Here is a 57,671-nt window from a genome sequence, read left to right as displayed (position 1 = left end):
AATACCTGTTGAAAGTTTTGCAGCGCGTTTTTGTACTGAACCACCACCTAAAGATGAGCAACCAACAAACACGATACACGATGATAGAACTAAACTATATTTAAGGAAAGTAAAGGATGGGGGAGGTGATTGTAAACGTTTTAAAAAAAGCAAAATATTAACCGTTCAAATTCAATTTGCAAAAATCATAAGTAAGCTGGTGATTGGGGTCAAGCCCTAGATAAAATGGAGTGTTGTAGTTTTGCAATATACTGATGAGTAAAATAAATAGATCAGAAAAAATTTAAAATTGATTCAATATTTTCTTATAATAATGCCATTATTAAATGCCTGAAATCATCATGACGCCAGCTTGTAAATTTCTGAAAAACAAAAAGATAGATTATTCTGTTCATGAATATGAGCATGATCCTAATGCTGAAAGTTTTGGTTTAGAAGCAGCTCAAAAATTGGGTTTATCTGTACATGAAGTTTTTAAGACACTTCTAGTGACAGATGATGTCAATTATTTTGTGACAATTTTACCAGTGGACCATCAACTTAATTTAAAAAAGGCGGCGAATGCTTTCAGTTGTAAAAAACTTAAAATGGCTGATCCAAAAGTGGCTGAGCGTTTGACAGGTTATTTAGTAGGTGGGATTAGTCCAATTGCTCAAAAGAAACGACTTAAGACAGTCATTCACCAATCGGCCAGTTCTCTTAAAAGGGTTTACGTAAGTGGTGGAAAACGAGGGCTAGATATCGGATTAGATCCTCAATCATTGGCCCAAGTATTAGATGCTCAATTTAAGGACATTGTGGATCACACTTAATGTTTGATCACTACATTTGACGTAGATTGGTTAGATATTCTTGAGCGATAAAAATTTCTTGATCATCAGTTGGGCATACCTTGTTCCATTGATGTTCTTGATCTAATTCCCAAGCACGTTGATTATCGTTCAGATAATTCAATAGACCATCTTTAATAATCGTTTTCTTTAGTTTTTTATCTTCTATCGGAAAACAAGTTTCTACTCTTGAAAATAAATTACGTCCCATCCAGTCTGCACTTGAACAATATAATTTCTCATTGCCTTGATCTAGAAAATAGTAAACCCGTGTGTGTTCTAAAAAACGTCCTACAATAGATCTGACGCGGATATTTTCTGACAACTGTGGTACTTTAGGTCTTAATGAACAGATGGAACGAATGATCAGATCGATTTGAACGCCTGCATTTGACGCTTGATAAAGTGCCGCGATTAATTTTGGTTCAGTTAACGCGTTAACTTTGATAATAATATGCGCTTTATGACCAGACTTAACGTGGTGGATTTCATTGGCAATGAGTTTTAAAAGCTGATCATGCAAGGTAAAAGGTGCATGGAACAGCTTTTTAGGTTTTGCCATTTTTCCCATACCGGTCAATTCTTGAAAGATTTTATGGACATCTTCACAAATGTCATCATCAGTGGTCAGCAGACCGTAATCGGTATACATTTTTGCATTACCAGCATGATAATTGCCAGTTCCCAAATGAACATACCGTTTCAGATGATCTGCTTCTCTACGAACAACCAGAATCATTTTAGCGTGAGTTTTATAGCCCACAATGCCATAAACAACGACAGCTCCAGCTTCTTGTAAGAGGTTGGCGACCATGATATTGGATTCTTCATCAAATCTAGCACGTAATTCAATAATCGCAGTAACTTCTTTACCATTTCGTGCTGCTTCTGCTAAGACTTGAACGATCTCTGAATCTGGTCCGCTGCGATAAAGAGTCTGCTTAATTGCCAAGACATTAGGGTCTTTTGCAGCTTCTTTTAACAGGTTGATGACAGGTGAAAATGAGTCAAACGGATGATGTAAAAGGACATCACGTTGTTTCAATACATCAAATATACTTTTTGATTGTCTTAGTATCTTCGGTATCACGGGTTGATAGGGTTTAAACTTTAAATCTGGACAATCAAAATCTGAAAATAATCGAGCTAAATTTACAGGACCTTGAACACGATAGAGTTGTGAAGGCTCTAAATCAAATTGTTCAAGTAGATATCGGTTAATCGTTTCTGGACAATTGTGATCAATTTCAAGTCTAACTTCACGTCCAAATCTTCGCGAAGAAAGTTCATCTTTAAGAGCAACTGCAAGATCGTCTACATCGTCAGCTAAATTTAAGTCAGCATTGCGTGTAACACGGAATTGGTAGCATCCTGTCGCTTTCATTCCTGGAAATAAGTCATTGATATGTTGTTGCAGAATAGCCGACAACAGGATGTAATGTTGCTTACCTTCGCACAAGTCATCAGGAATTTTGATCGCTCTTGGTAAAGTTCTCGGTGCAGGTACGATCGCAAGCTCAATCTGACGACCAAAAGCATCTTTACCTTCAAGTGTGACAATAAAATTAAGGCTCTTATTGACTAAACGGGGAAAAGGATGGGCAGGGTCTAAACTGATGGGTGTGATTACTGGTTGAATAAATTTACTGAAGTAGTTTTGAATCCATTCCGTATATTTATCTAAAATTCCATGATATTGGATAAATTCGATACCATAAGATTTAAGTTGAGGGATGAGCTCGTTATTAAGTATCTGATATTGTTCTTGAACCGCATGATGCGTTGTTTTAGATATTTGTTCTAAAATAATTTCATTGGGAATAGCATCAGGCGCGGTTGTTATTTGATTTAATTCGATCTGCTTTAGAAGTCCAGCAACGCGTATTTCAAAAAACTCATCTAAATTCCGAGAAAAGATGATTAAAAAATTTAGTTGCTCTAATAAGGGGTGGTGAGGGTCTTTAGCTTGAGCTAAAACTCGTTTATGGAATTCTAATAATGAAAGTTCGCGATTTATGTAAGTGTCTGAATTGTGTTGAAAGTTTTCAAGAGAGTGCATAGTACCAATTATTGCTTTTTGAGCCGTCAGGAAAGACCTTGCAGCGATGGTACGTTTGATATGTGACAGTAATATTACATTGATTGGTATATATTCGATAAATATATATAATTGGATTTATTTTATTTTAATCAAAAAAGCACACAATAAGTGTGCTTTTTTTTAACTCAATGAGGGCTTAGAAATCGTAACGGAAACCTAAAGATAAACCTAAAGCATCCTCACCTTTGAAACCCTTCACATTATTTGTACGTGCTTGTTCCCACGGTGTAAGGCTTGAGTTTTTGTCATTAAGCACAGTTGCGACGTTACCGTAAACACGAACTGCTTTATCAAGACGATGTTCAAGTCCTAAAGCAATGAGTGTTGCGTTCGCATCTTTAGCATCTACATCACGGTGCATCACTTGACCACGGATATATGTTTTTGGTGCAAATTTATAATCAGCTGCAACACCAATGACTTGTGCATCAGGATTTTTTACGTCATTGTCATGAGTCATATATTGATATAAACCACCAATATTTAGCTCAGGTGTGATTTTATAAGCACCAGCTAAACGGAAGCCATCACGTTCGCCACGAGTCGCATCTTCTTCATAATGTTCATAGGCAGCTGCGAAATCAACAGGACCTTCTTTATAGGTCAATGCAAGATCGTAAGCTTTATTCTTTTTAGAGTCGCCTTTCTTTTGAATAACTTCACCAGTATCTTCATCTACAATTGTTTCAGTGAAGCCTGGAGAATTGCTTTCGTGCAATGAAAGTGCTGCTAATACATTGAACCCATTTCCGAATTTTGGTGATTTATATTCGATGGTATTTTCATTACGCTCATCAAAACGTAAATCACCAGCACGTGTTACATTACGTAAATCACCTACTTGATCACCGAAAAAGTTAACTGGACCACGTGCTATTTTAAAAGGGCTATCAAAACGACCGACACGAGTTTGACCGAAATTACCTTTTAAACCAACAAATGTATCACGTGTTGCAAAATCAACACCTGAATTTTGTCCACCGCTAGCAAAGTTGATTTCTTGTTCAATTTGACCAAAAACGGTCATATCGTTTTCTAGTTTTTGTTCAACTTTAAAGCCTAGACGAGATGAGTTAGATGATAGACCTACTTCATTATAATCTTTACCATCATCAAGGTAATCTAATGAAACATGTGCGCGACCATAAATTTTAACGTCAGCTGCCATTGCGATTGCTGGTGTAATAAGTGTTGCCCCAACTGCTAATGCGCAAAGTGTTTTTTTCATTTCTAGCTCCAGTAAAGACTGATTTTTTGTCCTAATAATCATGATCAGTAGTTTTTTTGTAACTACTGTTCTCTATTGGTGCTAAGTATTCATTACAAATAAGTCAGTAATATTAAGAATTTATTTCATTATCATTAAAATGGATAGAAACAATTTATAGTAATCAAAAGGCATAAAAACAAAAAAGGAGCCAAAGCTCCTTAATTTTATAAGGATCTGTTATAAAGCAGCTTTAATCTTCTCAGCCAAAGCCTTGATACGCTCTTGATCACCCATTTGTGCTGCGTGTTTACCCAGTTCATGAATTGAACTTGGAATAAGATGAAAGTGTACGTGAGGCACGGTTTGCCCAGCTGCAGCACCAGATAACTGCATCAAAACTATACCTTTTGCATCTAATGCTGTTTCAATCGCTTTTGCAATTTTTTGAACGATTTGAATCGTGTACGCTGCAGTGTTTGGATCTAAGTCGAGTAAAGTTACGGCAGGTGATTTAGGGATGACTAAAGTATGACCATCTGCCTGAGGCATAATGTCCATAAATGCAAGAACTTGCTCATCCTCATACACTTTAATTGCAGGAAGTTCACCACGTAGAATTCTTGCAAAAATATTTTGATCATCGTAAGCCATAACTATTCCCAGAATGTAATTAGATTGAATTATTTACAGTTCAATTCTTTCTGACGTTGCTTAATGGAGTCAAGCTTTTGTTGCTCTTTTTCTGAGAACTTAGGTTTAGTTGTATTGCAATTTTCATTGCCGAACTTTGCCTTAGTATCTGGATCTTTAAAACAGAAGCCTTTTGATGCATAGATGATGTTGTAATCATCTTTAAGTTTTTCACACTCTTTTGTAGTATCGGCAAAAGCATTAACCCCAGCTGAAACAGATACAGCAGTAATTAAACCTAATAAAAACTTATTCATGAGTATCCTCATTTAGAAATGGACATTTGATATTGTCACATTTCAATTATATGGGCTTTATATGTGAATTCAATGGCGAAAATTTATTCTAAGGTAATTTTGCTCCATGATTCGTACATTTTAACTGCTGTCGAAAAATCACTATTAGGTTCAGCTATTGCATTAGCAGCACCAATTAGACTTTGAGTAAGCGTAATGACAGGTGCGGATAATTTTGCTTGATGAATGAGTTCTACTGCGATACCAGTGTCTTTGCTCAGTAACGGTAAGGCAAAAGTATTTGGAAAACTTCGATTTAATACCCGTTGAGGCAATACATTTTCAGTCACACCACTTTTACCACTTGAAGCATTGATGCACTCTAATGCTTCATTTAAATCCACACCATGTGCTTTAAGTGCAGTAAAACCTTCAGCAGCGGCACATAAGTGGACAGCCAAGAGCATGTTGTTCACTGCTTTCACAGCAAAACCAGATCCTGAGTCTCCTACATGCTTAATCAGTTTACCCATGGCTTGCATTGCTGGTAATACAGTTTCAAAAGCAACTTTTTCACCACCTACCATGAAGGTTAAAGTCGCGTTTTCAGCACCAATAGTTTGTCCGCTAACAGGCGCATCTAGAAAAAATACACCTTTTGATTTTAAAAAAGCTTGTTGTGCTTTAGCTGCATCAGGCATGCCACTGGTGCAGTCTACCCAAATTGATCCAGATTTAATGTCGACTTGATGAATGATCTCATTGACTTGCTGACTCGTTGGTAAGCAACTAAAAATGATATCAGCTTGGGCAGCTTCTTGAAGTGATACAGCTTGTGTTTGATATTCAGTTGCATGTTGTTTGGCTTTCTCGAAATTTCGATTCCATACCAAAACTGATTCATAGTGTTTGGGTAAATGAGCTGCCATACGGTAACCCATTGCTCCTAATCCAATAAATGCAACTGTCGTCATTTTCTTTACTCTGTTTGTGTTGAACGCTCTGCTAACCAGTGAGCAAGTTCAGGCCAAAATTGATCGGCACTTTTTAGACTCGACATTAAACCTAAATGCCCACCAGGAATAAGAGTAAACGTGACATCACGACTATTTGTCAATTCAGTCAATGGTCTAACAGCATCAGCTGTGACCATTTGATCGCTTGAACCCGCGCCAATCATAAGAGAGCAGTCTATATTTTTTAATTCGATTTTCTTATCTTGAAGTTCGATATAACCATTTTTTAACGGATTTCTTAACCAGACATTGAATAACATGTCTTGGTTTACCCCAGCAGGATAATCAATCATATGATTGAGGAAATAACCTAAAGTGGCATGTTCATGCAAAAGTTTTTTATCATCAAGATTCAGTAATAATTGTTTATGGCCTTCATACCAACCTTTGGGATCTAAAATTTTAAATCCAATTGCATTTAAAATACCTGGGGAGTGAATGAGGCGCTTAGGAATACGACCGTTATAAACTTTATGTTTGAGTAGACGAGTTCTTTCAAGATAGCGATTCATCTTAGCATATAGCTTTCCGATACTGCCTGAAGCAAAGCTATCAATTGGACTACCTAAAACGATTAGATTTTTGACATAGTTCGGCTGTCTGAGCGCTGTGTACAACAGAACAAATATTCCCGCCATACTCCAGCCATGTAAAGAAATTTGATCAGATTTAGCGTGTGTACGAATTTGATCGATACAATTTGGAATTGCATCATCAATAAAACCTAAAAAGTTGAGATCGCGATCTTTATAGCTAAAGTGTCCCCAATCCAACAAATACACGTCAAAACCTTGCTCTGTATAATATTTGATAAGAGAACGGTATGGATAAAGATCATAAATATCCATCTTGATCGCTAAAGGCGCGACAAAGACCAATGGCTCAACATATTTTTTATTTTCAGATGCGTAATATCGAATTTTACTCGATTTATGAGTACCTATCACTTCATACGGCGTTACTTGAGATAAAACCAAAGATTTACCGTAAAAAATGCGAGTCCCTAAATTTTTTAACTTGCTTTGTTTAGAACGCCAGTTAGTTTTTAAATGTTCCATGAAGGTTGAAGATCTCATAAGCATGTGATTTGAACGAAGTCTAAGCGATATTTATATATTTTACCTTGACCTTAAATGCTTTGGGCGCTCAAAATGTTGGCAATTATTCACAAAGGCAGTTTTTAGGACTGATTTAGAGCAATGAGCCAGCAAGACGACATTGAATACCAACTTGATACATTAGCACTTCGTACAGGTCATACGCGCAGTTTTGAAGGTGAGCATGCTGAACCGATGTTTCTAACTTCTTCATTTGTATATGCAAATGCAGCAGAGGCAGCAGCTAAATTCTCTGGGAAAGAGCCCGGTAATATTTATTCTCGCTTTACAAACCCAACAGTCGCAATGTTTGAAAAAAGATTGGCTGCAATGGAAGGTGCTGAACGTGCAGTGGCAACAAGTACGGGTATGGCTGCGATCATGGCGGTGGCGATGTCATTCTTAAAGGCCGGTGATCATGTTGTATGTTCTCGCGCAGTATTTGGTTCAACCGTGGCCTTATTTGAAAAATACATTTCTAAGTTTGGTGTGACTGTCAATTTTGTTGATTTAACAGATTTAGATGCTTGGAAAGCTGCGATCAAACCAGAAACTAAACTACTATTTGTAGAATCTCCGTCAAATCCATTATCGGAAATTGCTGATATTCGCGCATTAGCAGATATCGCGCATGAAAATGATGCCTTACTCGCAATTGATAATAGTTTCTGTACGCCAGTGCTACAACAACCATTAAAATTGGGCGCGGATCTAGTTGTCTATTCAGCGACAAAATATCTAGATGGTCAAGGTCGTGCGTTGGGTGGTGCTGTCGTAGGTAGCCATCAATTACTTGAAGAAGTTTTTGGCTACGTTCGTACAACTGGGCCTTCTATGAGTCCGTTCAATGCTTGGATTTTCCTAAAAGGTTTGGAAACGCTTCGTCTACGTATGAAGGCTCATTCTGAAAGTGCACAAAAGATTGCTGAGTGGCTTCATCAGCACGATAAAATCGAGAAAGTATTCTTTGCTGGCTTAGCGGATCATGTAGGTCATGATTTAGCTAAACAGCAACAAAAAGGTTTTGGTGGTATCGTTTCATTCGTGGTAAAAGGTGGGCGAGAAGCTGCTTGGAAAGTGATTGATCACATTCAATTTATTTCTATTACTGGGAATCTTGGGGATGCAAAATCAACGATTACTCATCCTGCAACGACTACTCATGGTAAATTGTCTGATGAAGCGAAGGCTGCAGCTGGCATTGCAGAAGGTTTAATTCGTCTTTCAGTAGGTTTGGAAGACGTTGATGATATTATTGCAGACATTCAACGTGGTCTTGATTTAGTCTAATTTAAATTTGTTCGGAGTATACAAATGAACATTAATATGCTTATGCAACAAGCACAGCGCATGCAAAAGGAAGTAGAGTCAAACATCAAGAAAGCGAAAGAAGAGCTTGCACAGAAAGAAGTGCATGCTGAAGCTGGTGGTGGTTTGGTAAAAGTGACAATGACTTGCCGTAATGTGGTAAAACGCATTGAAATCAATCCAGAATTGCTTCAAGACGATCCAGATATGATTGAGGATTTGATTGCAGCTGCTATGAATGACGCTGCACGCCAAGCCGAAGCGATTTCAGAAGAAACAATGAAGTCTGCAAATAGTGGTATGGGATTACCTCCTGGCTTGTCAGGTTTATTTTAAGGATATTGCCGAGTGTTCAGCGAACGGTTTGACCAACTCGTCCAAGCACTGCGAATTTTACCAAGCGTTGGGCCTAAGTCGGCTCAGCGCATGGCGTTGCATTTGATCATGAAGAATAAGCAAGGTGCTTTGGCATTATCTGAAGCACTTAGCGATGCCGCTGATCATATCCATGAATGTTCTATTTGCCACTCATTGACCGAGAATGAGGTGTGTGACATTTGTCTGTCGCAAGACCGAGATGATACCTTGCTCTGTGTGGTTGAATCTCCTGCAGACGTGATGGCTATTGAGCAAAGTGGAAGTTTCAGAGGCAAATATCATGTATTGGGGGGGCATTTATCTCCTTTAGATGGTATAGGGCCTGAAGAGGTTGGCATACCTGCATTAGTTCAACGCTTAGCTGAAGGTCAGGTAGCAGAGGTTATTCTCGCTACCAATGCAACGGTTGAAGGACAGGCTACGGCACATTATCTGGTAGAAGCTACACGTCATTTGAATATCAAAATGACACGTATTGCTCAAGGTGTACCACAAGGGGGTGAGCTTGAGTATGTCGATAGTCACACCTTAAGCCAAGCAGTTCATAATCGTATGCAAATGAAATAAGCACAAATTGTGCTTATTTTTTTGATTAGAGAAATATCACTTCTCTGAATTGTTTTTTAGTCGAAAAAAATATTAAATTTTTCATGTTTTATAACTATTTACAGCGTATACATAGATTTGCTTGACGCTTTAATTGAAAATTTATATTTAAAATTGATAATTTAAGCTAAAATACATTTCGATACCAATCTAGCACATTGTTTTTTATGATGTTTCAATTTATCCAAGAGCAAAAAGAACTCGAGCATGTTTTGACACTAATGAGTCAACAAGATGTTTATGGTTTAGATACTGAATTTATCAAAGTTGATACACTATGGCCAAAATTGGGTGTCTTGCAAATCAATGTCGCAGATCAGGTGTTTTTATTAGACGGTACACGTCTAGATTTTTCGAGTTTCTGGCCTAAAGTTTTTGCTGCAAAGCAAAATATTTTCCATGCTTGTGGTGAAGATATTGATCTGATTTACCATTATTCAAAAGGCAATCATCTTAATAATGTATTTGATACTCAGGTGGCTTTGTCTTTTCTCGGACACGGATTACAGGTCAGTTATCAAAATGCTCTCAAAGAAATTTTAAATATAGAAATTGATAAAGATCAAACACGTTCAGATTGGCTTGCACGTCCTTTAACTGAAGAGCAAAAAGCATACGCAGCGAATGATGTCTTATATATTATGAATTTAGCCGATGCACTAAAAAATGAATTAGAGAAAAAAGGGCATTATCAGTATGTGCTAGAGGACTGTAAGAGCCTCACGCTTGAGATTGCGACAGAAACGCCGAAAGAGAAACTATACGAAGATGTCGGAAATTATAGACACTCTCGAAAGCAGTTAATGCAGCTACAATTGCTCAGTGTTTGGCGTGAAGAAATGGTGAAGGCTTTAAATCAGCCTCGAAGCTTTATTCTGAAAAATGCCACTATGATTGATTTGGTGGAAAAAAATCCAAAAAATACCTTCCAATTATCCCAAGTTAAAAATATTCGTCCGAATGTGGTTCGTGAGCACGGTAAAACGATTTTGGATATTATTGCGTTGCTGCCCCCAATGGAAGAATGGCCATTACGAATTGCTCGACCAATTAAACATTCATCCAAAGATATTACCCATGATGTTGATAACATGATTGGTAATCTTGCAGAGGAATTGGTGATTCCTAAAGAAGTGTTAATGCGAAAAAAATGGCTCGGGGCTTTATATCAGCATGTGGTTTTTCATGGCGATGAGCAAGATTTACCTCAATATTTACTCGGTTGGCGTTATGATTTACTGACGAAGCCATTAATTGAGTTGCTTCATAAAGATGCACAATATTTGAGTATGCAAATGAAAGTCAATGAATGACTTCTCTCAAAATTTGATTAAAGAATTACCAGTCATCCTAAACTAGACTGATGCGTTAACAAACGCTAATGTTTCGCCGTTTTTTTTGATGTATGCTTTGCTTTGAGTTTAAAAGGTGTTGTTTGAATCATGTGGTGTGAAATCTACAAATCTAGTAAGAAAGACGAAATGTATATTTACGTTGCGCGTCCTGAACAAGCGGAAAACCAAGAAGCTGTTGATCCGTTATCAGTATTATCTGATGCAATGAAAAATGCATTTGGCCGAGCGACATTTGTGATGTCACTGGAATTACATGCAGAGCGCAAATTAGCACGTGCAAATGTTTTACATGTGATGGATTCAATTCAGACGAAAGGATTCTTTTTACAATTGCCGCCTGAAGGATTGATCAATCCTAATGCGGTAGAGCCAGAGGGACTACGCGGTGCGTGATAATCAAGTTGGAGGATGGGATCAGTTTGTTTCAATGTTGGATTCAATTCCAGAATATAACATTGCAATTACCGTCTATATTCTCGGAACTTTGATTATTCTGTGGTGTTGGTATGGCATAGCGAAACGCCTACCTTCACCTTTAGGTGGAGTGACTTGGATTTTTGTGTTTGCTATTTTGGCAACACCAACGATTTCTGAAGGTCCTAATTCCGCCTTAGCACCTGCAACTTTTGGTTTGATCTTTGGGGTTTTAACAAAAGATTCACCGTTGATCTGGTCCAATTTCTCATTGATTGCCTTTGTTATTGCTTTAGGGTTATTGGCAGGTTATTTTTGGTCTAAGTACGCTTCTAAACAAAAGAATCTAAGACACACATCGTCAGTGAAGACACCACCACTTTAATTATCCAAATAAAAAAATAAGGTTTCATTATGTCTGTTGATGCACATCAATTTACGGGTACAGATCAATATATCGCTACAGATAGTCTCAAGCTTGCTGTGAAGGCCGCTCGAGCGTTGCAAAAGCCTCTTTTAGTGAAGGGTGAGCCAGGTACAGGTAAAACATTATTGGCTGAACAAGTTGCTGAAAGTCTGGGTTTAAAACTGATTACTTGGCATATCAAATCAACGACGAAGGCCCAACAAGGTCTTTATGAATACGATGCCGTTTCAAGATTGCGCGATAGTCAATTGGGCGATGAGCGTGTTTATGATATTAAAAACTATATTAAACCAGGTAAATTGTGGGAAGCATTTACCTCTGAAGAACGTTGCGTTTTATTAATTGATGAAATTGATAAAGCAGATATCGAATTCCCAAATGATTTGCTTCATGAACTAGACAAAATGTCATTCTTTGTTTATGAAACTGGTGAAACAATTACTGCAACACAGCGTCCAATTGTGATCATCACTTCAAATAATGAAAAAGAACTTCCTGATGCTTTTTTACGCCGTTGTTTCTTTCATTATATTGAATTTCCAGATGAACAGACCATGCGTGAAATTATTGCAGTACATTTTCCAAGAATTTCAACGACATTGGTCAGTGAGGCACTTCAGGTCTTCTTTAAGCTTCGCCAAATACCTGGTCTTAAGAAGCCACCTTCAACTTCTGAATTAATTGATTGGTTAAGCTTATTGATGGCTGATGATATGCCTGAAGATATTTTAAGAAACCATGATAAGTCAAAAGCAATTCCACCGCTGTATGGTGCGCTCATCAAAAATGAGCAAGATGTGCAGCTACTTGAGCGCCTCGCATTTATGACTCGTCGATAGGTGATACTATGTTCGTAAGACTGTTTTACACCTTGCGAAAATACGGAATTCCCGTAACGACGCGCGAGCTGATTGATCTGAATCAAGCAATTAGTCTAGGTTTGGTTTTTGCAGATCAAGATGATTTTTATCAGCTTGTGAAGACAGTCATGGTCAAGGATGAGCGTTACTTCGATAAGTATGATCGTGCTATGAAGGATTATTTTCAGGGCATTCAAACCTTTGATGTGGATGATTTGCTCAGTAAAGTTAATCAACTTCCTAAAGAATGGTTTGATTTAGAACTCCTTGAAAAACACTTAACACCAGAGCAACGTGAAGCACTACAAAGAGCAGGTTCTTTAGAAGAGCTTATGAAAATGCTGGAAGAGCGTTTGCGTGAGCAACATAAAAAACACCAAGGTGGTAATCGTATGATTGGCACTGGTGGCACTTCACCGTTTGGAGCTTTTGGTGATCACCCAGAGGGGGTGAGAATTGGAGGGCCGGGACGTAAAAAATCTGCGGTGAAAGTGTGGGAACAACGTAAATACCAAAATCTTGATGATGATCAAATTCTGGGAACACGTCATATGCAAATGGCGTTGCGTCGTCTTAGAAAATTTGCGCGTCAAGGTGCTGAAGAAGAGCTCGATATAGATCAAACGATTCGCGAAACGGCTAAGCAGGGAATTCTTGATGTACAGATGGTGCCAGAGCGTCGTAATCGAATTAAAGTTTTGATGTTGTTCGATGTAGGCGGTTCAATGGATGCCTATATTGCACAATGTGAAAAACTGTTTAGTGCAGCCAAAACAGAATTTAAGACTTTAGAATATTTCTATTTCCATAACTGTCTTTATGATTACGTGTGGAAAGACAATCATCGCCGTACTTCGACAAAAATGAATACCTTAGATTTATTTAATACCTATGGTAAAGATTATCGAGTGATTGTTGTTGGTGATGCAAGTATGGCGCCATACGAATTAAAATCTGCTGGTGGTTCTGTCGAATACATGAATGAAGAGTCGGGGGAAATTTGGTTGCGTCGTTTGCGCCAGCATTATGAAAAGACGGCTTGGTTGAATCCTGAAACTGAGAATTACTGGCATTACACTCAAACGATAGGAATGATCAAAGAAATATTTGAAGATCATATGTATCCAATGACTTTAAAAGGCATTGAAGATATGACTAAATTCCTCTCGCGCTAACTTTTTTAAATTATATTCATCTAAAGGATCTTGATATGAGCTATCAAATCAATGGTGTGGCATTGCCAAATGAAGAAGGTTTTTTTGGTGAATATGGTGGTCAATTCATTCCACCTCATTTAAAAGCAGCAATGGATCAAATCAATGTTGCTTATGAAGAAATTCGTAAAACACCTGAATTTCAAAATGAGCTTTCAGAGCTGTTTGCGCATTATGTAGGTCGTCCAAGTCCTTTATTTCATGCCAAACGACTTTCAGAACAATTGGGCGGTGCTCAAATTTATCTGAAGCGTGAAGATTTGAACCATACAGGTGCGCATAAAATTAACCATTGTTTGGGTGAAGCTTTACTTGCTAAATACATGGGCAAGAAAAAAGTCATTGCTGAAACTGGGGCAGGTCAACATGGTGTCGCATTAGCCACCGCTTGTGCCTTGGTTGGTATCCCGTGTGAAATTCATATGGGTCAAGTTGATATTGAAAAAGAACATCCAAATGTCGTGAAAATGAAAATTTTGGGTGCGAATCTAATTTCAGTCACTCGTGGAACAGCAACATTAAAAGATGCTGTTGATAGTGCTTTCGAAGAGTATTTGAAAGACCCTGATAGCTTTATTTATGCCATCGGATCAGTCGTTGGTCCACATCCATTTCCTAAAATGGTGCGTGATTTCCAAGCAATTATCGGTGATGAAATTAAAGTTCAATCACAAGACAGATTTAACAAATATCCTGATTATATTGTTGCTTGTGTTGGCGGTGGCTCAAATGCAATGGGAGCATTCAGTGCATTCCTTAATGATGATAGTGTGAAATTAATTGGTGTTGAACCAGCAGGACATGGTTTAGATACTGATCAACATTCGGCAACATTAACTTTAGGTAAACCAAGTCAACTTCATGGTATGGCGTGTTATGTGCTGGAAGATGAAAATGGCGAGCCATTACCTGTGCATTCAATTGCTTCTGGATTAGACTATCCTGGTGTGGGGCCTCAACACAGTTTCTTAAAAGATATTGGTCGTGTTGAGTACTCAACAGCAACTGATGAAGAGTGTCTGAATGCATTCATGACTCTATCTCGAGTTGAAGGGATTGTGCCTGCATTAGAAAGTTCACATGCTGTTGCTTGGGCGATACGCGAAGCTCCACAATTGTCCAAAGATACCATTGTGGTGGTGAATTTATCAGGTCGAGGTGATAAAGACTCGGACTATGTGGCAGAAAAATTAGGTTTAAATTAACACATAAAAAAACCAGCTTAGGCTGGTTTTTTTAATTACATTTCTGGTGGTTCTTCATTCAAAGGCGTAAGAATATTTTCAAAGGAGGAAATTGCAATAGGAATGAGCGGCGTTTCAATTGAAAGATCTTGAACAAGTGTTTCAGTCGCTTGTTGAGCTTGTTGAGCTTGTTGAGCTTGTTGAGCTTGTTGAGCTTGAACCATGGTTTTCATAATTTCATCAGCTGGTGCACTTAGTTCGTGTGCTTTTTTGCTGTCATATTTGGTGGCAAGTTCTTTTAAAATTGCGTAAGACAAATAACTCGTAAATGCTGGATTCTCAGATTTAGCCTTGGATGGAAGTAGAGAAACGCAAGCGGCATGAAATAAACCATGTTGTACGTATGTTGCATTGAATGCAGGATCTTTAGCTTTATCAGGATCACCTAAATAACCAATCTTGAAGCCAATTTCAGATGCAGCACAGGCATTGGTTACTTCAGAAGAGGGGTTGCGATAGTCAGCATTTTTTTTGAAATATAGCACTTCTGCGATCGACATCATTTCATCTTGAATTTCTTTGAGTCGGCCATCTAAGTTTGGGACTGCAAAATAATTTTTTAACTTAAATAGCGTTACAGTACCTTCGAGCCATTTTTGGGGTTGTTCTGAATAATTCAAATTTGTATAACAGGCAGAAGTTTGCAGGGCGGCTTCAACAAATTCTTTGTTTTTTCTTGGATTTTTCATATCTTGATCAGCCCCTAAATATCCCATTTTGTAGGCTTTTTCATAGGTATTACATGCAGGCGTGATGAGTGTCTTTTTTTGATATGTTTTTGCTTTTTTTAGCAGCTCTATTTGATTCTTTATCGTTGGTTCAAGTTCAGATGCATAAGTGGAAGCAGTTACAAATAAAGCGGTGTAACACAATAACTTTTTATACATCATCAGTCCTTAGGCAAAAAATTCCATAATGTAATGACTTTACTGATGCTGTTTAAATAGTTCAATGACTCAATAAAAGAAAATCATTGTAAAAGATGACCAATTTCAATCTATTGTTCAAAATTGAGATCATGATTGAATTATCAAAAAAGCCCCCGAGATGGGAGCTTAGCTTTATCCTGAAATATACTGTTGAAGTTGTTCAATCAACACTTTTTGGTCTTCCATCGCGGCTTTAACTAAGTCACCAATAGATACAATTCCGACGAGTCTATCGTCTTCTAATACTGGCAGATGGCGAATATGACGTTCTGTCATTAAATCTAAACACTCATCTACGGTGTTGCTTTTACTTACAGATAAAACCGTACCAGTCATAATTTCTGAGACTGTAGTTAAGTCAGATGTACGTTGCATAAGTGCAATTTTACGAGTGTAATCCCGTTCAGATAAAATTCCAACAAGTCTTTCATCCTGTACGACAACAACGGCACCAATACCTTTTGTTGCCATTAGTGTGATTGCTTCTAAAACCGTAGCATCAGGTGTGATGGTAGAGATTTCTGAATTGTTTTTATTTTGTAGGACTTGAGCTACTGTTGTCATAAAGTTTCCTCTTATTGGTTATTCATCCATGTATAAGTTAATAACTGAAATCTAAAATCTTTACAATCGTTTTAGTGGAATTTTCTGCTAAATAGAAGGGCTTAAATGATTCTGAAAAAATAGCATCTGCATGTATGGAATAGTGAGCTTAAAGTGGCGATCTCGATGATTGCACAGGGCAGGTGTGACTTTTAATCGCGTTAGGGTTGGGAGTAGCGAATTTTTAAAATCATCAGGCGTTATTTTTCGAGGCTGATAGTGCGGCCAGTGAATTTTTGCATAATGTAAAGCCTGCACTGAATTGAGCCAGAAGGGGAATATGTATTCTTGATTGATTGATCGAATGGCCCAACCTTGATGTTCTGGATTGTACAGTCCCCACAGTACTCCACAATACATCATGGTTTTAAGGATATTAACTTTGAGTAAAAAATGCTTTGAATTTGGTTGCAACTGTACAAAGGTGTTCATGATCGTTCAATGATTCATTACCAATGATGATAAGTTCAGTCTAATGTTTTTTTCTTAAAGTTTAGTTGCATTAATTTAAAGTTTGGTAAGCAAATATGTAATGAAAAAGCTAAAAAAAACGCCACGAATGTGACGTTTATTTATGCTTGCATTGTGGCCATGTTTTGCCAATACTGTGCTTTCAAAGAATCACGTTCTACACGGAAACCTTGAAGATAGAGTTCAGCTAGAAACATCGCTGCTTTACCGTGACCCGCACGTGCTGCATTCTCAAGTTCTGAAACTGCGTCTGTAAAATTCATTTCAAATTGAATGGTATTTACAGCATTCGAATACATATGTTCGAGGTCTTGTTGAGAGAATTGTTTAATCATATAAAACTCCTTATTCTAATTATGATTAGTACTACAGTTATAAAGACCTAAATTAGGTCAAAATGGAATATAACAAAGTAATATTAAACTAATATTACAATTTGTGTTAATTGTCAAATAAATTTTCAAGATAAATCTTTTAAAAAATACTTACATGATTAAACTTTAATCATTTTATATTGGGTTTATGATAAAACTGTAAATAACTATAAAGGAGAATGACTTATGACTAATACCATTGATGGTTTCACATTTGGCAATCCACCAGAGCCATCCGATATTATTGCGCTTGCACATCATCATAAAAAACAACTTGATGAAGCAATTTTTCATCAAGAAATCCATTTAGGTCACTACTGTTTAGAGCAGCGTAAACGTGTGCATGATTATACGCAGACGCTTGATCCTGCAGCAAAAGCTGAATTTTATCGCTACTATGACGGCGAATTAAAACGTATCGCCGTCATTGACGAAGAACACCCTGATGATGCTGAAGGTGGTTTAAGTGTTTTCACTATTTTTATCGTACTCGCGTTGATCGCTGCTATCTTATATTTTGGTGTTGTTCAGAATGTTGTATCTTAAAGGTGAATAAGCGCCATTTTTTGCATAATGGTTCTTGTTTAAATCAACGTTAACACTATATTTTTAAAGCATCTCGGATTACACTTAAGCTAATCCGAGGTTGTACATGCTCCATTTAAAAAAAATTTCGTCTGATCTTTTCTCACAATTAAATATTGAGCAGATTCAAAATGCTTTCATCATAGGCATTGTACTTTTTATTCTTATTGTCTCTAGTATTGCACTGAATCGTCCAATTAATTCATCCCACTTTGAACAAGTTCAAGCGCTCGCGGCTCAAAATCGTTTAGAGCGAACGCATGAAATGGCAAATTTATTACTTGCCAAACCTAAGATTAAAAATATTGAATTTTATCGTTTGCTGAATGCTTATCGTATCGAGAATGCTCATATAAAAATTTATCCAGGGATTGAAAAGTTGGATTAGTTTTCAATCTTATTCAGATTGAGCCCAAGATTTTGATTCAGTATTTCTTCGATCTCCTTGGCAGTGACACGGTCAGAGACAGCAATAACAGTCATTTGATCGGGGTGTAAATGTTTTTGTATTGCATTTTGAATATCTTGGCGAGTTAATTTTCGAATCTGCTCCTGATACTCATTTAGATAATTGGAATTAAGTCTGTAAAAACCAATCGATGCGATTTGGGCATTAATATTTGCATTGCTATTTAAGGTCATCGGAAAAGACCGAAGAATACTTTCTTTATTTTCTTTAAGTAAAGAGTCAGTAATAGGCTGTTTTTTGAAGTCAATGAATACTTGATGTGCGAGCTTTAAGCTTTCGAGCAATTGGTCTTGTTGTGTCGCATATCCAAAATTAAAAACGCCAGGTACCTGTGGTGTAGTCAGCGTACTCGATGCGCTATAGGTGAGTCCTCGTTTAATTCGTAACTCTTTTGATAAGATTGAATTAAAACTCCCACCACCAAACATTCTGTTGGCAACTTCCAAAGCGGCACGATCTGGATGTGTTCGCTCTAAAGATAAATGACCCAATAATGCATGTGCCTGTAGGCTTTCGCGTTTTAGTACTGAAATTTTAAAACCTGATTCACTGACGGGAGTTGGAAGGTCAGGCTGCCTTTGCCCTTGTGGTAAATTGATACTGATCAGTTCCGAGATCTGTTGAGCTTGATCTTGAGTGAGTTGTCCTGTAATTGCTATATTGGAATTTTGAGCGACAAGCAATCGATCTCTAAATTCTTTGAGTAATTCAGGCGTAATCTTTTTTAAACTACCGACTGTCCCAGCTGTTGGTTGAGCATATGGATGATCCGCATACAGCATACGGTACAGTTGTATTGACATTAGTCTGGATGGATTCTCTTGAAGTTGTTTTTGCCCAATTTGAGTATTACTGAGCGCGAGATTAATGCCTGATTGTTTAAAGGTGGCATGCTTGATTAAATGCAGTAGTAAGTTCAGTGCAGGGTCAAATTTTTCAGGATCATTTAACACTCTTAGTCGAACAACAAACATATCACGATAGGCGTTGAAAGAATATTTGGCGCCTAATCCCTCAAATGTGGTGGTAATCTGTTTTGCACTGAGCTGATCTGTTCCTTCAAGCATAAGGCGAGCTGCCATATTGGATATACCGTAAAGTCCTTGACCAATGACTTCATCTCGTGCAGAACCAGCATTGAATGTAATTTGAATGTCGACCATCGGAAGATCATTCGTTTCGACAAATAAGGTTCGTACATTCAAAGAGTTTTTAAGTTCTTGAACAAAAGGCGCTTTATAATTTTGGGAAGATTTTGTGATCTCTTTTAAGCTTAATAAGTTTTTAATCGAGCTTAGACCACTGGGATCTTCTTCGATGATTTGTTCAATCGGTTCAGCTTCTATAAGTTCCTCCGCATGCGACAGTGAACTTAATATGGCACTACACAAGACACTCGTTAAAAATAGAGAAGATAAATAATTCATAAAACGCCTAGTTATTGTTTTTCTGTTCAGGATAAAGATGTAAAACGCTTAAATTGTCACGATTAAAATAAATATTGGCAATGCGTTGTAAATCGTGCGGTGTGACTTTATCGAAGTACTCAGGGAGTTGATCAATCATGCGATAGTCTAGATCATTGATGCTGAGCAAACCAATGAGTCGAGCTTGCCCAATAATATCATCTTGGCTATACACTAAATTGGAAATGAAATTCGCCTTGACCCGATTGAGTTCTTTTTCATTGACTAATTCTGATTTGAATAAATCTAGTTCCTGCTGTATGCGTTTTTGCGCTTGCTCAAGACTGATACCCTCAGCAGGTATGGCAGAGATTAAAAATAGGCTATCCCCACGATTATATGGATCATAACTCACATTAATTGAGGTCAGAATTCGTTTATCTCGGATCAGTCTCTCTTGTAGACGTGCTGAAATTCCACCGTCCAATAGATTTTGAATAATGGTTAAAGCGTAGGCGTCTTGAGGGTTTTTTGCTGTTTTAATGGAATTGACATTCCAAGACATAAACAAGTTGGGTACATGTACAGCCTGATATTGCTCCATGAAGCGATATCCAATTCTTGAAAATTCAAGCACATCATTTCGTTCAGGAACGGATTTTTTTGGAATCTTATTAAAATATTTTTTGACTTCTCGAATGGTTTGTTCAGGATCTACATCCCCAATAATGACCAATGTTGCATTATTCGGCGCGTACCAAGTTTCGTACCATTGTTTTAAATCATTCAATTGAATGTTATTCAGATTTTTCATTAAGCCAATCACTGGTTGGCGATAATGACTGGTTGGGTATGCAATCCATTTAAATCTTTCAAAAGCAAGGTTGCGAGGATTGTCCTCTGTTCGTTGCCGTCGTTCAGCCATTACGACTTTAATTTCGGGTTCGAAATCTTCTTGGCGCAGAACTAAATTTTGCATTCGATCTGCTTCTAACTCTAATGCCAGTGGAAGATATTTTTTAGGATAGAATTGATAGTAATTGGTGTAATTTGTGGATGTGAATGCATTCACACTACCACCATAAATTCGACTAAGGCGTGTGAATTCATCATTCGGTACTTTTTTAGTGCCTTTGAACATCATATGTTCTAGAACGTGTGAAATGCCGAGTAAATTCCCTGACTCGTCACTACTGCCGACGGCATACCAAATTTGGCTAATTACTACAGGTGCGCGGTGATCTTCTCTAATAATGACTCTTAAACCATTACCCAGTGTTGTTTCGACGGTGTTTCGAGAGAGTTGAGCAGTTTGCTGATTTGCAAATGTCATCATCGGTGCTGATGTAATCGCAGCAATGATGATTGTCTGTTTGAAAATGAGTTGCAGAGAGAATTTGAGCCGGCTGAGAGACACAATTAATCCGAATAATGACTTTAAAATTATTCTTGATGATGTCGTATATTTATTCAAGATTGAACTGTTGCAATTTGGTTGATCGTTTTAAAAGTAATTGCAGATCGTGAATTTAAAGCAATCTATGCTAAACTCCATTCTTTTAATCGCAATGCTTTTCAAGGAATCGGCATGCAAGAACAGCAAAATAAATTCTTGATTGATGCGGATATTGGTGATGACGATGTCACCTTACCGAGCCTCCCGGCCGTTAATGTGCCTATTATCGAAAACAATGAAGTAGAAAAGCTGGAAACGGTGCCGGCCGTTGAAGAAACAAAACCGAAAGGTGGTTTCTTCAGTCGTATGAAAGAAGGCTTATCAAAATCTCGTAAAAATTTAGCTGATGGAATGATGAATATTCTAGTCGGTGGTAAAGAGATTGATGATGAGCTGCTCGAAGAAGTTGAAGAGCAATTATTAGTCGCAGATATCGGGGTAGAGGCGACGAAAACAATTATTGCCAATTTGACTGAAAGAACTGCGCGTGGCGATTTGATCTACTCTCATTCTCTCTATAAAGCTCTTCAAGAAGAATTAGTTGCTTTATTAGCACCACGTGTCAAACCGTTACATATCGATCCGAATAAAAATCCCTATGTGATTTTGGTTGTAGGTGTAAATGGTGTAGGTAAGACAACCACGATTGGTAAACTCGCAAAACGATTGCAAGGTGAAGGTAAAAAAGTCATGCTCGCGGCAGGCGATACTTTCCGTGCTGCGGCGACTGAACAGCTACAAATTTGGGGTGAACGTAACGATATTCATGTCGTTGCACAAGGTCATGGTGCAGACAGTGCTTCTGTAATTTTTGATGCTTTTGAAAGTGCACGAGCGAAAGGGATCGATGTATTGATTGCAGATACCGCAGGACGTTTGCATAACAAAGGTCACTTGATGGAAGAGCTCAAAAAAGTAAAACGTGTTATGCAGAAAATTGATGCGACTGCACCGCACGAAGTGATGCTTGTTGTGGATGCTGGCACAGGACAGAACGCGATTAACCAAGTTGAAATGTTTGATGAAGCTGTAGGTTTAACGGGTCTTACTATTACCAAATTGGATGGTACTGCAAAGGGTGGTGTGCTATTTAACATTGCGAGCCGTACACATGTGCCAATCCGATTTATTGGTGTAGGTGAAAAGATTGATGATTTGAGACCGTTCTCAGCAAAATCATTTGTCGCTGCATTATTCGATAACGAAAAATAATTATTCTTGGGTTAATTTAAAAAGCTCCTTATACGGAGCTTTTTTTATAAATACCTAAAATTCATAAAGTTAATCAAATATGAGAAAGCCGAATCTTTTGACTCAATACATTAAATACGCAATTTGTTCCAAAAATAGAACACTTTGTTATAAAGATAAGGCTGAAAAGGTTTCGTAATATGAATAAGATAGCATCATCGTTAGCACACAATGAATGTTAAAAATAAGGAATAAGTTATGTCTTTTCTAAATCAAATTAAAAATCGCCGTACCATCTATTCAATTGGTAAGAATGTTTCTTTAGACAATACTCAGATTGAAGAAACCATTAAAGAAGCGGTACGTCAAAGTCCATCGTCATTTAACTCACAGACATCACGTGTTGTAACACTTTTTGGTGAGTCACATGACAAATTTTGGAATATCGTTTTAGAAACTTTACGTAAAATTGTTCCTGCAGAAGCATTTGAGGGAACTCAAAATAAGATCAATAGCTTTAAAGCGGGTCATGCAACTGTATTGTTTTATGAAGATCAAGATACGGTGAAAGGTTTACAAGAGCAATTCCCACTTTATGCTGAGAATTTCCCAATCTGGTCTGAACATTCAACAGCTATTGCTCAATTTGCGGTTTGGACTGCATTGTCAGAAAAAAATATTGGAGCATCATTACAACATTACAATCCAATTGTGGATGAAGAAGTGGCTTCAACATTTGAAATTCCAGCTTCTTGGAAACTTCGTGCTCAGCTTGTGCTCGGTTCAATCGAAGCGCCTGCAGGAGATAAAACGTTTATTGATGACGAAATTCGTTTTAAAACTTTTAATTAATCCAAATCATATAAAGGCACTTCGGTGCCTTTTTTTATGACGAGTTCTGTCATTAAATTGTCATCGCTTGGTAGCATAGTAGTCATATCTAACAATCTAATATTGAGTTATTTATGAAATTAAAAATTGCTTCTGCATTGATATTTACGGGGTTGAGCAGTCAAATTTTTGCAGCGGCGACCTTGGTGGTTCCAGAGGAACTGGTCGTAATTTCAGTGAATAATCAAGAGGTTAAATCAGGACTATTTAAATCAAAAAAACAATACCAAATTGATGCGAATCAACCTTTGGTGAATGTTCGATATAATCAATACTTTGAACTACCTTTAAATAATCATGAGATCGTAAAGTCGGATATTCTTACTTTGAAATTGCCAACCCTAGAGGATAATAAGTCATACAAATTGGATTTAAGTCATCCACCACGAGATTTGGACCAAGCAAAAACATTCGCCAAAAATCCTCAATTGGCAATTTATAATCAAAATAATCAACTCATTTCGAATAATCTGATTGTTCAAATGACCTCGCAAAGTTTGCTAGGCGGTACGATCAATCAGATATTGCATAATGAGCCACAAGCTAGCCCAATGACCAAGTCAAGTTCATCATCAATAAATACTCAAACAGTGGAACAAGCAGACATTAAAAATACAAATTCAAATACTCATGATGGTCAGACGTTGATTGAAGTATGGAAAAATTCTTCAAAGCAGGAACGTCAAAAATTTATGACTTGGCTTGCAACGCAATAAAATCATTTAATATTTCATAAACAGATAAAAAAAAGCCCTCATAGAGGGCTTTTTTATGAATTAAGTGAACAGCCAAGTATAGTAACCATAAATCATCAATGGCCATGCTACAAATGGACTAAATAAATACTTCCATATCCAATAACGTGGTATAAACCCTACGCCATGGATAAATCCACCAGATATTCCTACCATAATCAGCATCATGGCACGATGACTGTAATTACCACTTGCATCCAACATCAGACTTGGGTGGATGAGTAATATGGTAGCGAGAGGCAATGCCATCAGAAATGAAATGATCATTGCGAATGAGTATTTACGTTTTTCATAATTCGACATTGCAAGCTCACTCATTTCATTCACCGTCTAAGTCTTGATGTTGTTCCATGTAAATGGCTGCAAGTACACTCGCGAAACATGCCATTAACACACCTAGAATCCATGCAAAGTACCACATAATTTTCTCCTAACAGTGATTCAGTTTTAATACAGACTATGTGTGTGGTCTTGAATATGTTTCTTGGTGATCACACCCCACATTTTGTAGTAACACCAAGTGGTGTATGCCAAGATCAGTGGAACAAAAATACACGCAGCAACAGTCATTACTGAAAGCGTCATTTGGCTAGATACTGCATCCCACATCGTCAAGCTAATGTTTGGATGAATACTAGATGGCATCAGGAATGGGAATAGGGCAAAACCAGCAGTGAGAATTGTGCCAATCACAGCGAACGATGTACCCAGAAAACTAAGTCCCGCTTTATTTTTAGACGATGCTAAAACCACAATTATTCCTCCGATAATCGCCATTACCGGTGCTAATATTGTGATTGGATAAATAGAATAATTGTTCATCCAGCCATGATTGGCATCAGTAAGTACTTCTTTAGCAAGTGGATTAGCTACACCACTCGTATCATAAGGGGTTACAAGCGTATAGCCTTCGATATTGCCGAAATACAACCAAGCACCAGCACCAAGAAAACAGATGAGAAAAAGAATACCCATATATCGTGTAGCTTGAGCAGAGCGTGTTCTTAATGCACCTTCAGTGCGTAGCATTAACCATGCACCACCATGCGCAGCAAGCATCGTCAAACTGACCAATCCACAGACCAAGGCAAATGGATTTAAAAGAGCAAAGAAGCTTCCTGTGTAAGTTGAACGAACAGTTTCATCAAGTGTAAAGGGTACACCAAGGAACATATTGCCAAAAGCAACACCAAAAACGAGTGCTGGTACTGCACCGCCAATACATAAGCCCCAATCCCAAGCATTACGCCATTTAGTATTTTCGAGCTTAGAGCGATAGTCAAAACCAACAGGTCTAAGGAATAAAGCAAATAATACGAGTAACAGCGCCCAGTACATACCCGAGAAAGCTGTTGCATATACCATTGGCCAAGCTGCGAAAAGTGCACCACCCGCCGTGATAAACCAAACTTGGTTTCCATCCCAATGTGGTGCAATCGTGTTGATTGCAGCGCGACGCTCTTCGTCGTCCTTTCCAACGAAAGGCATCAGTGCCATAGAGCCCATATCAAATCCATCAGTCAATGCGAATCCAATAAGGAGGACGCCGACCAATACCCACCAAATGATTTTGAGAAGTTCATATTCAATCATGTTAAATCTCCTCAGTTGACTTATTGGCTGCTGCTAGTTTTTCGAAATGATACTTACCAGTATGTAAAGAGCTTGGTCCTAGTCTTGAGAACTTGATCATTAAATACATTTCTATGATGAGCAGCACTGTATAGAAAGCAGCGAGTGCTAAAATTGAACCCCATACATCCGCTGAACTAATACTTGATGCAGATAGGTGTGTTGGTAAAACTTCACCAATAGTCCATGGTTGACGACCAACTTCAGCAACGTACCAACCTGTTTGAGCTGCAATCCATGGAAGTGGAAGGGCGATCAGTGCAAACTTGAGCAACCAAGTTTTATTTTCAGCATTACGTTTCATGACGGCATACGTTGCAAGAATGAACAACAAGAGCATTAAGAAACCTGACGCCACCATCGCTCTAAATGCCCAAAATAAACTTGGAACATGAGGGATAGTATCTAAAGCTGCAGACTTAATTTGTTGTTCAGTAGCATCAACTACAGTTGGTGTGTATTTCTTCAACAATAGACCATAACCTAAATCTTTTTGAGTCTCGTCAAATGCGGCTTTGAGTTCTGGTGATTGATCTCCAGCGCGAAGTTGTTCAAGCTGTGCATAAGCGACCATACCATTACGGATACGTTGCTCATGTTGTGCGATTAAATCTTTGATCCCTGTGACTTGTTCAGTTGTAGAGCGAGTCGCGATTAAACCCATGACATATGGAATTTTCACAGCATAGTCTGTTGTTTGCGTCTCAGGATTGGGGATACCAAATAATGTGAATGCAGCTGGTGCTGGATGTGTATCCCATTCTGCTTCAATTGCAGCGAGTTTAGTTTTTTGCACATCACCTAATTCATATCCTGATTCATCACCCAGTAAAATTACGGACAATGTCGAAGCAAGACCGAAAATAGCAGCAATGGCAAATGAACGACGGGCAAAGGCCAAATCACGTTTTTTAAGTAGGTAATAACTTGAAATTGCCAATACAAAAATTGCACCAGTCACATAACCCGCAGAAACAGTATGGACAAATTTAACTTGTGCCACTGGGTTAAAGATTAGTGCGGCAAAATCTACCAGCTCCATTCGCATGGTTTCATAGTTAAATGCGGCCCCGACAGGGTTTTGCATCCAACCATTTGCAACCAAGATCCAAAGTGCTGACATATTAGAGCCTAAAGCCACTAACCATGTCACACATAAATGTTGGACTTTAGAAAGACGTTCCCAGCCGAAAAAGAATAAACCAATAAAAGTAGATTCTAAAAAGAAGGCCATTAATCCTTCGATTGCTAATGGCGCTCCGAAAATGTCACCTACATAATGTGAGTAGTAAGCCCAGTTTGTACCAAACTGGAATTCCATCGTTAGTCCAGTGGTTACCCCTAAAGCAAAGTTGATCCCGAATAACTTACCCCAAAACTTGGTCATGTCTCGGTAAATCTCTTTGCCTGTAATGACATAGGTGGTTTCCATGATGGCAAGGATAAATGCCAAACCTAGAGTGAGGGGTACAAATATAAAGTGATACATTGCGGTCATTGCAAATTGAAACCGCGATAGATCGACCACGCTTTCAGAAATCATCAACGTGTCTCCTTCATTTTAAGTTCGCTGCCCGTAATTCGTTCAGCGACTTGATGGTCAAAGTTTTTGGGAATGGTAGGTGCATCAAACCAGATATTTTTAATCAAGATAAGAATGATTACTTTGATAATGAGAATTAAAGTAATCTCTTTGATTAAATTTTTATTTAAACTTGAAGGTTTAATCATCATATTTAAATTCATTATTTGAATCTATTGTAATTATTATTATCTTTTTTTTATTTAAAATAAATACTTTATAGTCATAAATATTTTTAATATAAAAAATACAACTAAAACAGTTATTTATAATTTATATTTTTAACAAAATTAAATCCAACTAAAATAGTTATATTAAAAAATAAAATAGACTAAAATACTTGGTATTAATATTTTAATTCCAACTGAAATAATAGGATTATTGTTTTAAAGTTTATTGAATTAGTTGGTTTTAAATCTGATTAAAATGGTTGGTTATAAAGATTTTATTAATTTTTATATAATCGTTGAGTTGGTTGGATTTAAATTTAATAGGCGTCACAAAATACCTTGAATGAAATATTTTCAAATCAAATGCATATAATTGAAGTGGGTGTGTTAATAGCTCATTAATGCTGATCAACATTGAAAAGTTGATTTGTTTTGGCTATTTTTTTAGCAATAAAATGAGATCTTTTTGCACGGATCAGGAGGATTTGAGATTGAAATTCAAGTTCCCCAAACTCTGGTTCAACTTGTACATAATGTAATTGACCGAATTCATCGCGAACGCGTGCTTGAGCAGAGAAACCAGGTCGTGCATTACCACTGGAAACAGTTGCTAGTCGACCAAGCAAATTTGAGTGCTCTGATTTGTACTTGGGTTTGATCACTTGATCCAAACAATGAATCATAAATACCGTAAAGAAGATTGCGATAATTAAAGCGGGTAATAAAACATAGTACCAAGCTAGAAAGGATTTCTGGCTTGCAAATACAATGAGCTGAAGAAAATATCCAGCAAAACTAAAATTGATCAGAAAAAAAACAAGAATGAGAACTTTGGAAAATTTAACTTGAAGCAAAGGAAGGCGAATAAGCCAATAAGGTGTTAATTTTTTTATAAATTGACTGGGTCTTAATCCCACAAAATAGCCTAAGGTTTCAACCATGCTGAGCATTAGCAATGCAAACACGCACATATGAAATGGCATTAAATCAATTTCCATTAAAAATGCCAGCATGTCCTTCACCTCATGACTTAAGATTCTAGGTAAATTCCACCATCAGAATGAACTTTAATCTCGACTTTTTCTAAAGATTCACCTTGGCATGGGCCTGAAATGCACACACCAGTTTCTACATCAAATAATGCACCATGAGTAGAGCATTCGATGAACTCTTGATCACGATCTAAGAATTGATTTTCAAGAAACTCGAGTTCAACTTGCAAATGTGGGCATACATTTTGATACGCATAGAAGCAACCATCTCGTTGCGTAATGAAAATGTTGTCACCATTTTCAGTTTCAAAAGATCGAGATTCTCTTTCAGGAATGTCTTCAGTCATGCAAATTTTATTCATTTTATGCGACTTCTATTTGAAATTCTTTAAGAAGTTTAGCGTAATCAGCTACGTCTAAACGTGGACCAAATTGAGCAACCACTTGGCTTGAGATTAAAATAGCCAATTCGGTCGCTGTTTGTAAATCTTTACCAGCATTTAATGCATATAAAAATGCACCAGAGAAAGCATCACCAGCACCGTTCGTGTCTAAAGCAACAACTTTACGTCCTTTCACTTGAAGTTCAGTTGATTCCGTTGCTACAAGAGCGCCGTGTGCTCCAAGCGTAATAATGACGGTAGAGCTTAATTTTTTAAGTGCAGCAAGAGCATGCTGTAAGTCATCAGTTTGTGTATACATCAATGCTTCTTGTTCATTACAGAATAGAACATCTACACCATCATCTAATAATTCGTCCAAGCCTGTACGCGCATACTGCACCATAGCAGGATCAGAGAGTGTTAACGCAATTTTGACATTATTTGCTTTCGCAATTGCACGCGCTTGCTTTACGGCAGCTCGTGCTGTATCACTCGTAGAAAGGTAACCCTCTATATATAACCATTTAGCGGTTTTTAGCGCTTCAAAATCAATTTGTTCATTACTGAGTTCAGCTGTAATACCTAAGAACGTATGCATGGTACGTTCTGAATCAGGACTGACCAAAACCATGCAAGTCCCAGTTACGCCTTCACTGATCGAACGTTCAGAGGTTTGTATTCCTGAATCATTTAGACCTTTTAAGTACAACGCTCCAAGATCATCATTGCCGACACGGCATCCGTAAAACGCTTGACCACCTAAGGCACTAAAAGCCACTGTTGAGTTAGCTGCAGATCCCCCAGAAGCTTGACCTTTATATTCTTGAGAATTTTTTAAGTTTTGAAATAGACGGGCTTGAGTTTCCCCATCTGTAAGCTGCATAGTACCTTTTTGCAAATTTTGCTCTAAAAGAAATTCATCAGATACTTTGAATTCTTGGTCAATGAGGGCATTGCCAATCGCAAAAAGGTCAACTTTAGCCATGTCTAAATTCACATCACGAAAAAAGAAAAAGATTTTACACCAATGCGATTGAATTCAGTAGCGTATAGCTTGATTTTCAAGCTTTAACCCACATTTAATCGAAATGAATCATTTAATTCAGATATAGTTTTATTGATTTAGTTTTAATCTGACTATTTTACTCGGAAAATAGTTGGAGTTTGTTGTATAAATGATGAATTGTATTGAACTATCAGTATAATGATCTTTGTTAAAATTTATGTAAATTAAGGAGCACACATGACCGTAGATGTTACTGAAACCATTCAAAACACCGTTCATCCCGCGTTTCAGTTGGTACGTCAACATCATGTAGCCGCACTCGATATATTAGTTTCAGAATACCGTCATAAAGAAACTGACGCTGTGCATTTTCATCTAGCAACTGAACATGATGAAAATGTTTTTTTAGTTGCTTTCCGTACGCAACCGATGGATTCAAAAGGCGAAGCACACATTCTTGAGCATACTGCATTATGTGGTTCTGAAAAATTTCCTGTACGTGATCCATTCTTTTTGATGATCCGCCGCTCTCTAAATACGTTTATGAACGCATTTACAGCTGCCGATTGGACAGCTTATCCATTTGCGACACAGAATAAAAAAGATTTCCAAAACTTACTTTCCGTATATTTGGATGCAGCATTTGCAGCCAATTTAAACCCTTTGGATTTCGCTCAAGAAGGTATCCGAATTGAGTTGGAGAATGGTGAGCCTGTTTACAAAGGTGTGGTTTTTAATGAAATGAAAGGTGCAATGAGTTCACCTTCAGATCAGTTATATCACCAACTTGCTCATCATTTATTCCCTAAAACGACTTATCACTATAATTCAGGTGGTGATCCTAAGGATATTCCTGATTTAACTTACGAAGAGTTAGTCAGTTTCTATAAGTCACACTATCATCCAAGTAACGCTATTTTCATGACTTTTGGTAATCAATCTGCCTATGAGTTACAAGAGCAGTTTGAAACTTTAGCGTTATCTAAGTTTAAGAAAGGTCAAACCTTATATTCGACACCAGAACAGCGTCTAGAAGCACCTATTGAGGTGACAGAGACTTACGCGGTAGATGCTGAAGATTTGAAAGATAAAACCTACCATGTACTGGCATGGTTACTTCCTGAATCTAGTGATATTCAACTTCGTTTAGGCTTACGTTTGGCTGAAGGGATCTTATTGGAAGATTCTGCTTCACCATTACGTCACTATTTAGAAACGTGTGGTTATGCTCAATCTACAGGACCAATTTTAGGTCTTGATGATTCTAACTATGAAATGACTTTCTACTGCGGTATTCAAGGTTCAAATCCTGAACATGCAGAAACATTCAAAAACGGTGTGTTGAATGTGCTGAATGAGGTTGCCTCGAAGCCAGTAGATCAGTCATTGGTTGATGCGATTTTACATCAAATTGAATTACACCAACGAGAAATTGGTGGAGATGGCACGCCTTATGGACTAAGCCTCATCCTCAATGGTTTAAGCAGTGCAATTCATCATAATGATCCAATACATGTTTGGGACGTAGATTCGACCATTGAGCAAGTGAAAGAGCAGTTGAAAGACCCGATGTGGTTGCCTAATCTGATCAAGACCCACTTGATTGATAATCCACATCGTGTACAGATGACACTTGTACCAGATGAGAATAAGTCGAAATTAGAGGCTGAAGCAGAAAAACAGCGTTTAACCGATATAGGCGCACGCTTAACAGATGCCGAAAAAGCTGAAATTGTACGCCAAACTGAGGCATTAAATGAAAGACAGGCGACTCCTGATAACTTAGATTTATTGCCGAAAGTTGGTTTAGAAGATATTCCTGCTGAGCTTCCAGTCGTTCAAGGTCAATTGCGAGAAATCATTTCTAATAACTTAGATACACCCTTGAACTTATACCATGCGGGTACTAACGGAATTTATTATCAACAAGTGATTATTCAAATTCCTGACCAAGTCGTGAAATCACCTTACTTTAACTTACTCTCAGTGCTCATGGGCGAGGTCGGTGCAGGTCAATATAATTATTTGGAATTGCAGCAATTACAAACAGCAGTAAGTGGTGGCCTTGGTATGGGGGCATCTCTACGTAGTAAAGTTGATGATAAAGGTAAAATTAGCGCATTTTTAACGCTGACAACAAAATCGCTTGCCCACAAACTAGATACGATTCAATTGTTAAAATTGGCATTTGAGAAACTGCGTTTTGATGAAAAGGACCGTATTATTGAACTCTTACAACAACGTAAGACGCGTTGGGCATCCCGTTTGTCTGGTTCTGGACATAGCTATGCCATGCAGATCGCTTCTCGTAATATGAGTGCATTGGCATTACGTGATTATAATAATACTGGCTTAGGTGCGCTTAATTGGTTGAGCGAGCTTGTTCAAAGCATTGAAACAGATGAACAAGCATATGCGCACCTCATTCAAGAGTTGCAAAATATTCACCGTTTGTTGTTACTCGCGCCTAAACAGTTCCTACTGGTCTGTGAAGAGCAGCAGTCTGAACGTTTAATTGAAGAAATTCAAAATGTTTGGGATAAACTTGAAGTGAATCGTGAACCAGTGCGTCTTACTGAAGTTAATTTTGAACAAACACAAAATGATGAAGCATGGCTGATTCAATCCAATGTCCAATTCTGTGCTTCTGCTTATCCAGCAGTTGAAGTTTCTCATCCGGATGCAGCACCGTTAATGGTGCTTGCGGGTTATCTACGTAATGGTTTCCTACATAGTGCAATCCGTGAAAAAGGAGGCGCTTATGGTGGTGGTGCAAGCTATGATGGCAATGCTTGTGCATTTAGATTCTATAGTTATCGTGATCCACGTTTAGCAGAAACTTTCCAAGATTTTGAAGCAAGTATTGATTGGTTATTGAATACTGAACAAAAACCACACCAACTTGAAGAGGCGATTCTTGGTCTTGTATCGAGCATGGATAAGCCTGGTTCTCCAGCAGGTGAAGCAATTACTGCATGTTATGCATTATTGCACGGACGTACGCCTCAATTCAGAAAAACTTTACGAGAGCGTTTGCTCAATGTAACGTTAGATGATCTAAAACGTGTAGCAGAAACGTATTTAGTGAATCAAAAACCAACGAAGGCTGTTGTAGCACCAATGGCTAAAAAAGAGCAACTTGCAGAACTTGGATTTGAAATAAAACAAGTGAATTAAAATTAAAAATGGGGCTTAGCCAATGCGAAATAGAATAAAACGTACACCAATATGGTTGGGTGTGTCGTCGTTCATGTGTTTGCCTATACAGACTGTTTGGGCAACAGATGTGGTACCAGCGAATCCAGCGTCACCACAAGCGTGCGTTGCACTTGATTCAAATGCAGAGCGTTTAGCCTGCTATGATGCATTGTTCAAAGCCCCTGAACTTGAGCAACCTGCGTATGTTTCTGAGCGTCAGGCTGCGCGTGAAATACCAGCACCGCAGGTTGAACCACAGGATTTAAAGTCTAAAATCGAACAAAAATTTGAAAACTTGTTTTCAGTGGAAGGTCCTGTAATTACACCAAATTCATCGTTGCTTGATAAACGATGGGAATTGGCTGAAGACAGTAAATTAGGTACATGGAATATACGTGCACATCAACCTGTCTATTTACTTCCTGCATTTTGGACGTCTGATAAGAACGAATTTCCATCGAGTCCAAATCCTCAAAACACCGTAGAAGATGATCAAAATTTAAAGTCTTTAGAGTCCAAGTTTCAAATTTCACTCAAAACCAAAGCTGTTGAAAACTTAATCGGGAATAATGGCGATATTTGGTTAGGTTATACCCAGTCATCTCGTTGGCAGGTCTACAACTCTGAAGAATCACGACCATTTCGTGAAACGAATTATGAACCTGAAGCAAGTATTGTGTTTAGAACCAACTATGAATTTTTAGGTTTAAATGGTCGCTTACTCGGTTTAACGCTGAATCATCAATCAAATGGACGTTCGGATCCTTTATCACGTAGTTGGAACCGTGTGATGCTGAACTTAGGATTTGAGCGTGATAATTTCGCTATGATGATTCGACCTTGGTATCGAATCGAAGAAGATTTCAATGATGATAACAATCCTGACATTAAAAACTATATTGGTCGTGGTGATTTAACAACTTTTTACCGTTGGAATGATCATGATTTTAGTTTGATGTTAAGACATTCACTTAAGGATGGGGATGATTCTCGAGGAGCTGTTCAATTTGATTGGGCATTCCCAATCAGTGGCAAACTTAGAGGTCATTTTCAATTATTCGATGGGTATGGTGAGAGTTTGATTGATTATAATCATCGTGCTACCTATGCGGGTATTGGCGTCTCTTTAATGAATGCTTTCTAAATAAAAAAACCACGCTTAGGCGTGGTTTTTTTTAGCGATCTTATTTCGATTGAATTAGGGGAACACCAGTCACTTTCTGTATCTCATCAAAGGTGACGTCATAAGCCAGTTCTATCAGTTTTACCCCTTGAGGCGTGATATCCAAGACTCCTAGATCTGTGATCATGCGATGAACGACTGCTTTACCTGTAAGAGGCAGTGAGCATTCCGGAACAATTTTTGGGGTGCCATCTTTGGCACAATGTTCCATCAGCACGACGACTTTTTGTACGCCAGCCACCAAATCCATTGCTCCACCCATACCTTTGACTTTTTTCCCTGGAATCATCCAATTCGCAAGATCACCTTGCTCAGAGACTTCCATAGCGCCAAGAATAGCTATATTCACATGCCCACCACGGATCATGGCAAATGAATCAGCACTGGAAAAGAATGCAGCGCCTGCTCGCGCCGTAACGGTTTGCTTACCCGCATTAATCAGGTCAGCATCTACGGTTTCTTTTGTTGGAAATTCACCAATTCCCAGCAAACCATTTTCAGATTGGAGCCAAACATTGATGTTTTCAGGAATGTAGTTCGCAACCAATGTAGGCAATCCAATCCCTAAATTGACATAAAATCCATCTTCGAGTTCCAAGGCAGCTCGTTGTGCCATTTCATTACGCGTCCATGCCATAACTTATGCCTCCGCCTTTAAGGTCATTTGTTCGATTCTTTTTTCTGGTGTGGTGTTAAGAACGATACGATTTACATAAATGCCGGGCAAATGTATCGCATCGGGATCGAGCTCACCGATCTCTACAATTTCCTCAACTTCAGCGACTGTAATTTTCCCAGCCATCGCACAAACGGGATTAAAATTTTGAGCTGTTTTCCTAAAGATTAGGTTACCTGCCTTATCTGCTTTATACGCTTTGACCAAAGCGACATCTGCAGTTAAAGAGGGTTCTAAAATATATTCTTTACCATTGAACTCACGTACTTCTTTACCTTCTGCAATCAACGTACCTACGCCTGTTTGGGTGAAAAATGCAGGAATCCCAGCTCCACCAGCACGGAGTTTTTCAGCCAAAGTGCCTTGAGGGGTTAGCTCGACTTCAAGTTCACCATTTAAGTATTGTCGCTCAAATTCTTTATTTTCTCCGACATAGGACGAGATCATTTTTTTGATTTGTTTTGTTTCGAGTAGTAATCCCAAACCAAAACCATCTACACCCGCATTGTTTGAAATACAAATTAGCTCTTTAGCTCCCGTTTGTTTCAGGGCAGCAATCAAAGCCTCAGGAATACCACATAAGCCAAAACCGCCAACAGCTAAGGTTTGACCATCTTGAATGATATCGTTCAGTGCACTTTCAGCACTTTCATACACTTTGTTCGTCATTGAACACCTCATTGTATTTTTATTTTATTCATCCTGAATCAGCTTCTGATCTTCATCATTTCATAATGCTGATACGAACTAAGCACATTTTTTTTGCCAATACGCATTGGCATAGTTAGATGGATTATTTCGTTGCAAAACTTGACTAATGTTACGACTCGCAAGCATCAGGGCATCTAGGTCAATGCCAGTCTCATAGCCCATATTGGACAAGAGATAAAATAAGTCTTCAGTGGATACATTACCCGAAGCACCTTTGGCATAAGGACAACCGCCGAGACCTGCAATCGATGAGTCAAATATGCGGATGCCTTGTGTCAGTGATTGATAGATATTCGCAATTGCCATGCCGTAGGTATTGTGAAAATGACCTGCTAAAAGTTGTGGTTCAATTCGTTCCAAACATGCATTCCAAACTTTGGCAACTCGATCAGGTGTAGCTGTGCCGATGGTTTCACCCAAGGATACTTCGTAGCAACCTAGATCGATTAATTTTGCACTGACTTCAGCGACCTTAGATGGATCAATTGGGCCTTCATAAGGGCAGTCGACGATACATGAAACATATCCACGTACTTTAATATCATGTTGTTGAGCAAGCTGTAATACATCAGCAAACTTCTCAAAGCTTTCCTCAATTGAACAATTTATATTCTTTTGAGTGAAGCTTTCAGAAGCAGCGGTGAAAACTGCAACTTCTTTACAGCCTACAGCTAAAGCTGATTCGAATCCCTTAAGGTTTGGTGTCAGTAAGCTGAATTGGATATCTGCATCATGTGATAAGCTGGCATAGAGTTGATCACTTTCTGCCATCTGAGGTACCCACTTTGCAGATACACAAGAACCGACTTCGATATTCTTCAAACCAGTTTTCATCAAATCAAGAATAAGATTGCGTCTGTCTTCGAATGTTAAGGGTGTTTTTTCATTCTGAAGACCGTCACGAGGTCCAACTTCTACGATTTTCACAAAATTATCGTGATTTGATGTGGTTTGATTGGTTGTTTTCATCATGCCGCATTCTCCTCAGCAGCTTGAAACTCAACCAGCTCATCTCCAGCTTTCACTTGATCGCCTTGTTGGAAATAAGCTGCGACTACGACACCATCAAATGGTGCACGTATAGCGTATTCCATTTTCATTGCTTCTAACGTTAATAACACGTCATCTTTTTTTACACGTTGATTTGCTGAAACAAATACTTGTGTCACTGCACCCGGCATTGGCGCTTTTAGATTTGAGTCAGATGAGGATTGATCATCTGTATTAAAATTAGCTTTGATGAGTTCAAATTTAAAAGTCTGCCCATTTTTAAAGAGGGTGACCGCATCATTGGTTTTTTTGAAACTGATTTTCTCTTGACCAAAAGAGGTATAGATCGCAATGAGATTTTCATTGAGCAACTGACCTGAGATAGCGTAGCTTTCGCCATCAAGCTGTGCTTCGAACCCTTGTGAAGTTGAGATAAATTCAACTTGATACGTTTGTCCGAGATGTTCTAGTTTTATCGGTGTACGCGCATCAACATTACTTCTCCAAAGGGGTTTTGCTTTCCAAACTGGATGGCTTGTACGTTTGGATTCATTTAACTGAGAATGCAGTTCAATAAATGCTGCTGTGACAATTGTTTCAGCCGAAGAAGGAGTAGTGGTTTTAAATAGGAACTCATCTTCACGCTGAATTAAATTGGTATCTAGATTGGCATTTTTGAAAGAGTCACATGCCACTAAGCGATCTAAAAATGCAATATTGTTGCCTAAGCCTTCGACATGAAAGTGGCTCAAAGCATGATGCATCTGGACTAGAGCTGCTTCACGATTTTCTCCCCATACGATGAGTTTAGCAATCATTGGATCATAGAACGTTGTGATCTCATCACCTTGCACAATGCCACTATCAACACGGACACATTCATTTTGAGTCGGATAATGCAGATAATTAATTTTTCCAATTGCTGGAAGAAATCCTTTCTCTGGCTCTTCTGCATAAACACGAGCTTCAAGTGCATGGCCATGAATTTTTAATTCAGACTGTTGTTTTGGCAAAGGTTCACCATAAGCAACACGTAATTGCCATTCAACCAAATCTTGTCCTGTGATCATTTCCGTCACAGGGTGTTCAACTTGGAGGCGAGTGTTCATTTCCATGAAGTAAGCTGTACCATCTTGCTCAACAATGAACTCAACCGTTCCAGCACCGACATAGTCTACTGCTCGGGCAGCATTAATCGCAGCTTCACGCATCGCTTCGAGTTTAACTTCGGCCATTTTAGGGGCTGGGGCTTCCTCTAGGACTTTTTGGTGACGGCGCTGCACAGAGCAATCACGTTCAAAGAGGTGAACATAATTGCCATGTTTGTCACCAAAAACTTGCACTTCAATATGACGAGGATTGACAACATAACGTTCAATTAGAACGTCATCATTGCCAAAGCTTGATTTCGCTTCACTTTTGCATGAGTTCAGTGCAGGAAGAAAGTCTTCAGCACGCTCAACTAAGCGCATGCCTTTACCACCACCACCTGCACTGGCTTTAATCAGCACAGGATAACCAATCTGATCAGCTTGTTGTTTAAGAAAATCTGCATCTTGATTGCTGCCATGATACCCAGGTGTGAGTGGTACACCTGCTTTTTCCATCAATGCTTTAGATGTTGCCTTTAAACCCATGGCTAAGATGGCAGCCACTGGAGGCCCTATAAAGGTGATGTTGTTTTTTTCACAAGCTTCCGCAAATTGATCATTTTCAGATAGAAAACCATAACCTGGATGGATGGCTTCAGCTCCTGTTTTAAGTGCAGCTTGAATAATACGATCTGCTTGTAAATAACTTTGTGCAGCAGGGGATTCACCAATATAAATGGCTTCATCTGCTAATTTGACATGCTGCGCTTGGGCATCTGCATCTGAGTAGACTGCAACCGTTGCGATACCTAATTTTTGTGCACTACGAATCACACGACATGCAATTTCGCCACGGTTTGCAATGAGAATTTTTTTAAACATATTGAATTCCTTTTTATTGTTCTGCCGTTGCTTGAATCCATGCTGGGCTTTGTTTATTTAAAAAAGCAGTTAAGCCATTTTTGGCTTCATCACCTTGACGTACGTGCGCAATGTGTTGGGCGGTTTGAATCAGTAAATCTTCTGTGACTTCTTGATGATCAACTAAACGAATCAAAGACTTTGATGCAGCTTGAGCTTCAGGGCCACCAAGCAAAATTGCATCAATGATTTCCGATACGGTGGCATCCAACTGTTCTGGCTGACAAACTTCATGGACGAGACCAATATGCTTTGCTTGCTCTGCAGAAATACGTTCAGCCGTGAGAAAGTATCGAGATGCTTGACGAGCACCGATCGCACGGATCACGTACGGACTAATCGTTGAAGGTGCTAAACCTAATCTCACTTCTGAAGTGGCAAACTTAGCATCAGTGGTAGCCACACAAATATCGCATGCTGAAGCAAGCCCCATGCCGCCGCCAAATGCAATACCGTGGACGCGTGCGATAGTCGGTTGTTTCAGCGTGGCTAAACTTTGTAACATTTTGGCAAGTTTCAAAGCATCTTCTTCATTTTCCACTTTTGATGCTTGACCTGCTTGCTTCATCCAATTAAGGTCCGCACCTGCAGAAAAGCTTTTACCACGACCTGCCAAAACGACAACACGAACGTCATCATTAGCATTTAAAGTTGTGAAACAGTGATTCAGCTCTTCTATCACTTGTGTATTGAATGCATTGTGTAATTCAGCACGATTAATCCATACGGTCGCAACTTGGCGTTCAATTTCAAGCTGTAAAAATTCATAACTCATGTCATTTTCTCCTTACATGCGGAACACGCCGAACTGAGTTGGTTCAATTGGCGCATTCAATGCAGCAGCCAAACTCAGACCTAAGACATGACGTGATTCTGCTGGATCAATCACGCCGTCATCCCATAAACGTGCAGATGCATAATAAGGATGTCCTTGCTTTTCAAATTGATCACGATAAGGTTGTTTGAATTGATCTTCTTCTTCAGCTGACCAAGTTTCACCACGTTGCTCAATCTGATCACGCTTAATCGTGGAGAGAACACTAGCAGCTTGTTCACCGCCCATCACGGAAATACGTGAATTCGGCCAAGTCCATAAGAAGCGAGGAGAATATGCTCGACCGCACATTCCATAGTTGCCTGCACCAAAAGAACCACCGACCACCAAGGTGATTTTAGGGACATTTGCGGTCGCTACTGCCATGACCAATTTGGCTCCATTTTTGGCAATACCTTCATTTTCATATTGGCGACCGACCATGAAACCGGTGATGTTTTGGATAAAGAGCAGTGGGATATTGCGTTGCGTACAAAGTTCAATGAAATGCGCACCTTTCTGAGCAGACTCTGAAAATAAAATTCCGTTATTGGCAATAATTCCGACCTTCATGCCGTAGATAGATGCAAAACCTGTAATTAAGGTTGTACCAAAACGAGCTTTAAATTCATCAAGTCTTGAACCATCCACGATACGTGCAATCACTTCACGTATGTCAAAGGGTTTGCGTGAGTCACTCGGAATGACACCATAGAGTTCTTCAGCACTATAAAGCGGTTCTTCAATTTCTGTCTTAAATGCTTTCGGTTCGATATTTAGGTTTTGCACAATATTGCGTGCAATTTGAATCGCATGTTCATCACTTTCTGCAAGATGATCTGCGACACCAGATAAACGGGTATGAACATCGCCGCCACCAAGGTCTTCAGCAGTCACCACTTCACCTGTTGCAGCTTTTACCAAAGGTGGACCACCGAGAAAAATCGTACCTTGATTGCGGACAATAATCGTTTCATCGGACATGGCAGGGACATATGCGCCACCCGCAGTACAACTGCCCATAACCACGGCTATTTGTGCAATACCTTTACTCGACATGCGTGCTTGGTTGTAAAAAATTCGTCCAAAATGATCGCGATCAGGGAATACTTCATCCTGCATTGGCAGAAATGCACCGCCTGAGTCGACCATATAAATACAAGGAAGATGATTTTGTTCAGCAATTTCTTGCGCACGTAAATGTTTTTTTACAGTTAAGGGATAATATGTACCTCCTTTAACCGTTGCATCATTGGCAACGATCATGCAAGTCACACCATGCACTTGACCAATACCTGCAACCACACCTGCGGCTGGTACATCGTCAGCATAAACTTGATAAGCAGCGAGTTGACCAATTTCAAGAAAGGCAGTTCCTGCATCAATGAGTTGATCAATGCGCTCACGCGGTAGTAGTTTTCCACGTGCTAAATGCTTCTGACGTGCTTTTTCTCCACCACCTAAGGCAATGGTTTGAGCTTGTTTTTTTAAGTCTGCGACCAATTCAAGCATTGCAGCTTGATTGATTTTAAACTCTTCACTACGTGGATTGATTTTGCTTTTAATTTCGTTCATCAATAACTTCCTTGTATTAACTTGAATTATTTGGTTTCGTTGAATAACTCACGACCAATTAACATGCGTCGAATTTCAGAAGTTCCTGCACCGATTTCATAGAGTTTGGCATCACGCCACAATCTACCGGTGCTGTAATCATTGATATAACCATTACCACCCAATGTTTGAATTGCTTCACCAGCCATCCATGTTGCTTTTTCAGCTGAGTAGAGAATGGCACTTGCTGCATCTTTACGTAAACCACGATCATGATCAGCTTTGTCACACGCTGCACCCACGGCATAAACCAAAGCCTTGCTTGCCAACCATGTAGAATACATATCCGCAATTTTGCCTTGCATGAGTTGGAATTCACCTAAACATTGACCGAATTGCTTACGTTCATGAATGTATGGGATGACCACATCTAAACACGCATCCATAATGCCCAGTGGACCTCCACTCAGCACAGCGCGTTCGTAATCCAATCCACTCATCAGGACTTTGGTGCCGTTACCTACACCACCCATGACGTTTTCTTTAGGCACTTTGACATTGTCAAAGAACAGGGGATAAGTATTTGAACCACGCATTCCGAGTTTGTCTAAGTGACTCCCATGACTAAAGCCTTCCATGCCTTTTTCAATAATGAAAGCAGTCATGCCTTTGGCACCAGCATTGATGTCAGTTTTGGCGTAAACCACCAGCACGTCAGCATCTCCACCATTGGTAATCCACATTTTTGAGCCATTAAGTACAAAGTGATCACCATGCTCTTCAGCACGTAATTTCATACTGACGACATCTGAACCCGCATTTGGTTCAGACATTGCCAAAGCACCGACATATTCGCCAGAAATTAATTTAGGAAGATATTTTTGTTTTTGTTCTTCGCTACCATTACGGTTAATTTGATTCACACAAAGATTTGAATGAGCTCCATATGAAAGTCCAATGGATGCAGATGCTCGTGAAATTTCCTGCATGACAATGATATGAGCCAAATAACCCAGATTGACACCACCGTATTCTTCACTCACGGTAAGTCCAAGTAACCCCATATCACCAAATTTTTTCCATAAATGAGCTGGAAATAAGTTGTCTTGATCAACTTGTTGAGCAATAGGTGCGATTTCCTTTGCACAGAATGCAGCTACAGAATCACGTAAAGCGATTAGTGTTTCGTCTAGTCCAAAGTCGATACTCTGTAAATTCATTTTCATTCATCCTAAAATTTAATTTTTATTTCCAGTGAAGCATTTTGTCCTTGCTTGAGAAATACAATACAGTTATTTTTTAAAAAAGTGAATATAAATTCAGAAAATGATTTATAATTCATTTTAGTTGATTGGGTGAACAATTATGAGTTATAAAAGATCCACTTTGATGCAAGAGCGTATGGAGCAAAATCGTCAATCGATATTGCAATCCGCGCGCGAACTTATTGCGGGTGGTGGTTTTAAAGATGCGCAAGTGCAAGCGATTGCAGATAAATCTGGTGTCTCGAGTGGTTTGGTCTATCGCTATTTTGAGAGCAAAAATCAGATTTTGATTGAAGTGCTTTCACAGGCCATCAAAGGAGAGGTCGATATTCTGAATCAGATTGCAAAAACTGATTGGACTTCGACTGAGAAGTTGACAAAGGCCGTCACTGCTTTCGTAAAACGTGCTCTGAATAGCCCTCAACTTGCATATTCACTCATGTTTGAGCCCGTAGACCCAACAATTGAGCATGAACGTTTTAGAAGTAAGCAACTGATAAAACAATCCATAAAGGAGATTCTTGCCGAAGGAAAGGTCAATGGTGAGTTCGAATTTGAAGATTTAAATACAGCTGCATTATGCGTGGTTGGTGCGATGACATTCGTTGTGATTGAACCCCTAAATCCATCGCGTAATGTGATGTTTGACGACGGTTATAAAGGTTATTTCGTTAAGCAAATTGCAGACTTTTGTGTCAATGCAGTTAAGGCAAAGGAGGAAAATTAAATTAATTCACACAAAAGGATGTCGTGTCTAAACGAGTAATCGCGTAATTAATAACGAAATATTGGATTGATATAAGAAAATAGAATCAAGGAGTATGATTCAATGACGCAATTACGACTCAGCTATGCCTATGGCACCAGTGAGCAACCCTTATTGGGTATGACCATAGGCCATAAATTTGATCAAGCATGTCTACAATATGCCGATCAGGATGCTGTGGTCAGTGTGCATCAAAATGTACGTTTGACCTATCAGCAGTTACAAGAGAATGTAAATGCTTTTGCATGTAGTTTATTAAAAATCGGTTTAGAAAAGGGAGATCGTCTAGCGATTTGGTCCCCTAATTGTGTGGAATGGACGATCGCACAATTTGCAGCCTTTAAGGCTGGAATTATTTTGGTCAACTTAAACCCTGCGTATAAAAGTTACGAGCTAGAATACGTACTCAATCGAGTGTCATGCAAAGGTTTGATCATTGCATCGACCTTTAAGACGACCAATTATCAAGAAATTTTGACGCAAATCGCACCGGAGATTTTGCATACGACCAATGGCGTTTTAAATGCTGAAAAATTGCCTCATTTAAAGTATTTGATCAAAATAGATGATCAACAACATACTGGGTTTTATCGCTTTAGTGATTTATTGGTTGAACCGACTTCAGAGCAGTTAGATCAACTTAATGAGATAGCATCTGGTCTTCAATTCGATGAAACCATCAATATCCAGTTTACCTCCGGAACGACAGGTAGCCCCAAAGGGACCATGCTGACACACAATAATATTCTGAATAACGGGTATTTTGTGGGAGAGGCAATCAAACTGACTTCTCAAGATCGAGTTTGTATTTCTGTACCGTTATTTCATTGCTTTGGTATGGTGATGGGTAATCTCGCCTGTATTACACATGGATCAACCATGATCTATCCATCAGCTGTATTTAATCCTCTTGATAGTCTTAAAGCGATTGAACAAGAGAAATGTACCGCGGCTTATGGTGTGCCTACCATGTTTATTGCCATGCTTGATCATGAGCAATTTGACGAATTTGATTTGACTACATTACGTACAGGCATCATGGCTGGCAGTCCATGTCCAAAAGAAATCATGAAACGCGTCATTGAGCGTATGCATATGCGAGATATCACGATTTGTTATGGCATGACTGAAACAGCGCCAGTAAGCGCACAAAGTTCGATCACAGATTCGCTAGAACAACGAGTGAGCACTGTTGGTCGAGTTCATCCACATATCGAAATTAAAATAGTCGATGAACACGGTAAAGTAGTGCCTCGTGGCAAACTCGGAGAGTTATGTGTACGTGGATACTCAGTCATGCTGGGTTATTGGGATGAAGAAGAAAAAACCCGAGAAGTCGTAGATGTCGCAAAATGGATGCATACGGGTGATATCGCTGAAATGGATGATGAAGGCTTTATCAAAATCAAAGGTCGCATTAAAGATGTTGTGATTCGGGGGGGTGAGAATTTATTCCCTAAAGAGATTGAAGACTTCTTATATAAACATCCGGCTGTTAGCGATGTTCAAGTGATTGGACTTCCTGACCCCAAATATGGCGAAGAATTATGTGCTTGTATTATTTTGCATGAAGGACATGAATGTTCTGAACAAGTGATCAAAGATTACTGCAAAGCTAATATCTCACATAATAAAGTGCCACGATATGTACATTTCCTTAAAGAGTTCCCAATGACTGCTTCTGGTAAGGCTCAGAAGTTTAAACTCCAAGAATATATGCGTGAGCAACTCAATATTTTTGATGAGAGTGCTTAATCGTCATTGAGTGATATTTTTAACTTTAAGCAGAAAATAACAAAGCCGAACTTAGTTCACTCAGTTCGGCTTAATTTTAAAAATAGTCGAAGAGTGATATGGCAAAGAATTTTGATCACCCAAAAATCGTAGAAAATTACGATGAGCATATCAGACAGCTGATACCAGGATATGAACTCATGCATCTACATATATTAGCGCTGCTTGAAACTCATCTCAAAGAAGAGGCTAAAATTGCCATTGTCGGGTGTGGAACTGGATATGAACTGAATTATTTATTAGATCATTTTCCAAAGGCGGAGTTTGTTGTGTTTGATCCATCGGCAGCGATGCTTGAAAAAACAAAACAGATCGTTCAGTTTAAGCAGCAAATGCACCGAGTCACAATTCTGCAAGGTGACACGACGGTGCTCCAGAAATATCCTGAAAATTTTGATGCAGTATTGAGTATTTTGGTTTTTCATTTTATTTCGCATGCGTGCAAAAAGAGTTTTTTAGGTGATATTTACCATGCTTTGAAACACGATGGCATGGTTCTGAGTTTCGATCTGATGCAATTCGAAGAACCAAATGATCAGTTGGTATTAAAAAATTTGGTGACAAAAATAGGATTAAGTGAAAAACAAAGTCAGGTCATGTTGGAGAGAATACATGATGACTTTAATTTAATGACGGTGAAAGAGATGAAGAATCTATACCTTCAGGCTGGGTATCAAAATTTAAGAACTTTTTGTCAAATGTCTAATTTTTATGGATTAAAAGCAGTAAAGTGATAATTTCATATTTAGAATAACCTATTCATTTTATCTTATATGAAAATCTTACAAATGGTTATATATCTAAAATGAAAAAGGATTATGATAAAAGTATTGTTTTATGAATATAAGGGTTGTTCATGACCACAGAGACTCAATTTCCACAAACTTCTAATCGTGGAATCGCGGTATACAGTAATAACGCTGAAGCGATTGGTAATACACCGCTTATTCGCATTAATCGTGTGATACAGGGTGGGGCTACAGTTCTTGCTAAAGTGGAAGCACGTAACCCAGCATTTTCAGTAAAATGCCGTGTTGGTGCAGCTTTGATTGCAGATGCAGAACAACGTGGTGTGCTTAAAGCAGGCATGCATATTGTTGAACCGACGAGTGGTAATACCGGAATTGCGCTCGCTTTTGTTGCTGCTGCTAAAGGTTATGACATCACATTGACCATGCCTGCGAGTATGAGTATCGAGCGCCGTAAAGTACTCAAAGCATTAGGTGCTCATTTAGTATTAACCGATCCTGCTAAAGGGATGAATGGTGCTGTTCAAGAAGCTGAACGTTTAGTTGCTGAGAACCCAGAGCTTTATTATTTACCTCAGCAATTTGAAAACCCAGCAAATCCTGCCATTCATGAAACTACAACTGGACCTGAAATTTTTGAAGCAACGGGTGGTAAGGTTGATATTTTAGTGGCTGGTGTAGGTACGGGAGGTACGATCTCTGGTATTTCGCGTTATTTTGAGAAAGTTAAAAATCAAGCCCTTTACTCAGTTGCAGTTGAACCAGCAGACTCACCAATTATTGGACAAGCGAAGCGTGGCGAAACACTGACTCCGGGACCACATAAAATCCAAGGCATTGGTGCAAACTTTATTCCTAAGAACCTAGATTTAGATTTGGTGGATGAAGTTATCGCGATTGAAAATCAAACTGCAATTGATTTTGCTCGTCAATCTGCAATCAAAGAAGGGATTTTTGTGGGGATTTCAAGTGGTGCAGCATTAGCGGCCGCTCATGAACTTGCTCAACGTCCTGAAAATGACGGTAAAACCATAGTGGTGATTTTACCTGATGCTGGAGAGCGCTATTTATCTTCAGTTTTATTTGAAGATATCTCAGCAGATTAAGAAGAAAATCAAAGCATTCTAAAAAAACGGTCTTCATGGCCGTTTTTTTTGTGATTTATTCGATTAAAACAATTTTTAACTCTTCTTAAGTTACCAATCATTTTAAATTTATTACATCACACAACTATTTTCACAGTTTTGAACGCGATATCTTTAAGCGAATTTTTTCTAATAAAAAAATGAATGAACGACTTTAATCATCCTATTTATATTATCGGCGCTGGTGTTGCAGGATTAAGTTGTGCTCAGCATTTAAAATCAGCAGGATTTAATGTTGTTGTTTTAGAAGCACGTGATCGTATAGGTGGGAGAATACATACACAAAACATTGATGGTCATTGTTTTGACCTTGGTGCATCATGGATACATGGTATTGATAATAATCCGATATGGAAAATTGCAGAGTCCAATCGGATAAGTACTCAAGTTTTTAATTATGATCAAGTGGATTATTTTCATGCCAATGGTCAGCCATTTACCGAACAAGAGAGCTTAGAATTTGAAAAATGCCTTCGTGATGTTCAGAAGGTTTTTCAAAATAAATCAAAAGAGCAGGATATCTCCGCTTTTGAGCAACTTGAGAATGTTTTAGGGAAGATACGTTTTCAACTTCATTATTTTGATCGAGACGTCATCATACAAAAAATTAAGCAGTATTACTCAAGGCTTGCCAATGATCCTTTTGCGACTGATTTAGAGCAATTAGCCCATAATTTTATGGATTTTGAAGGCTACTTCTCAGGCGATGAAGTGATATTTCCAAAAGGTTATGAACAGATTGTTAAAGTTGTGGCTGCTGATTTAGAGATTCATACGAATGCAAATATTGTTGAAATCGTTCATGACTCTCATCAAGTGCAGATAAAAACAGCATGTGGACAGCTTTACGTAGGTTCTCAAGTTGTGGTGACAGTTCCACTCGGTATTTTAAAGCAAGATAAAATTAAGTTTGAGCCGCCTTTGCCTAGTGGATTAGTCCAATCGATTCAAAAGCTGGGTTTTGGATCTTTCAATAAAATATTTATACAATTTTCAAAAGCTCTAGAATTTAATGGGAATGCACTTAAACACAATACGGCATTTTTTTGGGATGAGCGTGAGCTGTATAGTATTTTAGATTTTAGTCATTTATATAATAAACCGACTTATCTACTTTTCGTTGGAGGTACAAAGTCAGAATGGGTTGATCAAGCAACGGATCAACAGGTGCATGAATATATCAAGAAAATATTGAAGATTTGCATGCACTCCAATGAAATTCAGAACATCATAATTACCCGCTGGGGGAGTGATCCGTTTAGTTTAGGTTCATTTAGTTTTCCAAAAGTTGAACATACTAAAGATGATGTAGAGATCTTTAAAAAAGAGCATCCAGCGCAAGTATATTTTGCAGGTGAACATTGTCATACCGATTATGCAGGCACTGTGCATGGTGCATATCTGTCAGGTCGTGATACTGCTAATTTAATTATTCGTAATGGCTCAAATATAAAGCTGTAACTGATGTACAGTTACAGCTTTATTTGGTTAGTATGAGTGAGTTGAGAAATTAACCTGAACTCACATTAATACATGTCCATATTCTTCGCGAAGTTTTCTTTTTAGCATTTTTCCAGTGCCGCTAAGCGGTATGGCATCGACAAATATCACTTTATCTGGGGTTTGCCATTTAGCAATTTTATCAGCATAGTAATCAATGAGTTGTTGTTCAGTGATTTGGCTATTAGGATGTTTAACGGCGATTAAGACAGGTCTTTCATCCCATTTCGGATGTTGTGCTGCGATTACTGCAGCCATCGCAATTTCTGGGTGACCCATTGCGATATTTTCAAGCTCTACAGAAGAGATCCATTCTCCACCAGATTTAATCAAGTCTTTGGCACGATCACTAATATGCAGATAGCCATCAGCATCTATAGACGCAATATCTCCAGTATCAAACCATCCATCACTGGTCAATGGTGAGTCGGACTGACCAAAGTATTTGTCAACAATCCAATGTCCTTTGATTTGTAAATTACCAATAGTCTCACCATCATGTGGAACAAGATCGGTTCCTCTTTCTTCAGACACTAAACGAATCCTGACTCCAAACGGCGGGCGACCTTGGGAAAGACGTAGTTTTGCTTGTTGATCCTGAGAAAGTTGTTTATGTTTAGCTTTGAATTGATTGGCAGTGCCAAGTGGACTGGCTTCAGTCATCCCCCATGCATGAATGGTTTCACAATCATATACATCACGGAATGTGGCTAACATGCTTGGTGGGCAAGCCGAGCCACCAATCACATTACGTTTTAAAGAGGTCAGTGAACTGTTCATTGCTTTTGCAGCGACCAACAAGCTTTGCCAAATGGTAGGAACACCAAGTGCAACAGTCACTTCATATTGATCAATGAGTTTAACTAGACTCTCACCATCAAGACCCGGCCCTGGTAATATAATTGAAGCACCTACCATCGCTGCGGCATAAGGTGTTCCCCATGCATGAACGTGAAACATCGGAACTACTGGTAAAATAATGTCTTTGGCTGACAGATTGAGTGAGTCAGGTAAGCTGGCCGCTAAACTGTGAAGAACAGTTGAGCGATGAGAATAGAGAGCACCTTTAGGATTGCCTGTTGTTCCAGAGGTATAACATAGTGAACTAGCAGTGGTTTCATCAAATTCAGGCCATGTATATTCTGCAGTTTGACCCGCAATTAAGTCATCGTAGAACAAGACTTCGGGTAAGGCTTGACGAATCTTTTCATCAGGTGCATCTAAGCAGATGAAATGTTGCACCAGTGGAATATGTGCTTTTATTCCTGTAATCAAAGGTAGGAATGTTTTATCAAAAATAATCGCTTTATCTTGTGCATCATTAATAATGAAAATCAGTTGTTCTGGAAATAATCTTGGGTTAATGGTGTGACAGATTAAACCACTACCAGAAATAGCATACCAAGCCTCTAAATGACGATGATTGTTCCAAGCTAATGTTGCAATACAATCGCCGTGAATGAGTTTAAGTTCATTCAATGCCTTTGCACCACGTTTAGCATTATCCGATACATCGCCCCAATTGGTTTCGTAAAGTGTGCCATCGGTGTTTTTTGAAACGATCAGGGTGTCTTTATGAAATTCAGCAGCATGTTCTAGTAAACTGCTGATTAATAAAGGTTGAAACATCATACGTCCGTGCATGCAAAGCTCCTGCTATTGATCATTTAAGTTGTTATTTTGAGTTGATTATACTTATGTAAGGTGAGTGCTCACGATTAACGTAACACTCACTGATGACCTAGAAATACACTAAATTATGCAGTCAGTAAAGAACCAACTAATTTACGGATTGAAACCAAAGGTTTACGCTCTGGAATGATGACACCAGCAGTTTTAAGGTCTGACACGAGTTCTGCACGGAAGTCATTATAGTCAACTTCTGCTGCATGTCGTTGACCGCCTTCAAAGTTGTAATGTGGATGATCTAACTCATGCTGAATCGCTTTTTTCATATCAGCTGGACGTTTATATTTTCCTAAAATTTCCTGACATGCCAAATTGGCTTGATGATCTGAAATTGGCCAAATACAACCTAGTGGCTGGAATAAACCAATGAAATAAAGACTGTCATGTTCTGCATGCATCATTTTACGGTAAAGCGGTAATTTTTCAGCATGTTGGAAATCTATAAAATCTTTATCGAAGAAAGGGAAGACGGTCCAGAAACCAGTACAACAACAAATGATATCGAATTCTTGTTGAGTACCATCGACGAATTCTACAATTTTACCATTGAGACGCTTGATCGCTGGTTTTGGTTTGATTTTACCGTGACGCACATAGTCAATGAAGTCAGAGTTCGCCGTTGGATGTTGTGTCAGCATCGGTTTGTCATTTACAGGCAAGCCAAAATCTGCGTAATTTCCACTGAAGGCTTTTACCAATTTAGTTAGAATTTTTTGGCGCATTTTGGGCGGAAGTTTTTCCATTGACTTGACGAGTATGTCTGCGGGATGTCCAAACATAAATTTTGGAACAAACCATTGTGGGCTGCGCATTGATATATACACATCTTTTGAGACACGTGCTGATTCTACGGCAACATCACAACCTGAATTACCTGCACCAATGACTAAAATTTTCTTTCCTCGCCAGTCGTCATTAACACCTTTAAAATCATGTGAATGCATCCACTTATCAGTAAATTCACCTTCATACTCAGGGTATTTCGGTTTCCAATGGTGACCATTTGCAACCATTAAATAGTCATATATTTTCTGTTGTTCTTTACCTTGATCATTGGTGTAATCCACCACCCATTTTTTATTTTCATTTTTATGAATATGGTGAATGGTGTGATGAAATTTAATCTTGTCATATACACCAAAATGTTTGGCATAATTTTCAAAATACTGCTGCAAATGATCATGTCGTGGATAATCAGGATAACTGTCTGGCATTGGATAATCTTCATATTCAGACATTGTACGCGAGCTAATAATGTGTGTATTCTCATAGACTGAAGAATGACCAGTTTTAGAATTAAACACCCAATTCCCACCGACTTTGTCATTTTTCTCGAAGATATCGTATGCAATACCATTTTGTTGACAATTTTTAGCAGCCGTAATTCCTGACGGACCTGCACCAATGATACAGACTGTGTTCATATTCATATCCTTGAATGATGTTCTTTTTATTCATAACCAACTATAGTTGGTTTTATGACTATAATCGATTTATTTTTAAACAGCAAGACAGGGGATTTGTTTAAATGCTTTTTGATGAAATTAAGCTTCCTGTACAAAAAAGAAGTAAAGCAAGGTTAGAACTTGTATTAGAAACAACGAAGAAAATATTAGAAGAACAAGGCATCAATCACTGTACTATTCCCGAAATTGCAGCACAGTCCGATCTTCCTAAGATTACGATTTATCAATACTTTCCAACAGTTAATCATTTGTTCAGCATATTGGTGAAACGTTATTTGGATGAATTGCAGGCCTATGTTTTGTTTAAAAATGAGTGCTATCAAACTTGGTCAACACGTGATATTTGTTTTGATCTAATTTCTAAGGTGGCAGAGTTTTACAATTCAAATCCTGCTGCAAGTATTTTGATTTTGGGTGGGCCAGTACATGTTGATGGTTTTAATTTACAGGAAATCGTCATTGAGAAGATTGCTCATGATTTACAAGCGGTATTTGAGCAGAAAGTACATCCGCTGAAATTGAATAGAAAAGAGGAAGCGGTGTATTTGGTTGAAATGGTTTTTGCATTAATGAAACACAGCTACTATCAGCATCAACAAGTCACTGATGACATTCTAAAAGAATGCCATTTTATCAGTGAATTTTACTTAAGCAGTAAGGGATATAACTACCAACTTTGAAAGTTTATTTTAGTTTTTCCAAAAAATGTTGATGCACTGCGATGAGTTGATCAAAAACGGGCAAATGAAATAGATCGAAGTGACCGCAGACGAACTCACGATATTCACCTTGTTTTAATTTTTGTGCGAGTTTACGTGTTGCTTTGACAGGAATAAGTGAATCTAGTTCCGCACCTGACACAAAAACAGGGCATTGAATTTTATGAACGATCATTGTTGGTCGGTATAAACCAATGGTTGCAACGATTCGGGCTGGTACAGCATTTTTCCAATGCATCCCGTCTGGGATCAGTCGATAATATGCATCGTAGCAATCTTCACCCGCCAAAATGGCAAACCGATCTTTTGCAACTACAGGCATGGTTTTGACTCTACCTATTTTTGCTAGGGCTAAATCTTGTAATGCAATCATGGTTGCAGGCAATAAATATTTTTTCGGATACAGTGTCAAGCTCGCTAAACCATCAACGTGTGGAAAATTAGAGATCACTGCTTTAAAGGTGTGTTCACTTGCTAATGTTAGAACATGCGCACCACTGAACGAATACCCCCATAAAATGATATTTTTTTTCGGGATGGAGAATCGGGTTTGAATATAGTCGATAACGACTTTCCAATCCTGAAGTTGGCTATTTTTATCGACAAGATGCTGAACAGGACCACTGCTTAATCCAAAACCAGAATGATCAAATACGCATAGGTTATATCCCAATTCTGCATAAGCTTCAGCGAAAGAGTTTAAGCCACAGCTTTTTTCTCCACCTAAGCCATGAGCCATAATGATGATACTAGAATCTTTTGTGATCGGCTCGGGCATATATAAATCCGCTTGGATTTGATAGTTGCCATTCAGAATGAGTAATTCTTGAGTTTGCATCGTGGTTATCCTTAACACTTTTTTATTTTTAAAACCCAACTCAGGTTGGTTTAAGCATATCGTTATGCAGTATAAAAGTCTATTTGATGTCAAATCGTTCAGAAAATTTTAAGCCTGATTGATTTAAATACATTTTTATTCGATGAATTCGTATGAGTTTTTTCTATCGTAAGCAATGTATCGCCTTAATCTTGAGCTATTTCATTTTGGTCAATCTATTTCCAGTACATGGTGCAGTCGATATGAAATTGATTCAATTAGGCTTAAATTCAAAAGGAGTGTTCTATTTAAAAGATGCATTTTGGCCAAGTGTAGTCGGGCATGAATGGGTTAAATATGTGCTAATCGCGATGTACTGCAGTATGCTGATATATGCAGTCATGGTTGCTCATCCCAAATCGAGAAATCAACGTTTGGAAACCTCTAAAAATTACATCACAATTTTTGCAGTTGCTTTAATTTCAATTATTTTAATAGCGTTGTTCAAATCACAGTCGACCTTGATGTGTCCATGGGATGCAGTTCAACCTCAGGGAATGACAATTGTCTGGAGTCTCAGTAGTAAAGTTGGGCATTGTTTTCCTGGAGGTCATGCTTCTGCAGGTTTTGCATTATTGAGTGGGTATTTTGTGTTCAGGAGCAAAAAAAGCAAATTAGCTCAATTTTACTTATTGAGTGCAATTCTCTTGGGAATGCTTATGGGATGGACGCAAATGCTCAGAGGAGCGCATTTTTTTAGTCATAATCTTTGGACTGGTTGGCTGATTTGGATGTTCAATGTCGTAATATTTAGTCTAAAAGAAAAGTTTAAATTAGCCTAAGCAATTAATGTAGTTTAATTTCCATTCTCACCAATAAACCACCTAATTGAGGGCTGCGATCAAAGATAAGATTACCCCCCATACGTTCTACAGCTTTTTCAACAATTGATAAACCTAAACCACTACCAATTTCTTGATGTTGCTCAACTCGATAAAATCTTTTTTTAATACGTTCATAGAGATCTGCTGAAATTCCTGGGCCACTATCTTCGACTTGAATGATAGCTATATCATTCTCTTGAAATGTCGAAACATTAATGATGCCATTGGGAGGCGTGTATTTAATCGCATTCTCTATTAAGTTGGTTAATATTGAATCTATAGCAGATGAATAATTTATAATTTGAACGTGTTCATAACGTTCCATACCTAAATCGATTTCTTTGGCTAAGGCTAAATGAATCAATTGTTCAATAGATTGATAAGCACGTTCATCTAACCGAATACTCATTTTTTTCTCGTTATTGGCATTCAATGAATCTTGTTGAGCGAGATTTAAAAGCTGTCCGACCAAATGCTGAGTTCGGTGTAAACCATTATTCATTTTGATTAACGATTCGTGATGGGGGAGCTCTTTGAGTAAAATTTTAGTTTGAAGATTTAATGCTGTAATTGGTGTTCTTAATTCGTGAGCGGCGTCTGCAATAAATTGTTTTTGTTCTTGTTGGGCATCAGAGATCCTTTGAAATAATTGATTGATCGCTTGAATGCTGGGTACTAGCTCAATAGGGTACTGTTGAGGGTCAATTACGGTCAGCTCATTTGGTTTACGTGTACTTAATTCGGATTTAAATTGCTCAAATGGAGCAAAATTTCTTCTAATTATAAAACCTAAGCCATAAATCGCGAAGGGCATAATTATTAAATAAGGTAAAAACATGTTGATTGCGAGCTCTATGGCTAAAGCTTGTCGAACAGAGTCTTGTTGGCTCACTTGAACTTGAACAGTTTTCAATGGAATCACATAGGTATGCCATTTACCATAATGATTAGTGTGATGATAAAAACCTGACTTAGCGACTGGCTCAACCAACTGTTTAAACTTTTCATGTAAATGTGATTGTTGGTCATAGGCCCAAACATCTACAAATAAATCTTCTTCATGGTACTGTTTTAAATGTGAAAATTTACTCTTTACAGGATCTGGATTAAATTTTGCAACGCGCTCTGCCAGATTTTTCAGCTGAGCATCAAGTATTTCATTTGTTTCCTCTAAAGCTGTTCTATAGGCTGAAAAAACTAATATGCATCCCATTACCACACTAAAAATTGAGGTAAATACAACAAGTTGCTTTTGTAAAGAGTAGGGTTGTGTCATGTATCAATTCTTGTTTTATGGTGTAGGCTGACCTAGCCGATAACCTAATCCTCGCACATTACGAATAAAATTTTTACCTAATTTTGAGCGTATGCGATGAATATAGACTTCAATGGTATTACTGCTGATTTCATTTTCAATATCATATAGTTTTTCTTCAAGATTAGACTTCGAAAAAATCTTATTTGGATAAGTTAAGAGTGGAATTAATAAAGCCCACTCACGGTTTGAAAACTCAACCGTCTGATTTTCAAAACTCGCGATATGTTGTTCAAGATCTAACCTGAGTCCGCCAAATTCTAAAATTTGTTTTATCTGAGATGTATTTTGTTGAGATGCACGTCTGAGTATGGCGTGAATACGCGCTAATAACTCCTCAAACTCGTATGGTTTTACTAGATAATCATCAGCACCTTGATTTAATCCATCGATACGGTGCTGAAGTTGATCTCTTGCTGAAATAATGAGTACAGGAATTGAAGGAAATAGTGATCGAAGATGTTTGAGTACTTGCATGCCATCCATCATAGGTAATCCAAGATCGAGCAGCACTAAATCAAATGCTTGTTGATTTAATTGTTTTAAGCCATCGATGCCATTATTGACCCAGACTACTTCAAATGATTGATATTGGAGCAACTTTTGAGATGACTCTGCAATCATAAAGTCATCTTCAATCATCAGGATTTTATTCATATTAGGCTCTGTTCTGTAATTGAGGTTTGCATTGTTGGCTGAGGTCTAATGCGGGTTGTAATGTTGTAGTATGAATATTCAATAAACTTAGCATGGTGTGAAAGACATTGTCTTGGCTAAGTGCATTATTCTTCTGAGATTTAATGCATCGTACAGTTGACGCTTCATGTTTTCGCCATGCTGTTGAAAACCACATGATCATCGGCACATGAGTTTGTTGTGATGGTGCAATTTGATAAGGCGCGCCGTGTAAATACATTCCATGTTCACCCGTGGATTCACCATGATCTGATAAATACCATAAAGCGGATTGAAATTGAGTTTGTTTGTTTAATAAATTGATTGTCGAAGCGAGAATATGGTCTGTATATACAATTGAATTATCATACGTATTGATCAGAGCTTGTTGACTACATCCCTGAATTGCGCTGGTGTTACAGGTCGGCTGAAAGGGTGTGTATTGATGAGTGGACCGTTTATAGTAAGCTGGGCCGTGACTTCCCATTTGATGGAGTACGATAAGTCTTGGAGTTTTATCATTTTTGGGAATGGCTTGAATATAGGCATTAAGACTAGCAATCAATATTTCATCTTTACATTCACCCTTAGAATCGCACCATTGCTTACGAATAGATTCGGGAATTTCATAACGCTCAACCCGATTACAAACTTCTTTGCATCCTGAATTGTTATTGATCCACGTTACTTTGTAGCCCGCACGTTGAATAATATCGAGTAAGTTCTCCCGTTGTCTTGCGACTTTTTCTGTATATGCTTGTCGAGTCATACCAGAAAATAAACAAGGTACTGATACCGCCGTTGCAGTACCACAGGAACTGACGTTACGAAAATTAATTATATTTAATTTGCTTAATTCTGGATTTGTAGCTCGATCATATCCATTCAACTGAAAACTTTCTGCACGTGCTGTTTCTCCTATCACTAAAACCATCAGTTTTGGAGTTTGATGGGTCGCAGTTTGAATAAATTGGTGTGCATCACGTCCGTAGGGGTGAATAGTCGTATTTTTGGGGGGTTGAAGATGTTTATAATAACTGAAGGACGCTGTAACGACATTTTGAGGACTGATCATCCCTTTCAACTCTCTGTTTTCTCTAAAAATAGCTGCATAGTCAACATAATATAAATAAGCACAACCAAACACTAAAACTAAACTGATCGCAGTGTATAAAATTTTCCTGCAAAGAGTATGAAAAAACGTTGATTTTTTGATATTTACCCAATAAATAAAAAAAAGAGGTACTAAAATAAAAAATACGATCCAAACAAATAATCTTATATTTATCAGATCAAGTGCTTCCGTCGTATTGGTTTGCATCATATTTTGAATTTGATCAGCATTAATAATAATGCCTAAACTACTTACAAAATATGCAGACATACCGCCTAATAAAATCCAGATACTTGCAAATATCTTTACGTTCAATCTCCAATGAATAAGATTGAAAATAAAAAAATAAGCGGCTGTGATTAAGACAGATGAACCTATTAAAAAAAGAATTGCTGGATAACCTTGATAAGGTGTGAGTGAAGTAAGTTGTTTGTAGAAAGCAATATTTAAACCAATGCCAACCCATATTGAGAGTACTAAATTGAATAGTGCTAGGCTTATCGTTGGTTTTTTCCATTGCTGAATGATAGATGTGTAGCGCATACGATGAGTTCTAATATTTAACTACGCTGAGATTAGGTTTTATTTCTTAAAATTTACTGAATAAATGATTGAAGTCTAGGGCATAAAAAAAGCCAGACTGGTGGAGCAATCTGGCAAAGCGTCAAGATGAGTCACCCGTGACAGGTGATGTTTCCTGAGTTTAGGCTTGAGTTGTTCTGAACTTAAGCCTGAATAAATTTAGCCACAGTTT

58 protein-coding genes (1 of these 58 running past the window's edge) are annotated in these 57,671 nt (G+C 38.3%); 24 read left to right on the top strand and 34 right to left on the bottom strand.

Annotated elements, in window-relative coordinates; translation table 11 throughout:
* A protein-coding gene (locus FTV17_RS11950; RefSeq protein WP_373687207.1) for a lytic transglycosylase domain-containing protein crosses the window boundary here: on the bottom strand, positions 1-72 show its beginning. The gene continues 414 nt to the left of window position 1, outside the view; only the first 72 of its 486 coding nucleotides appear in the window; its start codon is at positions 70-72; its stop codon lies off the left edge, out of view.
* A 269-nt stretch (positions 73-341) separates the two neighbouring features.
* Between FTV17_RS11950 and ybaK the strand changes: the two genes are divergently transcribed.
* Positions 342-812, top strand: coding sequence for a Cys-tRNA(Pro) deacylase (ybaK, locus tag FTV17_RS11945; RefSeq protein WP_179999820.1), 471 nt, complete (start codon positions 342-344; stop codon positions 810-812).
* A gap of 10 nt (positions 813-822) precedes the next feature.
* Here the strand turns inward: ybaK and ppk1 are convergent, their stop codons facing one another.
* The 6 genes from ppk1 to FTV17_RS11915 form a co-directional block, all read right to left on the bottom strand.
* Complete coding sequence (gene ppk1, locus FTV17_RS11940) at positions 823-2,889, bottom strand: polyphosphate kinase 1 (protein ID WP_179999806.1); 2,067 nt, start codon at positions 2,887-2,889, stop codon at positions 823-825.
* Positions 2,890-3,067: 178 nt separating this feature from the next.
* On the bottom strand, positions 3,068-4,159 hold the full coding sequence (locus tag FTV17_RS11935) for a porin (protein ID WP_179999803.1): 1,092 nt from the start codon (positions 4,157-4,159) through the stop codon (positions 3,068-3,070).
* A gap of 219 nt (positions 4,160-4,378) precedes the next feature.
* Positions 4,379-4,792 (bottom strand): HIT family protein, encoded by a 414-nt coding sequence (locus FTV17_RS11930; protein ID WP_092768455.1) that lies wholly within the window; start codon positions 4,790-4,792, stop codon positions 4,379-4,381.
* Between the two features lie 29 nt (positions 4,793-4,821).
* Positions 4,822-5,088, bottom strand: coding sequence for a YARHG domain-containing protein (locus FTV17_RS11925; protein WP_035266544.1), 267 nt, complete (start codon positions 5,086-5,088; stop codon positions 4,822-4,824).
* Between the two features lie 83 nt (positions 5,089-5,171).
* Positions 5,172-6,041, bottom strand: a complete 870-nt coding sequence (locus FTV17_RS11920) for an NAD(P)-dependent oxidoreductase (protein WP_179999801.1) — start codon at positions 6,039-6,041, stop codon at positions 5,172-5,174.
* Positions 6,042-6,046: 5 nt separating this feature from the next.
* The gene (locus FTV17_RS11915; protein WP_179999799.1) at positions 6,047-7,141 is read right to left on the bottom strand and encodes an alpha/beta fold hydrolase; all 1,095 of its coding nucleotides are present in this window, start codon (positions 7,139-7,141) and stop codon (positions 6,047-6,049) included.
* A 141-nt stretch (positions 7,142-7,282) separates the two neighbouring features.
* On the opposite strand from FTV17_RS11915, the gene FTV17_RS11910 reads away from it, so the two are divergent.
* The 9 genes from FTV17_RS11910 to trpB all read left to right on the top strand — a co-directional run bounded on the left by FTV17_RS11910 (position 7,283) and on the right by trpB (position 14,947).
* On the top strand, positions 7,283-8,470 hold the full coding sequence (locus FTV17_RS11910; protein WP_179999797.1) for an O-succinylhomoserine sulfhydrylase: 1,188 nt from the start codon (positions 7,283-7,285) through the stop codon (positions 8,468-8,470).
* Positions 8,471-8,494: 24 nt separating this feature from the next.
* Positions 8,495-8,824, top strand: a complete 330-nt coding sequence (locus FTV17_RS11905; RefSeq protein WP_035266548.1) for a YbaB/EbfC family nucleoid-associated protein — start codon at positions 8,495-8,497, stop codon at positions 8,822-8,824.
* Between the two features lie 12 nt (positions 8,825-8,836).
* Positions 8,837-9,433, top strand: a complete 597-nt coding sequence (recR, locus tag FTV17_RS11900) for a recombination mediator RecR (protein WP_092768447.1) — start codon at positions 8,837-8,839, stop codon at positions 9,431-9,433.
* Between the two features lie 209 nt (positions 9,434-9,642).
* Complete coding sequence (locus tag FTV17_RS11895) at positions 9,643-10,785, top strand: HRDC domain-containing protein (RefSeq protein WP_035266550.1); 1,143 nt, start codon at positions 9,643-9,645, stop codon at positions 10,783-10,785.
* Between the two features lie 129 nt (positions 10,786-10,914).
* The gene (locus FTV17_RS11890; RefSeq protein WP_035266558.1) at positions 10,915-11,220 is read left to right on the top strand and encodes a YcgL domain-containing protein; all 306 of its coding nucleotides are present in this window, start codon (positions 10,915-10,917) and stop codon (positions 11,218-11,220) included.
* Between the two features lie 34 nt (positions 11,221-11,254).
* Positions 11,255-11,626 (top strand): hypothetical protein, encoded by a 372-nt coding sequence (locus tag FTV17_RS11885; RefSeq protein ID WP_179999818.1) that lies wholly within the window; start codon positions 11,255-11,257, stop codon positions 11,624-11,626.
* Between the two features lie 29 nt (positions 11,627-11,655).
* Positions 11,656-12,507: a MoxR family ATPase gene (locus tag FTV17_RS11880; protein WP_035266560.1), complete on the top strand. Its 852-nt coding sequence runs from the start codon at positions 11,656-11,658 to the stop codon at positions 12,505-12,507.
* A gap of 8 nt (positions 12,508-12,515) precedes the next feature.
* Positions 12,516-13,703 carry a VWA domain-containing protein gene (locus tag FTV17_RS11875; RefSeq protein ID WP_092768443.1) on the top strand — a complete coding sequence of 396 codons (1,188 nt, stop codon included), beginning with the start codon at positions 12,516-12,518 and terminating at the stop codon, positions 13,701-13,703.
* A 35-nt stretch (positions 13,704-13,738) separates the two neighbouring features.
* A complete protein-coding gene (gene trpB / locus FTV17_RS11870; RefSeq protein WP_179999795.1) occupies positions 13,739-14,947 on the top strand; it encodes a tryptophan synthase subunit beta in 1,209 nt (402 codons plus the stop codon).
* Between the two features lie 35 nt (positions 14,948-14,982).
* On the opposite strand, the gene FTV17_RS11865 is transcribed toward trpB, so the two are convergent.
* The 4 genes from FTV17_RS11865 to FTV17_RS11850 all read right to left on the bottom strand — a co-directional run bounded on the left by FTV17_RS11865 (position 14,983) and on the right by FTV17_RS11850 (position 17,324).
* Positions 14,983-15,873, bottom strand: a complete 891-nt coding sequence (locus FTV17_RS11865; protein WP_179999793.1) for a hypothetical protein — start codon at positions 15,871-15,873, stop codon at positions 14,983-14,985.
* 174 nt (positions 15,874-16,047) lie between these two features.
* On the bottom strand, positions 16,048-16,479 hold the full coding sequence (locus FTV17_RS11860; RefSeq protein ID WP_035266567.1) for a CBS domain-containing protein: 432 nt from the start codon (positions 16,477-16,479) through the stop codon (positions 16,048-16,050).
* 87 nt (positions 16,480-16,566) lie between these two features.
* Positions 16,567-16,950 carry a DUF2750 domain-containing protein gene (locus FTV17_RS11855; protein WP_179999791.1) on the bottom strand — a complete coding sequence of 128 codons (384 nt, stop codon included), beginning with the start codon at positions 16,948-16,950 and terminating at the stop codon, positions 16,567-16,569.
* A gap of 140 nt (positions 16,951-17,090) precedes the next feature.
* Positions 17,091-17,324 (bottom strand): hypothetical protein, encoded by a 234-nt coding sequence (locus tag FTV17_RS11850; RefSeq protein WP_035266572.1) that lies wholly within the window; start codon positions 17,322-17,324, stop codon positions 17,091-17,093.
* Between the two features lie 225 nt (positions 17,325-17,549).
* On the opposite strand from FTV17_RS11850, the gene FTV17_RS11845 reads away from it, so the two are divergent.
* The gene (locus tag FTV17_RS11845) at positions 17,550-17,909 is read left to right on the top strand and encodes a hypothetical protein (RefSeq protein ID WP_179999789.1); all 360 of its coding nucleotides are present in this window, start codon (positions 17,550-17,552) and stop codon (positions 17,907-17,909) included.
* A 106-nt stretch (positions 17,910-18,015) separates the two neighbouring features.
* Positions 18,016-18,336: a hypothetical protein gene (locus tag FTV17_RS11840; protein ID WP_179999787.1), complete on the top strand. Its 321-nt coding sequence runs from the start codon at positions 18,016-18,018 to the stop codon at positions 18,334-18,336.
* Here the strand turns inward: FTV17_RS11840 and FTV17_RS11835 are convergent.
* Together FTV17_RS11835 and FTV17_RS11830 are read right to left on the bottom strand one after the other, a co-directional pair.
* Positions 18,333-19,844, bottom strand: a complete 1,512-nt coding sequence (locus FTV17_RS11835) for a pitrilysin family protein (RefSeq protein WP_179999785.1) — start codon at positions 19,842-19,844, stop codon at positions 18,333-18,335. The two genes, FTV17_RS11840 and FTV17_RS11835, sit on opposite strands and share 4 nt — an antisense overlap.
* A gap of 7 nt (positions 19,845-19,851) precedes the next feature.
* Positions 19,852-21,159: a pitrilysin family protein gene (locus tag FTV17_RS11830; protein ID WP_179999816.1), complete on the bottom strand. Its 1,308-nt coding sequence runs from the start codon at positions 21,157-21,159 to the stop codon at positions 19,852-19,854.
* Positions 21,160-21,411: 252 nt separating this feature from the next.
* Between FTV17_RS11830 and ftsY the strand changes: the two genes are divergently transcribed.
* From ftsY to FTV17_RS11815, 3 genes are all read left to right on the top strand, one after another.
* Positions 21,412-22,491 carry a signal recognition particle-docking protein FtsY gene (ftsY, locus tag FTV17_RS11825; protein WP_035266635.1) on the top strand — a complete coding sequence of 360 codons (1,080 nt, stop codon included), beginning with the start codon at positions 21,412-21,414 and terminating at the stop codon, positions 22,489-22,491.
* Positions 22,492-22,728: 237 nt separating this feature from the next.
* Positions 22,729-23,322, top strand: a complete 594-nt coding sequence (locus FTV17_RS11820; RefSeq protein ID WP_179999782.1) for a nitroreductase family protein — start codon at positions 22,729-22,731, stop codon at positions 23,320-23,322.
* Positions 23,323-23,435: 113 nt separating this feature from the next.
* Positions 23,436-24,077: a DUF2057 family protein gene (locus FTV17_RS11815; RefSeq protein WP_179999780.1), complete on the top strand. Its 642-nt coding sequence runs from the start codon at positions 23,436-23,438 to the stop codon at positions 24,075-24,077.
* Positions 24,078-24,137: 60 nt separating this feature from the next.
* Here FTV17_RS11815 and FTV17_RS11810 read toward each other — a convergent pair whose 3' ends face one another.
* From FTV17_RS11810 to FTV17_RS11775, 8 genes are all read right to left on the bottom strand, one after another.
* Complete coding sequence (locus FTV17_RS11810; protein WP_179999778.1) at positions 24,138-24,434, bottom strand: cyd operon YbgE family protein; 297 nt, start codon at positions 24,432-24,434, stop codon at positions 24,138-24,140.
* 1 nt (position 24,435) lies between these two features.
* Positions 24,436-24,537: a cytochrome bd-I oxidase subunit CydX gene (gene cydX / locus FTV17_RS11805; protein WP_035266590.1), complete on the bottom strand. Its 102-nt coding sequence runs from the start codon at positions 24,535-24,537 to the stop codon at positions 24,436-24,438.
* 26 nt (positions 24,538-24,563) lie between these two features.
* Entirely contained in the window at positions 24,564-25,709 is a 1,146-nt protein-coding gene (gene cydB / locus FTV17_RS11800; RefSeq protein WP_179999776.1) for a cytochrome d ubiquinol oxidase subunit II, read from the bottom strand.
* A 1-nt stretch (position 25,710) separates the two neighbouring features.
* Positions 25,711-27,291: a cytochrome ubiquinol oxidase subunit I gene (locus FTV17_RS11795; RefSeq protein ID WP_035266593.1), complete on the bottom strand. Its 1,581-nt coding sequence runs from the start codon at positions 27,289-27,291 to the stop codon at positions 25,711-25,713.
* On the bottom strand, positions 27,291-27,482 hold the full coding sequence (cydP, locus tag FTV17_RS11790) for a cytochrome oxidase putative small subunit CydP (protein ID WP_179999814.1): 192 nt from the start codon (positions 27,480-27,482) through the stop codon (positions 27,291-27,293). The genes FTV17_RS11795 and cydP overlap by 1 nt, the downstream gene beginning before the upstream one ends.
* A gap of 416 nt (positions 27,483-27,898) precedes the next feature.
* Positions 27,899-28,513, bottom strand: a complete 615-nt coding sequence (locus FTV17_RS11785) for an OB-fold-containig protein (protein ID WP_179999774.1) — start codon at positions 28,511-28,513, stop codon at positions 27,899-27,901.
* 17 nt (positions 28,514-28,530) lie between these two features.
* Positions 28,531-28,839, bottom strand: a complete 309-nt coding sequence (locus FTV17_RS11780; protein ID WP_171076765.1) for a Rieske (2Fe-2S) protein — start codon at positions 28,837-28,839, stop codon at positions 28,531-28,533.
* A 16-nt stretch (positions 28,840-28,855) separates the two neighbouring features.
* On the bottom strand, positions 28,856-29,860 hold the full coding sequence (locus FTV17_RS11775) for an adenosine kinase (protein WP_179999773.1): 1,005 nt from the start codon (positions 29,858-29,860) through the stop codon (positions 28,856-28,858).
* A gap of 258 nt (positions 29,861-30,118) precedes the next feature.
* Between FTV17_RS11775 and FTV17_RS11770 the strand changes: the two genes are divergently transcribed.
* Positions 30,119-33,058, top strand: a complete 2,940-nt coding sequence (locus FTV17_RS11770) for an insulinase family protein (protein WP_179999771.1) — start codon at positions 30,119-30,121, stop codon at positions 33,056-33,058.
* 73 nt (positions 33,059-33,131) lie between these two features.
* Positions 33,132-34,223 carry a phospholipase A gene (locus FTV17_RS11765; RefSeq protein ID WP_257219938.1) on the top strand — a complete coding sequence of 364 codons (1,092 nt, stop codon included), beginning with the start codon at positions 33,132-33,134 and terminating at the stop codon, positions 34,221-34,223.
* Between the two features lie 40 nt (positions 34,224-34,263).
* Here the strand turns inward: FTV17_RS11765 and FTV17_RS11760 are convergent, their stop codons facing one another.
* The 7 genes from FTV17_RS11760 to FTV17_RS11730 form a co-directional block, all read right to left on the bottom strand.
* Positions 34,264-34,899 (bottom strand): CoA transferase subunit B, encoded by a 636-nt coding sequence (locus FTV17_RS11760; protein WP_179999767.1) that lies wholly within the window; start codon positions 34,897-34,899, stop codon positions 34,264-34,266.
* A gap of 3 nt (positions 34,900-34,902) precedes the next feature.
* A complete protein-coding gene (locus FTV17_RS11755; RefSeq protein ID WP_179999765.1) occupies positions 34,903-35,607 on the bottom strand; it encodes a CoA transferase subunit A in 705 nt (234 codons plus the stop codon).
* A 78-nt stretch (positions 35,608-35,685) separates the two neighbouring features.
* Complete coding sequence (locus FTV17_RS11750) at positions 35,686-36,618, bottom strand: hydroxymethylglutaryl-CoA lyase (protein ID WP_179999812.1); 933 nt, start codon at positions 36,616-36,618, stop codon at positions 35,686-35,688.
* Complete coding sequence (locus FTV17_RS11745; protein ID WP_179999762.1) at positions 36,618-38,612, bottom strand: acetyl/propionyl/methylcrotonyl-CoA carboxylase subunit alpha; 1,995 nt, start codon at positions 38,610-38,612, stop codon at positions 36,618-36,620. Before FTV17_RS11745 ends, FTV17_RS11750 begins: the two co-directional genes overlap by 1 nt.
* Before the next feature lie 13 nt (positions 38,613-38,625).
* Positions 38,626-39,426, bottom strand: coding sequence for an enoyl-CoA hydratase/isomerase family protein (locus tag FTV17_RS11740; protein WP_179999760.1), 801 nt, complete (start codon positions 39,424-39,426; stop codon positions 38,626-38,628).
* 12 nt (positions 39,427-39,438) lie between these two features.
* Complete coding sequence (locus tag FTV17_RS11735) at positions 39,439-41,040, bottom strand: carboxyl transferase domain-containing protein (protein ID WP_092768407.1); 1,602 nt, start codon at positions 41,038-41,040, stop codon at positions 39,439-39,441.
* 26 nt (positions 41,041-41,066) lie between these two features.
* On the bottom strand, positions 41,067-42,239 hold the full coding sequence (locus FTV17_RS11730) for an isovaleryl-CoA dehydrogenase (RefSeq protein WP_179999758.1): 1,173 nt from the start codon (positions 42,237-42,239) through the stop codon (positions 41,067-41,069).
* Positions 42,240-42,384: 145 nt separating this feature from the next.
* On the opposite strand from FTV17_RS11730, the gene FTV17_RS11725 reads away from it, so the two are divergent.
* The 5 genes from FTV17_RS11725 to FTV17_RS11705 all read left to right on the top strand — a co-directional run bounded on the left by FTV17_RS11725 (position 42,385) and on the right by FTV17_RS11705 (position 48,199).
* Entirely contained in the window at positions 42,385-43,011 is a 627-nt protein-coding gene (locus tag FTV17_RS11725) for a TetR/AcrR family transcriptional regulator (RefSeq protein WP_179999756.1), read from the top strand.
* Positions 43,012-43,113: 102 nt separating this feature from the next.
* A complete protein-coding gene (locus FTV17_RS11720; protein WP_179999754.1) occupies positions 43,114-44,805 on the top strand; it encodes an AMP-binding protein in 1,692 nt (563 codons plus the stop codon).
* Positions 44,806-44,903: 98 nt separating this feature from the next.
* Positions 44,904-45,578, top strand: coding sequence for a class I SAM-dependent methyltransferase (locus FTV17_RS11715; RefSeq protein ID WP_179999752.1), 675 nt, complete (start codon positions 44,904-44,906; stop codon positions 45,576-45,578).
* Positions 45,579-45,700: 122 nt separating this feature from the next.
* The gene (cysK, locus tag FTV17_RS11710; RefSeq protein WP_179999750.1) at positions 45,701-46,699 is read left to right on the top strand and encodes a cysteine synthase A; all 999 of its coding nucleotides are present in this window, start codon (positions 45,701-45,703) and stop codon (positions 46,697-46,699) included.
* A 183-nt stretch (positions 46,700-46,882) separates the two neighbouring features.
* Complete coding sequence (locus tag FTV17_RS11705) at positions 46,883-48,199, top strand: NAD(P)/FAD-dependent oxidoreductase (RefSeq protein WP_179999748.1); 1,317 nt, start codon at positions 46,883-46,885, stop codon at positions 48,197-48,199.
* 60 nt (positions 48,200-48,259) lie between these two features.
* Here the strand turns inward: FTV17_RS11705 and FTV17_RS11700 are convergent, their stop codons facing one another.
* Positions 48,260-49,882: a long-chain-fatty-acid--CoA ligase gene (locus FTV17_RS11700; RefSeq protein WP_179999746.1), complete on the bottom strand. Its 1,623-nt coding sequence runs from the start codon at positions 49,880-49,882 to the stop codon at positions 48,260-48,262.
* Between the two features lie 113 nt (positions 49,883-49,995).
* The gene (locus tag FTV17_RS11695; RefSeq protein ID WP_218945374.1) at positions 49,996-51,351 is read right to left on the bottom strand and encodes an NAD(P)/FAD-dependent oxidoreductase; all 1,356 of its coding nucleotides are present in this window, start codon (positions 51,349-51,351) and stop codon (positions 49,996-49,998) included.
* Positions 51,352-51,455: 104 nt separating this feature from the next.
* On the opposite strand from FTV17_RS11695, the gene FTV17_RS11690 reads away from it, so the two are divergent.
* Entirely contained in the window at positions 51,456-52,073 is a 618-nt protein-coding gene (locus tag FTV17_RS11690) for a TetR/AcrR family transcriptional regulator (RefSeq protein ID WP_035270045.1), read from the top strand.
* Positions 52,074-52,077: 4 nt separating this feature from the next.
* Here FTV17_RS11690 and FTV17_RS11685 read toward each other — a convergent pair whose 3' ends face one another.
* Positions 52,078-52,950, bottom strand: a complete 873-nt coding sequence (locus FTV17_RS11685; protein ID WP_179999742.1) for an alpha/beta hydrolase — start codon at positions 52,948-52,950, stop codon at positions 52,078-52,080.
* Positions 52,951-53,102: 152 nt separating this feature from the next.
* Here FTV17_RS11685 and FTV17_RS11680 point away from each other — a divergent pair, with 152 nt between their 5' ends.
* The gene (locus FTV17_RS11680) at positions 53,103-53,771 is read left to right on the top strand and encodes a phosphatase PAP2 family protein (protein ID WP_179999740.1); all 669 of its coding nucleotides are present in this window, start codon (positions 53,103-53,105) and stop codon (positions 53,769-53,771) included.
* Positions 53,772-53,775: 4 nt separating this feature from the next.
* On the opposite strand, the gene FTV17_RS11675 is transcribed toward FTV17_RS11680, so the two are convergent.
* From FTV17_RS11675 to FTV17_RS11665, 3 genes are read right to left on the bottom strand one after another with little or no spacing between them, the layout of a single operon-like run.
* A complete protein-coding gene (locus tag FTV17_RS11675; protein WP_179999738.1) occupies positions 53,776-55,089 on the bottom strand; it encodes an ATP-binding protein in 1,314 nt (437 codons plus the stop codon).
* 15 nt (positions 55,090-55,104) lie between these two features.
* Positions 55,105-55,785, bottom strand: coding sequence for a response regulator transcription factor (locus tag FTV17_RS11670; protein WP_179999736.1), 681 nt, complete (start codon positions 55,783-55,785; stop codon positions 55,105-55,107).
* 1 nt (position 55,786) lies between these two features.
* The gene (locus tag FTV17_RS11665; protein ID WP_179999735.1) at positions 55,787-57,460 is read right to left on the bottom strand and encodes a phosphoethanolamine transferase; all 1,674 of its coding nucleotides are present in this window, start codon (positions 57,458-57,460) and stop codon (positions 55,787-55,789) included.
* Between the last annotated feature and the right edge of the window lie 211 nt (positions 57,461-57,671).

The sequence above is a fragment of the Acinetobacter sp. YH12239 genome (genome assembly GCF_013417635.1).
GTDB lineage: Bacteria > Pseudomonadota > Gammaproteobacteria > Pseudomonadales > Moraxellaceae > Acinetobacter.
Note: the sequence above shows the minus strand (reverse complement) of the source record. Positions and strands in the feature narration are given on the sequence as shown.

What these genes read in the sequence shown, in the direction of transcription:
- ftsY (WP_035266635.1), top strand. Translation starts at nt 21,412, where the DNA reads ATGCAAGAACAGCAAAATAAATTCTTGATTGATGCGGATATTGGTGAT.
- FTV17_RS11830 (WP_179999816.1), bottom strand. Translation starts at nt 21,159, where the DNA reads ATGATGACATTTGCAAATCAGCAAACTGCTCAACTCTCTCGAAACACC.
- FTV17_RS11670 (WP_179999736.1), bottom strand. Translation starts at nt 55,785, where the DNA reads ATGAATAAAATCCTGATGATTGAAGATGACTTTATGATTGCAGAGTCA.
- FTV17_RS11850 (WP_035266572.1), bottom strand. Translation starts at nt 17,324, where the DNA reads ATGATTAAACAATTCTCTCAACAAGACCTCGAACATATGTATTCGAAT.
- FTV17_RS11865 (WP_179999793.1), bottom strand. Translation starts at nt 15,873, where the DNA reads ATGTATAAAAAGTTATTGTGTTACACCGCTTTATTTGTAACTGCTTCC.
- FTV17_RS11740 (WP_179999760.1), bottom strand. Translation starts at nt 39,426, where the DNA reads ATGAGTTATGAATTTTTACAGCTTGAAATTGAACGCCAAGTTGCGACC.
- FTV17_RS11935 (WP_179999803.1), bottom strand. Translation starts at nt 4,159, where the DNA reads ATGAAAAAAACACTTTGCGCATTAGCAGTTGGGGCAACACTTATTACA.
- FTV17_RS11665 (WP_179999735.1), bottom strand. Translation starts at nt 57,460, where the DNA reads ATGCGCTACACATCTATCATTCAGCAATGGAAAAAACCAACGATAAGC.
- FTV17_RS11700 (WP_179999746.1), bottom strand. Translation starts at nt 49,882, where the DNA reads ATGCACGGACGTATGATGTTTCAACCTTTATTAATCAGCAGTTTACTA.
- FTV17_RS11730 (WP_179999758.1), bottom strand. Translation starts at nt 42,239, where the DNA reads ATGAATTTACAGAGTATCGACTTTGGACTAGACGAAACACTAATCGCT.
- FTV17_RS11890 (WP_035266558.1), top strand. Translation starts at nt 10,915, where the DNA reads ATGTGGTGTGAAATCTACAAATCTAGTAAGAAAGACGAAATGTATATT.
- FTV17_RS11680 (WP_179999740.1), top strand. Translation starts at nt 53,103, where the DNA reads ATGAGTTTTTTCTATCGTAAGCAATGTATCGCCTTAATCTTGAGCTAT.
- FTV17_RS11860 (WP_035266567.1), bottom strand. Translation starts at nt 16,479, where the DNA reads ATGACAACAGTAGCTCAAGTCCTACAAAATAAAAACAATTCAGAAATC.
- FTV17_RS11930 (WP_092768455.1), bottom strand. Translation starts at nt 4,792, where the DNA reads ATGGCTTACGATGATCAAAATATTTTTGCAAGAATTCTACGTGGTGAA.
- cydP (WP_179999814.1), bottom strand. Translation starts at nt 27,482, where the DNA reads ATGATGATTAAACCTTCAAGTTTAAATAAAAATTTAATCAAAGAGATT.
- FTV17_RS11875 (WP_092768443.1), top strand. Translation starts at nt 12,516, where the DNA reads ATGTTCGTAAGACTGTTTTACACCTTGCGAAAATACGGAATTCCCGTA.
- FTV17_RS11705 (WP_179999748.1), top strand. Translation starts at nt 46,883, where the DNA reads ATGAACGACTTTAATCATCCTATTTATATTATCGGCGCTGGTGTTGCA.
- FTV17_RS11695 (WP_218945374.1), bottom strand. Translation starts at nt 51,351, where the DNA reads ATGAACACAGTCTGTATCATTGGTGCAGGTCCGTCAGGAATTACGGCT.
- FTV17_RS11855 (WP_179999791.1), bottom strand. Translation starts at nt 16,950, where the DNA reads ATGAACACCTTTGTACAGTTGCAACCAAATTCAAAGCATTTTTTACTC.
- FTV17_RS11755 (WP_179999765.1), bottom strand. Translation starts at nt 35,607, where the DNA reads ATGACGAACAAAGTGTATGAAAGTGCTGAAAGTGCACTGAACGATATC.
- FTV17_RS11885 (WP_179999818.1), top strand. Translation starts at nt 11,255, where the DNA reads ATGTTGGATTCAATTCCAGAATATAACATTGCAATTACCGTCTATATT.
- FTV17_RS11895 (WP_035266550.1), top strand. Translation starts at nt 9,643, where the DNA reads ATGTTTCAATTTATCCAAGAGCAAAAAGAACTCGAGCATGTTTTGACA.
- FTV17_RS11915 (WP_179999799.1), bottom strand. Translation starts at nt 7,141, where the DNA reads ATGGAACATTTAAAAACTAACTGGCGTTCTAAACAAAGCAAGTTAAAA.
- FTV17_RS11835 (WP_179999785.1), bottom strand. Translation starts at nt 19,844, where the DNA reads ATGAATTATTTATCTTCTCTATTTTTAACGAGTGTCTTGTGTAGTGCC.
- cydX (WP_035266590.1), bottom strand. Translation starts at nt 24,537, where the DNA reads ATGTGGTACTTTGCATGGATTCTAGGTGTGTTAATGGCATGTTTCGCG.
- FTV17_RS11690 (WP_035270045.1), top strand. Translation starts at nt 51,456, where the DNA reads ATGCTTTTTGATGAAATTAAGCTTCCTGTACAAAAAAGAAGTAAAGCA.
- cydB (WP_179999776.1), bottom strand. Translation starts at nt 25,709, where the DNA reads ATGATTGAATATGAACTTCTCAAAATCATTTGGTGGGTATTGGTCGGC.
- ybaK (WP_179999820.1), top strand. Translation starts at nt 342, where the DNA reads ATGACGCCAGCTTGTAAATTTCTGAAAAACAAAAAGATAGATTATTCT.
- FTV17_RS11775 (WP_179999773.1), bottom strand. Translation starts at nt 29,860, where the DNA reads ATGGCTAAAGTTGACCTTTTTGCGATTGGCAATGCCCTCATTGACCAA.
- FTV17_RS11770 (WP_179999771.1), top strand. Translation starts at nt 30,119, where the DNA reads ATGACCGTAGATGTTACTGAAACCATTCAAAACACCGTTCATCCCGCG.
- FTV17_RS11780 (WP_171076765.1), bottom strand. Translation starts at nt 28,839, where the DNA reads ATGACTGAAGACATTCCTGAAAGAGAATCTCGATCTTTTGAAACTGAA.
- FTV17_RS11820 (WP_179999782.1), top strand. Translation starts at nt 22,729, where the DNA reads ATGTCTTTTCTAAATCAAATTAAAAATCGCCGTACCATCTATTCAATT.
- FTV17_RS11750 (WP_179999812.1), bottom strand. Translation starts at nt 36,618, where the DNA reads ATGAAAACAACCAATCAAACCACATCAAATCACGATAATTTTGTGAAA.
- trpB (WP_179999795.1), top strand. Translation starts at nt 13,739, where the DNA reads ATGAGCTATCAAATCAATGGTGTGGCATTGCCAAATGAAGAAGGTTTT.
- FTV17_RS11880 (WP_035266560.1), top strand. Translation starts at nt 11,656, where the DNA reads ATGTCTGTTGATGCACATCAATTTACGGGTACAGATCAATATATCGCT.
- FTV17_RS11735 (WP_092768407.1), bottom strand. Translation starts at nt 41,040, where the DNA reads ATGAACGAAATTAAAAGCAAAATCAATCCACGTAGTGAAGAGTTTAAA.
- FTV17_RS11840 (WP_179999787.1), top strand. Translation starts at nt 18,016, where the DNA reads ATGCTCCATTTAAAAAAAATTTCGTCTGATCTTTTCTCACAATTAAAT.
- FTV17_RS11675 (WP_179999738.1), bottom strand. Translation starts at nt 55,089, where the DNA reads ATGACACAACCCTACTCTTTACAAAAGCAACTTGTTGTATTTACCTCA.
- cysK (WP_179999750.1), top strand. Translation starts at nt 45,701, where the DNA reads ATGACCACAGAGACTCAATTTCCACAAACTTCTAATCGTGGAATCGCG.
- ppk1 (WP_179999806.1), bottom strand. Translation starts at nt 2,889, where the DNA reads ATGCACTCTCTTGAAAACTTTCAACACAATTCAGACACTTACATAAAT.
- FTV17_RS11905 (WP_035266548.1), top strand. Translation starts at nt 8,495, where the DNA reads ATGAACATTAATATGCTTATGCAACAAGCACAGCGCATGCAAAAGGAA.
- FTV17_RS11810 (WP_179999778.1), bottom strand. Translation starts at nt 24,434, where the DNA reads ATGAGTGAGCTTGCAATGTCGAATTATGAAAAACGTAAATACTCATTC.
- FTV17_RS11785 (WP_179999774.1), bottom strand. Translation starts at nt 28,513, where the DNA reads ATGCTGGCATTTTTAATGGAAATTGATTTAATGCCATTTCATATGTGC.
- FTV17_RS11925 (WP_035266544.1), bottom strand. Translation starts at nt 5,088, where the DNA reads ATGAATAAGTTTTTATTAGGTTTAATTACTGCTGTATCTGTTTCAGCT.
- FTV17_RS11685 (WP_179999742.1), bottom strand. Translation starts at nt 52,950, where the DNA reads ATGCAAACTCAAGAATTACTCATTCTGAATGGCAACTATCAAATCCAA.
- FTV17_RS11910 (WP_179999797.1), top strand. Translation starts at nt 7,283, where the DNA reads ATGAGCCAGCAAGACGACATTGAATACCAACTTGATACATTAGCACTT.
- FTV17_RS11795 (WP_035266593.1), bottom strand. Translation starts at nt 27,291, where the DNA reads ATGATTTCTGAAAGCGTGGTCGATCTATCGCGGTTTCAATTTGCAATG.
- FTV17_RS11765 (WP_257219938.1), top strand. Translation starts at nt 33,132, where the DNA reads ATGTGTTTGCCTATACAGACTGTTTGGGCAACAGATGTGGTACCAGCG.
- FTV17_RS11745 (WP_179999762.1), bottom strand. Translation starts at nt 38,612, where the DNA reads ATGTTTAAAAAAATTCTCATTGCAAACCGTGGCGAAATTGCATGTCGT.
- FTV17_RS11720 (WP_179999754.1), top strand. Translation starts at nt 43,114, where the DNA reads ATGACGCAATTACGACTCAGCTATGCCTATGGCACCAGTGAGCAACCC.
- FTV17_RS11725 (WP_179999756.1), top strand. Translation starts at nt 42,385, where the DNA reads ATGAGTTATAAAAGATCCACTTTGATGCAAGAGCGTATGGAGCAAAAT.
- FTV17_RS11920 (WP_179999801.1), bottom strand. Translation starts at nt 6,041, where the DNA reads ATGACGACAGTTGCATTTATTGGATTAGGAGCAATGGGTTACCGTATG.
- FTV17_RS11815 (WP_179999780.1), top strand. Translation starts at nt 23,436, where the DNA reads ATGAAATTAAAAATTGCTTCTGCATTGATATTTACGGGGTTGAGCAGT.
- FTV17_RS11760 (WP_179999767.1), bottom strand. Translation starts at nt 34,899, where the DNA reads ATGGCATGGACGCGTAATGAAATGGCACAACGAGCTGCCTTGGAACTC.
- FTV17_RS11715 (WP_179999752.1), top strand. Translation starts at nt 44,904, where the DNA reads ATGGCAAAGAATTTTGATCACCCAAAAATCGTAGAAAATTACGATGAG.
- FTV17_RS11845 (WP_179999789.1), top strand. Translation starts at nt 17,550, where the DNA reads ATGACTAATACCATTGATGGTTTCACATTTGGCAATCCACCAGAGCCA.